The sequence below is a fragment of the Pseudomonas entomophila genome (genome assembly GCF_013523165.1).
GTDB classification, from domain to species: domain Bacteria; phylum Pseudomonadota; class Gammaproteobacteria; order Pseudomonadales; family Pseudomonadaceae; genus Aquipseudomonas; species Aquipseudomonas entomophila_A.
This window is the reverse complement of the sequence record NZ_JAAMQI010000008.1, coordinates 167103-210912: the sequence shown is the minus strand read 5'-3', so window position 1 is coordinate 210912 and position 43810 is coordinate 167103. Positions and strand designations below refer to the sequence as shown.

At 62.0% G+C, this 43810-nt stretch carries 41 protein-coding genes; 31 read left to right on the top strand and 10 right to left on the bottom strand.

What is annotated here, in order from left to right; translation table 11 throughout:
• On the top strand, nt 1-340 hold a 340-nt coding region (locus tag G7Z99_RS09170; protein WP_181093389.1), incomplete at its 5' end, for a transposase.
• Between the two features lie 297 nt (nt 341-637).
• On the opposite strand, the gene G7Z99_RS09165 is transcribed toward G7Z99_RS09170, so the two are convergent.
• Nucleotides 638-1525, bottom strand: coding sequence for a lysophospholipid acyltransferase (locus G7Z99_RS09165; RefSeq protein WP_181093388.1), 888 nt, complete (start codon nt 1523-1525; stop codon nt 638-640).
• Between the two features lie 11 nt (nt 1526-1536).
• Complete coding sequence (locus G7Z99_RS09160) at nt 1537-2118, bottom strand: DNA-3-methyladenine glycosylase I (protein WP_181093387.1); 582 nt, start codon at nt 2116-2118, stop codon at nt 1537-1539.
• Nucleotides 2119-2200: 82 nt separating this feature from the next.
• Here G7Z99_RS09160 and glyQ point away from each other — a divergent pair, with 82 nt between their 5' ends.
• Genes glyQ through G7Z99_RS09140 form a run of 4 tightly spaced genes read left to right on the top strand, consistent with a single transcriptional unit; the run spans nt 2201 to nt 6573 of the window.
• Nucleotides 2201-3148 (top strand): glycine--tRNA ligase subunit alpha, encoded by a 948-nt coding sequence (gene glyQ, locus G7Z99_RS09155; RefSeq protein ID WP_181093386.1) that lies wholly within the window; start codon nt 2201-2203, stop codon nt 3146-3148.
• Nucleotides 3145-5199: a glycine--tRNA ligase subunit beta gene (gene glyS / locus G7Z99_RS09150; RefSeq protein WP_181093385.1), complete on the top strand. Its 2055-nt coding sequence runs from the start codon at nt 3145-3147 to the stop codon at nt 5197-5199. The genes glyQ and glyS overlap by 4 nt, the downstream gene beginning before the upstream one ends.
• Before the next feature lie 3 nt (nt 5200-5202).
• A complete protein-coding gene (gmhB, locus tag G7Z99_RS09145; protein ID WP_181093383.1) occupies nt 5203-5733 on the top strand; it encodes a D-glycero-beta-D-manno-heptose 1,7-bisphosphate 7-phosphatase in 531 nt (176 codons plus the stop codon).
• Between the two features lie 57 nt (nt 5734-5790).
• Entirely contained in the window at nt 5791-6573 is a 783-nt protein-coding gene (locus G7Z99_RS09140; RefSeq protein ID WP_181093382.1) for a lysophospholipid acyltransferase family protein, read from the top strand.
• Nucleotides 6574-6837: 264 nt separating this feature from the next.
• Here G7Z99_RS09140 and G7Z99_RS09135 read toward each other — a convergent pair whose 3' ends face one another.
• Together G7Z99_RS09135 and G7Z99_RS09130 are read right to left on the bottom strand one after the other, a co-directional pair.
• Nucleotides 6838-8457: an MFS transporter gene (locus tag G7Z99_RS09135; RefSeq protein ID WP_181093380.1), complete on the bottom strand. Its 1620-nt coding sequence runs from the start codon at nt 8455-8457 to the stop codon at nt 6838-6840.
• A gap of 95 nt (nt 8458-8552) precedes the next feature.
• On the bottom strand, nt 8553-10199 hold the full coding sequence (locus G7Z99_RS09130; RefSeq protein ID WP_181093378.1) for a GMC family oxidoreductase: 1647 nt from the start codon (nt 10197-10199) through the stop codon (nt 8553-8555).
• A gap of 139 nt (nt 10200-10338) precedes the next feature.
• On the opposite strand from G7Z99_RS09130, the gene G7Z99_RS09125 reads away from it, so the two are divergent.
• Complete coding sequence (locus G7Z99_RS09125; RefSeq protein ID WP_181093376.1) at nt 10339-11226, top strand: LysR family transcriptional regulator; 888 nt, start codon at nt 10339-10341, stop codon at nt 11224-11226.
• A 65-nt stretch (nt 11227-11291) separates the two neighbouring features.
• Here G7Z99_RS09125 and gyrB read toward each other — a convergent pair whose 3' ends face one another.
• The 4 genes from gyrB to dnaA are packed head-to-tail and all read right to left on the bottom strand — an operon-like array spanning nt 11292 to nt 17504.
• A complete protein-coding gene (gene gyrB, locus G7Z99_RS09120; RefSeq protein WP_181093374.1) occupies nt 11292-13712 on the bottom strand; it encodes a DNA topoisomerase (ATP-hydrolyzing) subunit B in 2421 nt (806 codons plus the stop codon).
• Nucleotides 13713-13716: 4 nt separating this feature from the next.
• Nucleotides 13717-14820 carry a DNA replication/repair protein RecF gene (gene recF / locus G7Z99_RS09115; RefSeq protein WP_181093373.1) on the bottom strand — a complete coding sequence of 368 codons (1104 nt, stop codon included), beginning with the start codon at nt 14818-14820 and terminating at the stop codon, nt 13717-13719.
• A 14-nt stretch (nt 14821-14834) separates the two neighbouring features.
• Nucleotides 14835-15938, bottom strand: coding sequence for a DNA polymerase III subunit beta (gene dnaN, locus G7Z99_RS09110; protein ID WP_181093371.1), 1104 nt, complete (start codon nt 15936-15938; stop codon nt 14835-14837).
• Between the two features lie 39 nt (nt 15939-15977).
• Nucleotides 15978-17504, bottom strand: a complete 1527-nt coding sequence (dnaA, locus tag G7Z99_RS09105; RefSeq protein WP_181093369.1) for a chromosomal replication initiator protein DnaA — start codon at nt 17502-17504, stop codon at nt 15978-15980.
• A 583-nt stretch (nt 17505-18087) separates the two neighbouring features.
• On the opposite strand from dnaA, the gene rpmH reads away from it, so the two are divergent.
• From rpmH to cfaB, 24 genes are all read left to right on the top strand, one after another.
• The gene (rpmH, locus tag G7Z99_RS09100) at nt 18088-18222 is read left to right on the top strand and encodes a 50S ribosomal protein L34 (protein WP_003253163.1); all 135 of its coding nucleotides are present in this window, start codon (nt 18088-18090) and stop codon (nt 18220-18222) included.
• Between the two features lie 13 nt (nt 18223-18235).
• The gene (gene rnpA / locus G7Z99_RS09095) at nt 18236-18640 is read left to right on the top strand and encodes a ribonuclease P protein component (RefSeq protein WP_181093395.1); all 405 of its coding nucleotides are present in this window, start codon (nt 18236-18238) and stop codon (nt 18638-18640) included.
• The gene (yidD, locus tag G7Z99_RS09090; protein ID WP_085987489.1) at nt 18633-18878 is read left to right on the top strand and encodes a membrane protein insertion efficiency factor YidD; all 246 of its coding nucleotides are present in this window, start codon (nt 18633-18635) and stop codon (nt 18876-18878) included. The genes rnpA and yidD overlap by 8 nt, the downstream gene beginning before the upstream one ends.
• 2 nt (nt 18879-18880) lie before the next feature.
• On the top strand, nt 18881-20557 hold the full coding sequence (yidC, locus tag G7Z99_RS09085; protein WP_181093367.1) for a membrane protein insertase YidC: 1677 nt from the start codon (nt 18881-18883) through the stop codon (nt 20555-20557).
• 84 nt (nt 20558-20641) lie between these two features.
• Entirely contained in the window at nt 20642-22012 is a 1371-nt protein-coding gene (mnmE, locus tag G7Z99_RS09080) for a tRNA uridine-5-carboxymethylaminomethyl(34) synthesis GTPase MnmE (RefSeq protein ID WP_181093366.1), read from the top strand.
• Between the two features lie 510 nt (nt 22013-22522).
• Entirely contained in the window at nt 22523-24415 is a 1893-nt protein-coding gene (mnmG, locus tag G7Z99_RS09075; protein ID WP_181093364.1) for a tRNA uridine-5-carboxymethylaminomethyl(34) synthesis enzyme MnmG, read from the top strand.
• Nucleotides 24412-25062: a 16S rRNA (guanine(527)-N(7))-methyltransferase RsmG gene (gene rsmG, locus G7Z99_RS09070; protein ID WP_181093362.1), complete on the top strand. Its 651-nt coding sequence runs from the start codon at nt 24412-24414 to the stop codon at nt 25060-25062. Before mnmG ends, rsmG begins: the two co-directional genes overlap by 4 nt.
• A gap of 18 nt (nt 25063-25080) precedes the next feature.
• Complete coding sequence (locus tag G7Z99_RS09065; protein ID WP_181093360.1) at nt 25081-25872, top strand: ParA family protein; 792 nt, start codon at nt 25081-25083, stop codon at nt 25870-25872.
• A 9-nt stretch (nt 25873-25881) separates the two neighbouring features.
• Nucleotides 25882-26754: a ParB/RepB/Spo0J family partition protein gene (locus tag G7Z99_RS09060; RefSeq protein ID WP_181093358.1), complete on the top strand. Its 873-nt coding sequence runs from the start codon at nt 25882-25884 to the stop codon at nt 26752-26754.
• A gap of 148 nt (nt 26755-26902) precedes the next feature.
• On the top strand, nt 26903-27319 hold the full coding sequence (locus tag G7Z99_RS09055) for a F0F1 ATP synthase subunit I (RefSeq protein WP_181093357.1): 417 nt from the start codon (nt 26903-26905) through the stop codon (nt 27317-27319).
• Between the two features lie 7 nt (nt 27320-27326).
• Entirely contained in the window at nt 27327-28196 is an 870-nt protein-coding gene (gene atpB, locus G7Z99_RS09050; RefSeq protein WP_181093355.1) for a F0F1 ATP synthase subunit A, read from the top strand.
• A gap of 145 nt (nt 28197-28341) precedes the next feature.
• On the top strand, nt 28342-28599 hold the full coding sequence (gene atpE, locus G7Z99_RS09045; RefSeq protein ID WP_003097235.1) for a F0F1 ATP synthase subunit C: 258 nt from the start codon (nt 28342-28344) through the stop codon (nt 28597-28599).
• A gap of 58 nt (nt 28600-28657) precedes the next feature.
• The gene (locus tag G7Z99_RS09040) at nt 28658-29128 is read left to right on the top strand and encodes a F0F1 ATP synthase subunit B (RefSeq protein WP_181093354.1); all 471 of its coding nucleotides are present in this window, start codon (nt 28658-28660) and stop codon (nt 29126-29128) included.
• A gap of 12 nt (nt 29129-29140) precedes the next feature.
• On the top strand, nt 29141-29677 hold the full coding sequence (locus G7Z99_RS09035; RefSeq protein WP_181093352.1) for a F0F1 ATP synthase subunit delta: 537 nt from the start codon (nt 29141-29143) through the stop codon (nt 29675-29677).
• 21 nt (nt 29678-29698) lie between these two features.
• Complete coding sequence (gene atpA, locus G7Z99_RS09030; RefSeq protein ID WP_181093351.1) at nt 29699-31243, top strand: F0F1 ATP synthase subunit alpha; 1545 nt, start codon at nt 29699-29701, stop codon at nt 31241-31243.
• A gap of 48 nt (nt 31244-31291) precedes the next feature.
• Nucleotides 31292-32152, top strand: coding sequence for a F0F1 ATP synthase subunit gamma (atpG, locus tag G7Z99_RS09025; RefSeq protein WP_181093349.1), 861 nt, complete (start codon nt 31292-31294; stop codon nt 32150-32152).
• A gap of 27 nt (nt 32153-32179) precedes the next feature.
• Nucleotides 32180-33556 carry a F0F1 ATP synthase subunit beta gene (gene atpD, locus G7Z99_RS09020; protein WP_181093347.1) on the top strand — a complete coding sequence of 459 codons (1377 nt, stop codon included), beginning with the start codon at nt 32180-32182 and terminating at the stop codon, nt 33554-33556.
• A gap of 44 nt (nt 33557-33600) precedes the next feature.
• The gene (locus G7Z99_RS09015) at nt 33601-34026 is read left to right on the top strand and encodes a F0F1 ATP synthase subunit epsilon (RefSeq protein WP_060395536.1); all 426 of its coding nucleotides are present in this window, start codon (nt 33601-33603) and stop codon (nt 34024-34026) included.
• 111 nt (nt 34027-34137) lie between these two features.
• Nucleotides 34138-35505, top strand: coding sequence for a bifunctional UDP-N-acetylglucosamine diphosphorylase/glucosamine-1-phosphate N-acetyltransferase GlmU (gene glmU, locus G7Z99_RS09010; protein ID WP_181093345.1), 1368 nt, complete (start codon nt 34138-34140; stop codon nt 35503-35505).
• Between the two features lie 216 nt (nt 35506-35721).
• Nucleotides 35722-36492, top strand: coding sequence for a DeoR/GlpR family DNA-binding transcription regulator (locus G7Z99_RS09005; protein WP_181093394.1), 771 nt, complete (start codon nt 35722-35724; stop codon nt 36490-36492).
• A 12-nt stretch (nt 36493-36504) separates the two neighbouring features.
• Entirely contained in the window at nt 36505-38340 is a 1836-nt protein-coding gene (glmS, locus tag G7Z99_RS09000) for a glutamine--fructose-6-phosphate transaminase (isomerizing) (protein ID WP_181093344.1), read from the top strand.
• A gap of 256 nt (nt 38341-38596) precedes the next feature.
• Complete coding sequence (locus G7Z99_RS08995; protein WP_258196984.1) at nt 38597-39064, top strand: PBECR2 nuclease fold domain-containing protein; 468 nt, start codon at nt 38597-38599, stop codon at nt 39062-39064.
• Between the two features lie 309 nt (nt 39065-39373).
• Entirely contained in the window at nt 39374-39514 is a 141-nt protein-coding gene (locus tag G7Z99_RS08990; protein ID WP_181093340.1) for a DUF2256 domain-containing protein, read from the top strand.
• A gap of 91 nt (nt 39515-39605) precedes the next feature.
• A complete protein-coding gene (gene cfaB, locus G7Z99_RS08985; RefSeq protein WP_181093338.1) occupies nt 39606-40805 on the top strand; it encodes a C17 cyclopropane fatty acid synthase CfaB in 1200 nt (399 codons plus the stop codon).
• Here the strand turns inward: cfaB and cls are convergent.
• Nucleotides 40791-42230 carry a cardiolipin synthase gene (gene cls / locus G7Z99_RS08980; protein ID WP_181093337.1) on the bottom strand — a complete coding sequence of 480 codons (1440 nt, stop codon included), beginning with the start codon at nt 42228-42230 and terminating at the stop codon, nt 40791-40793. The two genes, cfaB and cls, sit on opposite strands and share 15 nt — an antisense overlap.
• Before the next feature lie 126 nt (nt 42231-42356).
• Between cls and G7Z99_RS08975 the strand changes: the two genes are divergently transcribed.
• Nucleotides 42357-42881, top strand: coding sequence for a DUF3617 domain-containing protein (locus G7Z99_RS08975; protein WP_181093335.1), 525 nt, complete (start codon nt 42357-42359; stop codon nt 42879-42881).
• Between the two features lie 3 nt (nt 42882-42884).
• Here the strand turns inward: G7Z99_RS08975 and folE2 are convergent, their stop codons facing one another.
• Complete coding sequence (folE2, locus tag G7Z99_RS08970; RefSeq protein ID WP_181093333.1) at nt 42885-43769, bottom strand: GTP cyclohydrolase FolE2; 885 nt, start codon at nt 43767-43769, stop codon at nt 42885-42887.
• Nucleotides 43770-43810: the final 41 nt, after the last annotated feature.

Here is a 43810-nt window from a genome sequence, read left to right as displayed (position 1 = left end):
TCTCACCGCTGCGCGCTTGGTCGCCACCTACCAGCGGGGTGAGTTCAAGAGTGCCGATGCCTTCATCGCTTTTCTGGGAATGGACTTGCGAGTGGCTCAGTCGGGCAAGAAAAAAGAACGCTCGACGCTGACCAAGCGGGGTGATCCAGAGGTCCGTCGTCTGCTGCACAATGCGGCGATGTCAGCAGGCAGGACAACTGCTTGGAAAACGTTTTATGAAGACAAGCAGAGCCACGGTTTTAAAAAGACCCAAGTCCTGGTCATGCTGGCCCGCAAGCTGGCTCGGGTGGTCTTTGCCCTGATCAGAAGCGGAGAGGAATATCGTCCAAAAGCCGCTTGAGTCCTTGGCAATTACCATAGAATCTCCCACAGGTGGCTGCGATAGCCTGCAATTCCGCGCGGTGGGGCTACGGGTGTAGGAGCGGCCCCTGCCGGGGCGCCGGACCGGCCGCGATGGGCCGCAAAGCGGCCCTAAAATCGATTAGCAGTAAAGCCCCGGACCCTGCTAACTATCGTCATGTTCTCTGCGCGACAGCGCGGCGCCAAGGCGGCGGGCGGACTCCCACAGGAGGATGAACCGCTCTGCCAGATCAGCGCTGCGGCCAACCGGGAAGCCGCACGCAAGCCTGCCGACCGCTCAATACCACCGCGCCTCGCCGGCCGGTCGTTTCTTGAAGCGTTTCATGCTCCACATGTACTGGCTGGGGTAGGCCCGTACGTAGCGCTCCACCACCTGGCTCATCGCCGCCGCCGAGGTTTCGGTGTCGGTGCTGTACATCGCCTCCGGGGCTGCCTCGAGGATGACCTTGAACCCTGACCCGTCCGGCAGGCGCAGGGCGTGCAGGAACACCCCGACCGCCTTGCCACCGGCCAGCATGTTCGGCACGAACTTGCTGGTCAGCGCCTGGGTGCCGAGGAACGGCACGAACACGCCTGCCGACTCGGCCGGCTCCGGGTCGGCCGGGATGCCGACCTGACCGCCACGGCGCACTTCCTTGATGACGCTGAGGATGCCCTCCTTGGTCGAGGGCGCCACGCGGTTGCCCATCTGCACACGCTGTTCGCGCAGCAGGTCGTCGACCGCCTTGAGCTTGGGTGGGCGGTAGAAGATGATCGGCTTGCACTGGTCGCAATAGAAGTGGTTGAGCACTTCCCAGTTGCCCAGGTGGCTGGTGATGCCGACCACGCCCTTGCCGGAAGCCAGGGCCTCCTGAAGCACCTCCAGGCCTTGCACCTCACGCACCAGGGCCAGGGAGCGGTGCGCCGGCCAGATCCAGGCACAGGCGCTCTCGGTGAACGACTTGCCGATGTCCATCAGCGCCCGCCCGACCAGTTGCTCGCGCGCGTCGGGCGTCATCTCGGGGAAACATTTGGCCAGGTTGATGCGCACCACGTTGCGCGAACCGTTGGGCAGTTTCCACATCAGCCAGCCGATGCCGGCACCGACCTTCTGTACCGCACCCCAGGGCAGCTTGGCGAACAGCCGCAGCATCCCCACCATCAGGGCGCCTTTGAACTTTTCCACAGGCCGACTCCTTATTGATCCAAGGGGAGCATTGTAACGCCTGCCGTGGCCAGCGCGGCGTAGCGATCGCACTCGACGGTGTGGTCCATGACCATGCCGGTCGCCTGCATGAACGCGTAGCAGATGGTCGGGCCGACGAAGGTGAAGCCGGCCTTGCGCAAGGCCTTGCTCATGGCCTCGGCCTCGGCCGTGATGGCCGGCACTTCGCTGCGGTCGCGGAAATGATTGATCCGTGGCACACCGCCGACGAACGACCACAGCCACTCGGCCGGATGCTCCAGCGCCAGCCAGGCACGTGCGTTCTGCCGAACTGCCTGGAGCTTGAGCCGATTGCGGATGATGCCGGGGTCGAGCATCAGCGCATCGATCCGTTCGTCGCTCAATCGCGCCAGGCGCCCGGGGTCGAAACCGTCGAGCACCTGGCGATAACGTTCGCGCTTGCGCAGGACCGTCAGCCACGAGAGACCGGCCTGGAAACCCTCGAGCAGCAGCATCTCGAACAGCTGCGCAGGGTCGTGCGTGGGCCGCCCCCATTCGTGGTCGTGATAGGCCTGGTACAGGGGGTCGTCGGTGCACCAAAAGCAGCGCGGCATAAGGCTCCAAGGGTAGAGGGAAGAACGAATCGGGGTATACTCCCGCTCTTTACATCCGCATCCCTCGATACAGGTGAATTTCGTGAGCCAGCCTACGCCAGCCGTGCGTACCTTCCAAGACCTGATCCTCGCCCTGCAGCAGTACTGGGCCGAGCAAGGTTGTGTGGTGCTTCAGCCCTACGATATGGAAGTAGGCGCCGGCACCTTTCACACCGCCACCTTCCTGCGTGCCGTAGGCCCGGAGAGCTGGAACGCCGCCTACGTGCAGCCCAGCCGTCGTCCGGCCGATGGCCGTTATGGCGAAAACCCCAACCGCCTGCAGCACTACTACCAGTTCCAGGTCGTGCTCAAGCCCAACCCGGCCAACTTCCAGGAACTGTACCTGGGGTCGCTCAAGGCCATCGGGCTGGATCCGCTGGTGCACGACGTGCGCTTCGTCGAGGACAACTGGGAGTCGCCGACCCTGGGCGCCTGGGGCCTGGGCTGGGAAATCTGGCTCAACGGCATGGAAGTGACGCAGTTCACCTACTTCCAGCAGGCCGGCGGTATCGAGTGCTACCCGGTGACCGGCGAGATCACCTACGGCCTCGAGCGCCTGGCCATGTACCTGCAGGGCGTGGACTCGGTGTACGACCTGGTCTGGGCCGACGGCCCGTTCGGCAAGGTCACCTATGGCGATGTGTTCCACCAGAACGAAGTGGAGCAGTCGACCTACAACTTCGAGCACGCCAACGTCGACAAGCTGTTCGAGCTGTTCGATTTCTACGAAAGCGAAGCGAATCGCCTGATCAAGCTCGACTTGCCGCTGCCGACCTATGAAATGGTCCTGAAGGCCTCGCACACCTTCAACCTGCTCGATGCCCGTCGCGCCATCTCGGTGACCGAGCGCCAGCGCTACATCCTGCGTGTGCGTACCCTGGCCCGCGACGTGGCCCACAGCTACCTGCAAGCCCGTGCACGCATGGGCTTCCCGATGGCGACCCCTGAACTGCGTGACGAAGCGTTGGCTAAGCTGGAGGCGGCACAATGAGTGCACACGATTTTCTGGTCGAACTGGGCACCGAAGAGCTGCCTCCCAAGGCGCTGTCCAGCCTGGGCGACGCCTTCCTGGCCGGTATCGAGAAAGGCCTGCAGGCTGCAGGCCTGAAGTACACCGCCAAACAGGTCTATGCCGCGCCGCGCCGCCTGGCCGTGCTGATCAGCCAGCTCGACGTGCAGCAGCCGGACCGCAGCATCACCGTCGATGGCCCGCCCCTGCAGGCCGCCTTCGACGCCGAAGGCAATCCGACGCAGGCTGCCTTGGGCTTTGCCAAGAAGTGTGGCGTCGAGCTGTCGGACATCGACCAGAGTGGCCCGAAGCTGCGGTTCTCTCAGCACATTCCGGGCAAGCCGAGCGCCAGCCTGCTGCCGACCATCGTCGAAGACTCGCTCAACGACCTGCCCATCCCCAAGCGCATGCGCTGGGGTGCCGGCCGCGAAGAATTCGTGCGCCCGACCCAATGGCTGGTCATGCTGCTGGGCGACCAGGTCGTCGACTGCACGCTGCTGGGCCAGACCGCTGGGCGTGAGTCCCGTGGCCACCGCTTCCATCACCCGGACAACGTCACCATCGCTTCGCCGGCCAGCTACCTCGAGACCCTGCGCCAGGCCTACGTCCTGGCGGACTTCGCCGAGCGCCGCGAGCTGATCGCCAAGCGCACCGCCGAACTGGCGTTGCAGCAGGAAGGGACCGCGATCGTGCCGCCGGCCTTGCTGGACGAAGTCACCGCGCTGGTGGAGTGGCCCGTGCCGCTGGTGTGCTCGTTCGAGGAACGCTTCCTCGACGTGCCGCAGGAAGCCCTGATCACCACCATGCAGGACAACCAGAAGTACTTCTGCCTGCTCGACAGTGACGGCAAGCTGCTGCCGCGCTTCATCACCGTGGCCAACATCGAGAGCCGCGACCCGCGGCAGATCATCGAAGGCAACGAGAAGGTGGTGCGTCCGCGCCTGACCGACGCCGAGTTCTTCTTCAACCAGGACAAGAAGCAGCCGCTGGAAACGTTCAACGAGCGCTTGAAGAACGTGGTCTTCCAGGCGCAGCTGGGCAGCGTGTACGACAAGGCCGAGCGGGTGTCGCGCCTGGCGGCCTTCATCGCCCCGCACCTGGGGGGCGACGCACAGCGTGCGGCCCGTGCCGGCCTGCTGTCCAAGTGCGACCTGGCCACCGAGATGGTCGGAGAGTTCCCGGAGATGCAGGGCGTCGCCGGCTACTACTACGCGGTCAACGACGGTGAGCCGGAAGACGTCGCGCTGGCGCTGAACGAGCAGTACATGCCCCGCGGTGCGGGTGCCGAACTGCCTCAGACACTCACGGGTGCGGCGGTGGCCATCGCCGACAAGCTCGATACCCTGGTCGGTATCTTCGGCATCGGCATGCTGCCGACCGGCAGCAAGGATCCCTATGCCCTGCGCCGTGCCGCCCTGGGCGTGCTGCGCATCCTGATCGACAAGCAGCTGGACCTGGACCTGACCGACGCCGTGAGCTTCGCTGTCGCCCAGTACGGCAGCAAGGTCAAGGAAGCGGGCCTGACCGAGCTGGTCCTGGAGTTCATCTTCGACCGCCTGCGTGCACGCTACGAAGACGAAGGCGTCGATGTGGCCACCTACCTGTCGGTACGGGCGCTCAAGCCGGGTTCGGCCCTGGACTTCGACCAGCGCATCCAGGCCGTCCAGGCCTTCCGTCAGCTGCCCGAAGCCGATGCCCTGGCTGCGGTGAACAAGCGCGTCTCGAACCTGCTGAGCAAGGCCGAGGGCGCCGTCGCAGCCCAGGTCGAGCCGAAGTACTTCGACAACGCCAACGAGTTCTCGCTGTACTCGGCCATCCAGCAGGCCGACCAGGCCGTGCAACCCATGGCTGCGGCCCGCCAGTACAAGGAGTCGCTGGCACGCCTGGCTGCCCTGCGCGAGCCGGTGGATGCGTTCTTCGAGGCGGTGATGGTCAATGCCGAAGACCCCAACGTACGTGCCAACCGTTACGCCCTGCTCAGCCGTCTGCGTGGGCTGTTCCTGGGCGTGGCCGACATCTCGTTGCTGGGGTGAGCCGTGAAACTGCTGATACTCGACCGTGATGGCGTGATCAACCAGGACTCCGACGCCTACATCAAGTCATTGGAGGAATGGATCCCCATCCCGGGATCGATCGAGGCCATCGCACGGTTGAGTCAGGCGGGCTGGACCGTGGCCGTGGCCACCAATCAGTCCGGGCTGGCACGCGGCTACTACCCGCTTGCCACCCTGGACGCCATGCACGCGCGCCTGCGCGCGCTGGTGGACGACGCGGGGGGTGAAGTCGGGTTGATCGTGCATTGCCCCCACGGCCCGGACGACGGATGTGCCTGTCGCAAGCCGAAGCCCGGCATGCTGCACACCATCGCCACGCACTACCAGGCCGACCTGGCAGGCACGTGGTTCGTCGGCGACAGCGCGGGCGACCTGGATGCTGCCCTGGCCGTCGGTGCGCAGCCGGTCCTGGTCACCACGGGCAAAGGGTGCAAGACCCTGGCCAAAGGCGTGCCGCAAGGCACGTTGATTTTCGACGATCTGGCAGCGGTTGCCGGAGCACTCCTTTCGTAGCACGCCGTTTGGCGTGCTTTTCTTGAGCGGGCGTGTCCCGCAACGGTATCTGTCACTATGTCCATCGTGCGGGCGACCAGAATCCTTCTCTTTTACCTGCTGCTGGGAACCAGCTCCCTGCTGTGGTGCTCGCTGAGCTTCTTCATCGCGCCTTTCCTGCCGTTCCGTCAGCGCTACCGCTTCATCAACGTCTACTGGTGCCGCTTCGCGGTCCTGCTGGCCCGGGTGATCCTGGGCATTCGCTACCGGGTGACCGGCGAGGCGAACATTCCCCAGACGCCCTGCGTGATCCTGTCCAACCACCAGAGCACGTGGGAGACCTTTTTCCTGTCGGCCTACTTCCAGCCCTTGAGCCAGGTGCTCAAGCGCGAGCTGTTGTACGTGCCGTTCTTCGGTTGGGCAATGGCCATGCTGCGCCCCATCGCCATCGACCGGAACAACCCGAAGCAGGCCCTGCGTCAGGTCGCCAGCAAGGGCGACGAGCTGCTCAAGCAAGGGGTCTGGGTGCTGATCTTCCCGGAAGGCACACGTGTGCCCTTTGGACAGATCGGCAAGTTCTCCCGCGGTGGGACGGCCCTGGCGGTCAATGCCGGCCTGCCGGTCTTGCCGATCGCGCACAACGCCGGGAAATTCTGGCCGCGTGAAGGCTGGGGCAAACGCCCGGGCGTCATCGAGGTGGTGATTGGCGAACCCATGTATGCCGTGGGGACCGGTCCGCGCGCCGTCGCCGAGCTGAACGACCGTGCGGCAGCCTGGAACCAGGCGACCCAACAGGCCTTAGGCTCGATCGAGGCAGACGCCACGCCCGTGTTGGCGGACAGTGCCAATCCCCTGGCCTGACCGATTGTGGATAACGTGTGAGCAACTTTTGGATTACACGCCTGAAAATCACGCAACACACTGATTTTTATAGCTATTTTCGTGTATGACGTTTTCTCGAAAATCGTGCATAAGTTTTTGGCAGAACCTGAAAAGGGCCGTCACGTCAGCGATGTGGAAGGCGTGATGCCCGCGCAATCTGGCTGATGACGGCCCTTTGCGTTCAACTGGCGTCAGGATGGACAGCTTTTGTTCATCTTGCTCCAGTTCCCCCGGCAGGCATCCTCATACCTTGTCGATGTCCACGTCCCGCGTCTCCTTCAAGCAGAACAGCCCGACCACGAGGCTGACCCCGGTGATCAGCACCGGATACCAGAGGCCATAGAAGATATCCCCGGTGTACACCACCAAGGCGAAGGACACCGTGGGCAGGAAACCGCCGAACCAGCCGTTGCCGATGTGATAGGGCAGGGACATCGACGTGTAGCGGATCCGGGTAGGGAACAGCTCGACCATGACGGCTGCCAGCGGACCATAGGTCATCGTGGCGATCAGGATCATGGCGACGATCAGCACCACCACCATGAGTTCGTTCACCTGGGCCGGGTCTGCCTTGGCAGGGTAGCCCGCCGCTTCGACCGCCTGACGCATGGCCTGCTCATCGAACCCGGTGATCGAGCGGTCACCGATGCTGACCACCACCTCGGACCCTTGGGTCGCCTGGGACGAGTAGGGCAGGCCTTGCTTGACCAGGAAGGTCTTGACCTTGTCGCAAGGGCTGTCGAAGCGTGCCTTGCCCACAGGGTCGAACTGGAAGGTGCAGCCACTCGGATCGGCGGTGACGACGATGGGCGCCTGGCGGCTGGCGGCGTCGATCTGTGGGTTGGCGTAGTGGCTCAGGCCCTTGAACAAGGGGAAGTAGAGCACCGTGGCCAGCAGCAGGCCCAGCATCAGGATGGGTTTGCGGCCGATCCGGTCGGACAGCCAGCCGAAGAACACGAAGAACGGTGCGGCAATGATCACGCTGATGATCAGCAGCGTCGTGGCCTGGGCTGCATCCACCTTCAACATCTGGGTCAGGAAGAACAGCACGTAGAACTGGGCCGTGTAGAAGGTCACGGCCTGGCCGGCATTGATGCTGAACAGCGCGGTCAGGACGACCTTGAGGTTGGGCCAGGAGGTGAAGGATTCACGGATGGGTGAGGTGCTGAGCTTGCCTTCGGCTTTCATGCGCACGAACGCCGGCGACTCTTCCATGCTCATGCGGATCCAGGTGGAGATCCCCAGCAGCACGATCGACAGCAGGAAGGGCAGGCGCCAGCCCCAGGTCTCGAAGGCGTCCCCACTGATGTAGCGGCTGCCCAGTACCACGATCAGCGACAGCAGCAGGCCCAGGGTGGCGGTGGACTGGATGAAGCCGGTATGAAAGCCGCGCTTGCCGGGCGGTGCATGCTCGGCCACGTAGGTGGCTGCGCCACCGTATTCGCCCCCCAGCGCCAGGCCTTGCAGCATGCGCAGCAGCACCAGCAGGATCGGGGCGGCAATGCCGATGGTGGCGTAGGTCGGTAGTAGCCCGACCGCGAAAGTGGACAGGCCCATCAGCACGATGGTGACGAGGAAGGTGTACTTGCGCCCGATCATGTCGCCAAGCCGGCCGAACACCAAGGCTCCGAAGGGACGTACTAGGAAGCCCGCGGCGAACGCCATCAACGCCAGGATGAAGGCGGTGGTGTCGTTCACGCCGGCGAAGAATTGCTTGCTGATCACCGCCGCCAGGGCGCCGTAGAGAAAGAAGTCGTACCACTCGAAGACCGTTCCGAGGGACGAGGCGAAGATCACCTTTCGTTCTTCTCGAGGGGACACGCTGGCAGCGGCGGTGCCGTGCCCTTGGATGTAGTTCGGCATGGTCGTTTATCCTCGGCCCTTGAGGCCACAGTGATTATTCTTGTTGTTCCACTGCAGACAGCCTCCGACGACTGGGCTGTCACCGACCGCGTCCGTCAGGACGTGGGTACGTGTTTCGGGTCCTCCAGGCGCTGTTCGAGGGGGAGTGCCTTGATCAGGCGCGCGGCCTTCTCGGCAATCATGAGGGTAGGGGTGCAGGTATTGCCCGACACGATCGTCGGCATGATCGACGCATCGGCCACGCGCAGGCCCGGCACACCGCGAACGCGCAGCTGGCTGTCGACCACGTCCATCGTGCCCTGACCCATGCGGCAGGTGCCCACGGGGTGAAAGATGGTGGTGCCGATCTGACGCGCGGCTTCGTGAAGCGCTTCCGTGCTGCACAACGAAGGACCCGGCTTGTATTCCTGCGGCGCGAATGGAGCCAGGGCGGGCGCGGCGACGATGCGCCGTGTCAGGCGGATGGCCTCGGCAGCGACACGCAGATCTTCTTCTTCGGCCAGGTAATTGGGGTCGATCAGGGGCGCCAGGGCCATGTCTGCCGACCGAATGTCGATGCGGCCACGGCTGACCGGTCGCAGGTTGCAGACGGAGGCGGTGAACGCCGGGAAGCGGTGCAACGGCTCGCCAAAGCGCTCCAGTGACAAGGGCTGCACGTGGTACTGAAGGTTGGGGGTGGCCTGGCCAGGGTCCGAGCGGACGAAAGCGCCCAGCTGACTGGGCGCCATCGCCATCGGCCCACTGCGGTCATACAGGTAGCGCAGGCCCATGCCCAGCTTGCCCCACGGGCTGTTGGCCATCTGGTTGAGGGTGCGCGCATTGCGCACCTCGTAGACCAGGCGCAATTGCAGGTGGTCTTGCAAGTTGCCCCCTACGCCCGGCAGCTCGTGCCGTACGCCGATGCCCAGCCCCTCGAGCAGGCTGCGCGGGCCGATACCCGAGCGTTGCAGGATGCCAGGCGACCCGACGGCGCCCGCGCACAGGATGATCTCGCGGCGGGCTTCAAAGGTCTGCCAGCGTCCCTGATGCATGGCTTTGACCGCTGTGGCACGTGCCTGGTCGAGCAGGACACGATCGACCTGGACGTCGGTGAGCACGGTCAGGTTGGGACGTTGCAGGATGGGCTTGATGAAAGCCTTCGACGCGTTCCAGCGCACGCCGCTGCGCTGGTTCACCTGGAAATAGCCGCTGCCCTGGTTGTCACCGGTATTGAAGTCCTCCACCTTCGCGATGCCCACCTGCTCGGCGGCGTCGCGAAACGCTTCGAGGATCGGCCAGTGGTAGCGCTGCGACTCCACCCGCCATTCACCCTGCGCCCCATGATGATCGCTGCCCCCGCCGAAATGGTGCTCGCAGGCCATGAACAACGGCAGCACGTCGTTCCACGACCACCCCGCGTTGCCGGACTCGGCCCATCGGTCGTAGTCGGCAGCCTGTCCACGCATGTAGATCATGCCGTTGATGGACGAACAGCCACCCAGCACCCGGCCACGCGGATAGCCCAGGCTGCGTCCGCCCAGCCCCGGCTGTGGCTCGGTCTTGAAGCACCAATCGGTGCGTGGGTTGCCGATGCAGTACAAGTACCCGACGGGGACATGGATCCAGGGATAATTGTCGCGGCCACCTGCTTCGAGCAACAGCACGCGGCAGGTGGGGTCGGCGGACAGACGATTGGCCAGCAGGCAGCCGGCAGGGCCTGCGCCTACCACGATGTAGTCGAAGCGCGAATCGACTGGCGGCATGGGAACGACCTCGTGATCGTATGTTGTTCTTGTCGCGCTTAAGGTTAGTGTCTAATTTCGTTACCGAAGCGTTCGTTTTCGCGCAGCGGCTGTGCGTTTTGGCACAGCGCCCGTACGACATTCAGGGAGGGGGAGGGGCATGTTCGACTGGAACGATCTACGGTTTTTCCTCGAGCTGCAGCGCAGTGGGCGCCTGCTGACAGCGGCCAAGCGCCTCGGTACCACGCACAGCACGGTGGCCCGTCATATCGAGACCATCGAAGGCAGCCTTGGCACGGCGTTGTTCGTGCAACACGCCCAAGGCTACGAGTTGACGCCTGCAGGCCAGGCCCTGCTCAAGCACGCTGAAGCCATGGAAAACGTCGCCCTGCTGGCGCAGGAAGAAATCACCCAGAGCATCACCCCCCTGGGCAAGATCCGCCTGGGCGTGACCGAAGGGATCGGCATCCTGTTCTTCACACCCCAGCTCAATGCGCTGTTCTCGCGCTATCCGGGGCTCGAGGTCGAGCTGGTCGCCGTTCCTCGCTTCGTCAGCATCCTGAACCGTGAGGCCGATATCAGCATCCACCTCGAGCGGCCGGATGCCGATGTGCTGATCACACGCAAGCTGACCGACTACCGGCTCGCGCTGTACGCCAGTCGGGCCTACCTGGACGACGCGCCGCTGGTACGCAGCCGTGACGACCTGGCCCAGCACACGTGGATCGGCTACGTGGATGACCTGCTGTTCAGCAAGGAGCTGCTGTTTCTCAACAGCTTCTGCCGCCACCCCAAGGTGATGTTCCGCAGCACCAGCGTCATCGCTCAACAACAGGCAGCACGCGCGGGCCTGGGTATCGCCGTGCTGCCCAACTACATGGCCAGCCAGGACCCGGAGTTGGTCAGGGTATTGCCAGGCGAGGCCCTGCAACGCAGCTACTGGATCAGTACCCGGCGGGAGTTGCACAAGTCGGTACGGCTGAGGGTGGTGTGGGATTATCTATTGGCGCTGTGCGCGCAGAAGCAGGCGATCCTGCTGGCAGACTGAGGGGAGGGAAGTGATGCGGCATGAACACCCTCGAACCCGTGCAGGTTCGAGGGTGGTTTTCCGGGTCAGAAGTCCAGGTTGGACACGGCCAGGGCATTGCCCTCGATGAACTCACGACGCGGCTCGACCGCATCGCCCATCAAGGTGTTGAACAGCTGGTCCGCAGCGATCGCGTCCTCGATCGTCACCTTCAGCATGCGACGCACGGCCGGGTCCATGGTGGTTTCCCACAGCTGGTCCGGGTTCATCTCGCCGAGCCCTTTGTAACGCTGGATGGTGTAGCGCTTGGAGGTTTCGGTCATCAGCCAGTCCAGCGCTTCCTTGAACTCCTGGATGGCCTTCTTGCGTTCGCCTCGCTGCACGTAGGCGCCTTCACCCAACAACGTCGACAGCCTGGCACCCAAGGTCACGACGGTACGGTAGTCGTTACTGCCGAAGAAATCGCGGTTGAAGGTGACGTAGCTGGCCAGGCCATGAGAGGTGATCTCCACCTCGGGCAGCCAGACATTGCGCTCCTTGTCTTCACGCAAGGCCGCCTTGTAGACGAGACCCGACTTCTGGCTACCGTTCAGGCGCGCCTGGAACTGCTCCATCCAGGCTTGCATGGCCGCGTGGTCACCCAACTGCTCGGACGGGACTTCCGGCAGGTAGATGAAGTGCTCGGTGATCTCTTCCGGGTACAGGCGAGACAACCGCTTGAGGGTCTTCATCACGCTGCGGAACTCGTTCACCAGACGCTCCAGTTCCACACCCGACACGGGTGGGGCGGCTTCGTCCAGGTGCAGGCTGGCGTCTTCCAGGGCCGCCTGGGTCAGGTACTCTTCCTTGGCCTCGTCGTCCTTGAGGTACTGCTCCTGCTTGCCACGCTTGATCTTGTAGAGCGGCGGCTGGGCGATGTAGATGTAGCCACGCTCCACCAGCTCTGGCAGTTGACGGAAGAAGAAGGTCAGCAGCAGGGTACGGATGTGCGAACCGTCGACGTCAGCATCGGTCATGATGATGATGTTGTGATAGCGCAACTTGTCGATGTTGTACTCGTCACGTCCGATCCCGCAGCCCAGCGCGGTAATCAGCGTGCCGACTTCCTGGGACGAGATCATCTTGTCGAAGCGTGCTTTCTCGACGTTGAGGATCTTGCCCTTGAGCGGCAGGATGGCCTGGGTCTTGCGGTTGCGGCCTTGCTTGGCCGACCCTCCTGCGGAGTCACCCTCCACCAGGTAGAGCTCGGAGAGCGCCGGGTCCTTCTCCTGACAGTCCGCCAGCTTGCCCGGCAGGCCCGCGATGTCCAGGGCGCCTTTGCGGCGAGTCATCTCGCGTGCCTTGCGCGCCGCTTCACGGGCACGGGCAGCATCGATCATCTTGCCGACGACGGCCTTGGCTTCGTTCGGGTTCTCCAGCAGGAAGTCGGAGAAGTACTTGTTCATCTCCTGTTCCACGGCAGTTTTCACTTCCGAGGAGACCAGCTTGTCCTTGGTCTGCGAGCTGAACTTGGGATCGGGCACCTTGACCGAGATGATCGCGGTCAAACCTTCACGGGCATCGTCGCCCGTGGTGGAGACCTTGTTCTTCTTGGCCAGGCCTTCCTGCTCGATGTAGTTGTTCAGGTTGCGCGTCAAGGCCGAACGGAAGCCCACCAAGTGGGTACCACCGTCGCGCTGAGGGATGTTGTTGGTGAAGCACAACAGGTTTTCGTTGAAGCTGTCGTTCCACTGCAGGGCGATCTCGACACCGACGCCGTCGTCACGCTGCACGTTGAAGTGGAAGACCTGTGCGTTCACCGGTGTCTTGTTGGTGTTCAGGTATTCGACGAATGCGCTAAGGCCGCCTTCGTACTTGAAGAACTCTTCTTTGCCGGAGCGCTCGTCCTTCAGGAGGATGCCCACGCCCGAGTTCAGGAAGGACAGTTCCCGGATGCGCTTGGCCAGGATGTCCCAGCTGAAGTGGATGTTCTTGAAGGTCTCTGCGGACGGGTGGAAGTGGATGTGCGTGCCTGTGGTCTCGCTATCGCCCACGATCGCCATCGGCGCCTGGGGCACACCATGCACGTACGTCTGCTCCCAGATCTTGCCGCTGCGGCGCACGGTCAGGATGAGCTTCTCCGACAGCGCGTTGACCACGGAAACGCCTACCCCGTGCAGACCGCCCGAGACCTTGTACGAGTTGTCATCGAACTTACCGCCGGCGTGCAGGACGGTCATGATGACTTCGGCAGCGGAAACGCCTTCTTCCTTGTGCACGTCGACCGGGATACCACGGCCGTTGTCTCGCACGCTGATGGATTCGTCCGGGTGGATGATGACGGTGATGTCATCGCAGTGACCGGCCAGCGCTTCGTCGATCGAGTTGTCGAGGACTTCGAACACCATGTGGTGCAGGCCGCTGCCATCATCGGTATCGCCGATGTACATGCCGGGGCGCTTACGCACGGCATCCAGCCCTTTCAGCACCTTGATGCTGGAAGAGTCGTATGTTTGATTCTCGCTCATGCCTTCACTCCCGATGGTCGTGGGTCTGGGTGATACGGCCCTGTTCCACGTGGAACAGAGCGACAGGCGTATCCGTCTGCCAACCGTCCCTCAGTAATTCTTCGTCTACACAGGTGATGAATACCTGGCAGTTCAATTCTTCCAGCAAACGGCACAATGCACCGCGGTGGTCTTCGTCCAGTTCGGACGGCAAGTCGTCGACCAGGTAGATACAGCGCCCTTGCCGCGCCTGGTTGACCAGATGACCTTGGGCGATGCGCAAGGCGCAAACGACCAGCTTCTGCTGCCCACGTGACAGGATGTCGGCTGCGTTGTGGGTGCCTAGTCGCAATCGCAGATCCGCACGTTGTGGGCCTGCCTGGGTATGACCCAGCTGCTGGTCGCGGTGCAACGAGGTGGCCAGCACGGCCTGCAAGTCACGGTCCTTGTCCCAGCCACGGTAGTAGCTCAGGCTAAGACCATCGAGTTCGAGCAACTCGCCCAGCGTTCGCTCGAAGACAGGTTTCAAGGCTGTGATGTAACTGCGGCGAAACTCGTCAATTTCCACGCTGGCCGAGCACAATTCCCGGTCCCATGCCGCTTGCGAAGCGGTGTCAAGTGTACCATGCCGGAGCCACGAATTCCGTTGCCTGAGCGCCTTCTGTAGGCGCTGCCAGGTCGCCATGAATCGCGGTTCCACGTGGAACACACCCCAGTCCAGAAACTGCCGGCGAATCTTGGGAGCGCCCTCCAGCAGGCGGAAGCTGTCCGGGTTGATCAGCTGCAAGGGTAGGATTTCGGCCAACTGAGCCGTACCCCGCGCATTCTGCCCGTCGATGCGAATGGAAAAGTCACCTTGCCGCTCGCGTGCGATGCCGAGGTTACGGGTGCCACCCTGGATCAGATCGACCTGACCGAACACGGTACAGCTGGCCTGCTCGTGCTGAATGACGGGGTTGAGCCGTGTGCTGCGGAAGGACCGCGCCAGGCCCAGCAGGTGGATGGCTTCCAGCACGCTGGTCTTGCCGCTGCCGTTGTCGCCGTAGAGGATGTTGATCCTGGGGGAGGGTTCGAAGGTCACCGACTGCAGGTTGCGCACGCCGGTGACCGATACGCGTCGTAGGGACATGTAAGGCGCGTGGCTTAGAGACGCATGGGCATTACGACATACGAGGAATCGTCGTTGCCTGCTTCCTGGAGCAAGGCGCTGCTGTTGGAGTCGGACAGGAGCAGACGCACCTGATCGGTGGTCATCACGCCCAGCACGTCCAGCAGGTAGCTCACGTTGAATCCGATCTCCAGCGAAGCCCCCTCGTAATCGACGCTGATCTCTTCCTCGGCCTCTTCCTGTTCAGGGTTGTTGGCCTGGATCTTCAGTTGCCCATTCGCCAACTGCAAACGGATACCGCGGTATTTTTCGTTCGACAGGATCGCCGTGCGGCTGAAGGCTTCACGCAGCAGCTGGCGATCGCCCAGGACCAGCTTGTCGCCTCCCTTGGGCAGGACACGCTCGTAGTCCGGGAACTTGCCATCGACCAGCTTGGAGGTGAAGGTGAACTCGCCAGTGGTCGCGCGGATGTGGTGTTGTCCCAGCACGATGCTGACGGTGCCTTCAGGGTCGGTCAGCAGACGCGCCAGTTCGAGGATGCCCTTGCGGGGCACGATGACCTGATGCCGTTCGGTCTGGCCGACCGGTGCCTGCATGGCGCAAAGCGCCAGACGGTGCCCATCGGTGGCCACGGCACGCAACGTGTCGGTGGACACCTCGAGCAGCATGCCATTGAGGTAGTAACGAACGTCCTGCTGGGCCATGGCAAAGCTGGTGCGCTCGATGAGACGGCGCAGACGGCTCTGCTCGAGGGTGCAGGTCAGCGACCCTGGGCCTTCCTCGACCGTCGGGAAGTCGTTGGCCGGCAGGGTCGACAGCGTGAAGCGACTGCGCCCTGCCTTGACCAGCAACTTCTGCTCCTCGAGCCTGATGTCGATCAGCACGTCGCTGGGCAGACTCTTGCAGATGTCCATGAGCTTGCGCGCCGGCACGGTGATCTCGCCCGGTTCGGCAGGCTCTTCGAGCTGAACGCGGCCGATCAGCTCGACTTCGAGGTCGGTACCGGTCAACGACAGTTGCTGCCCCTGGACCACCAGCAGGACGTTGGACAGCACCGGCAAGGTCTGACGGCGCTCGACGACGCCTGCGACCAGTTGCAGGGGTTTCAACAGGGCTTCGCGTTGAATGGTGAAATGCATGGTCTAGTCCTTGCCTTCAATAAGCTTCGCCGCCGCCGATCAAGTCGTCAGCGTGCGCAGCAGGTTCTTGTAGTCCTCGCGAATGTCCGCGTCGGATTCTTTCAATTCGTTGATCTTGCGACAGGCGTGCAGGACGGTGGTGTGGTCACGCCCGCCGAACATGTCACCGATCTCCGGCAAGCTGTGGTTGGTCAGCTCCTTGGACAGTGCCATCGCCACCTGACGGGGACGGGCGACCGAACGGGAGCGACGCTTGGACAGCAGATCGGAGATCTTGATCTTGTAGTACTCGGCGACGGTGCGCTGAATGTTATCCACACTCACCAGCTTGTCCTGCAGGGCGAGCAGGTCTTTCAACGATTCGCGGATCAGCTCGATGGTGATGTCACGTCCCATGAAGTGGGAATGCGCGATCACACGCTTGAGCGCCCCTTCCAACTCACGCACGTTCGAGCGAATGCGCTGGGCAATGAAGAACGCGGCATCGTGCGGCAGGTCGACCTTGGCCTGGTCGGCCTTCTTCATCAGGATGGCGACCCGGGTTTCCAGCTCCGGTGGCTCCACGGCCACCGTCAATCCCCAGCCGAAGCGCGACTTGAGACGCTCCTCGAGGCCTTCGATCTCCTTCGGATAACGGTCGCTGGTCAAGATGACCTGCTGACCGCCTTCGAGCAGCGCATTGAAGGTGTGGAAGAACTCCTCCTGCGAGCGCTCCTTGCGGGCGAAGAACTGGATGTCGTCGATCAGCAAGGCATCGACGGAACGATAGAACCGCTTGAACTCGTTGATGGCGTTGAGCTGCAGGGCCTTGACCATGTCCGCGACGAACCGCTCCGAATGCAGGTAGACGACCTTGGCATTGGGGTTCTTCTTCAGCAGGTGGTTACCCACAGCGTGCATCAAGTGCGTCTTGCCCAAGCCCACGCCGCCGTACAGGAACAGCGGGTTGTAACCGTGCTTGGGGTTGTCCGCCACCTGCCAGGCCGCGGCACGCGCCAACTGGTTGGACTTGCCTTCGACGAAGGTTTCGAAGGTGAAGGTACGGTTCAGGTAGCTGGTGTGCTTGAGCGCACCTTCTACCTGGACCGTCCGTTGCTCGGCCCGGCCCGGGGCTTGAGCCGGCGCAGCCGAAGGCGCGTCATCGACGGGCGCGTAGCGCTCCTGGCTGACCATGGGCTCCGACGCCGCGGCAGGCTCGAGCGAGGCTGCGTGGACGGTGGTCGGTTCGCTGGCCGCTGGCGTACGGGGTGGTTGCTGGGCCTGGGAGGCCGCCGTGGCAGCACTGACCGGCGCATTGGGTGCCGCGCGCGGGGTAGAGCTGCGGCGGCTGCCGATCAACAGTGACAGCGAAGGTGCCATGCCATTGCCGTGTTCGCCCAAGAGTTCGAGCAGGCGGCCCAGGTACTTTTCATTGACCCAGTCGAGCACGAAGCGATTGGGCGCGTAGACCCGCAGCTCGGTGCCGTCGGCTTCGATCTGTAGTGGACGGATCCAGGTATTGAATTGCTGGGCAGGCAGTTCGTCGCGCAACAGCTCCACGCATTGCTGCCAAAGTTCCACTGACACGGAGTTCCCCTGAGTTGAAAGCCTGGTAGGCGAGTACAAGCGATCCATTGTACCGGGCACCGGACCGGTTATCCACATGGAGGGACCAAGGGCGTTGCGACGGCTTGGACAAAACCTGACGAAAACACCCTCGACACGCGGGGGATAAGCTCTGTGGATAACGCACCCTGAGCACTCTGCACAACCCCGGGCAAAATCCTGTGCATAACTCTCATGTGGATATCCTGCCCAGTTATACACAGGCTAATCGCAGCTGCCGCACAGCCGCCGCACGGCTTTCGGACAACCTTCAGGATTTCTGTACACCCCGTGTTCAAAGGCGTTCAGCGATCTATCCACAGAAAACCCATCCCTTAAAAGCTATAGATTCTTCAAAAAAGCTTTCTATCTGTCTTTCTTATTTTTCATAGTAAGCCCACTGTCGGTAGATCGTCTTCACCGTCCGCCCGGCATGAGCGTTCGTCTGCTTATAGAGAATGCAGGCTGGTTGGAAATTGACCTATGGCGTTGGTTTCTCTAGAATCGCCGATCTCTTAAAACGGGGGCCATTCCGGCCCGTTGTCGACGAACCAGGTAACACGCCATGAAACGTACTTTCCAACCAAGCACCATCAAGCGCGCACGCACCCACGGTTTCCGTGCTCGCATGGCTACCAAGAACGGCCGCGCAGTTCTGTCGCGTCGTCGTGCCAAAGGCCGTAAGCGTCTGGCCATCTGATTTTCCGGCACAGGTGGTGAGTCAGGACTTCAGTCGGGACAAGCGATTGCTTACCCCCCGGCATTTCAAAGCGGTCTTCGACTCCCCAACCGGCAAGGTTCCAGGGAAAAACCTGCTGATCCTTGCTCGCGAGAACGGTCTCGATCATCCACGCCTGGGGCTGGTGATCGGCAAGAAGAGCGTCAAGCTCGCCGTTCAGCGCAATCGCCTCAAACGCCTGATGCGCGATTCGTTTCGCCTGAACCAGCACATGCTTGCAGGTTGGGACATCGTGATCGTCGCGCGTAGAGGGTTGGGCGAGACGGAAAATCCGGAATTGCATCCACACTTCATCAAGCTCTGGAAGCGTCTGGCCCGTCTGCAGCCCGCTCCGGCAGCCAGTGCCGATGTCGCAAGGGTAGACAGTCACGATGCGTAAACTGGCCCTCGTCCCGATCCAGTTCTACCGTTACGCCATCAGCCCGTTGATGGCCAGTCACTGTCGTTTCTATCCCTCCTGCTCCTGTTACGCCTATGAAGCCATCGAAACACATGGCCTTCTGCGTGGCGGGTGGCTGACCGTTCGTCGCCTCGGACGTTGTCATCCCTGGAACGACGGCGGGTTCGACCCGGTTCCGCCTGCCGCTTCCTCCCGAACCTCTTCGATAGCCGAGTAATCATGGATATTAAACGCACGATCCTGATCGTCGCCCTGGCAATCGTGGCCTACGTGCTGGTCCTGAAATGGAACCAGGACTACGGTCAGGCCGCCTTGCCGACTCAGACTGCTTCCAGCAACGTCGCTCCGACCCTGCCTGACACCGTGCCTGTGGACAACAATGGCGCCAGCGCCGACGTACCTAGCACCGGTAGCGCCGCCAGCACGCCCGAGTTGGCACCCGTCGCCGCCAGCAAGGACCTCGTCCACGTCAAGACCGATGTACTGGACTTGGCTATCGATCCCGTGGGGGGCGACATCGTCCAGCTGCGGCTGCCGCAGTTCCCTCGCCGTCAGGACCACCCGGACATTCCGTTCCAGCTGTTCGACAATGGCGGTGAGCGTACCTACCTGGCCCAGAGCGGCCTGACCGGTACCGACGGTCCGGATGCCCGTGCGTCGGGCCGTCCTCTGTACGCTGTGGATAAGCGCAGCTATCAGCTGGCCGATGGCCAGGAGCAACTGGTCGTGGACCTGACGTTCAGCGACAAGGGCGTCAACTACACCAAGCGCTTCACCTTCAAGCGTGGCGAGTACGACCTGACCGTCACCTACCTGGTGGACAACCAGAGCGCCCAGGCCTGGACCGGCAACCTGTTCGCCCAGCTCAAGCGAGATGCCAGTTCCGATCCGTCTTCCAGCACCGCGACTGGCACGGCGACCTACCTCGGCGCTGCGCTGTGGACAAGTTCGGAGCCCTACAAGAAAGTGTCGATGAAAGACATCGACAAGGGCAGCCTGAAGGAAACCGTGGCCGGCGGCTGGGTCGCCTGGCTGCAGCACTACTTCGTGACCGCCTGGATCCCGGCCAAGTCCGACAACAACATCGTCCAGACCCGCAAGGACAGCCAGGGCAACTACATCATCGGCTACACCGGCCCTGCGCTCAGCGCGGCGCCAGGTGCCCAGGTCCAGACCAGCACGACGCTGTACGCGGGTCCCAAGAGCCAGGCCAAGCTGAAAGAGTTGTCCCCAGGCCTGGAACTGACGGTCGACTACGGCTTCCTGTGGTTCATCGCGCAGCCGATCTTCTGGCTGCTGCAACATATCCACAGCCTGCTGGGCAACTGGGGCTGGTCGATCATCGTCCTGACGATGCTGATCAAAGGCCTGTTCTTCCCGCTGTCCGCCGCCAGCTACCGCTCGATGGCCCGCATGCGCGCCGTGGCGCCACGTGTCCAGGCGCTGAAAGAACAATACGGTGACGATCGCCAGAAGATGTCCCAGGCGATGATGGAGCTGTACAAGAAAGAGAAGATCAATCCACTGGGCGGCTGCTTGCCGATCCTGGTGCAGATGCCGGTCTTCCTGGCCTTGTACTGGGTACTGCTCGAAAGCGTCGAAATGCGCCAGGCACCGTGGATCCTGTGGATCACCGACCTGTCCATCAAGGACCCGTTCTTCATCCTGCCGATCATCATGGGCGCGACCATGTTCATTCAGCAGCGCCTGAACCCGACGCCGCCGGATCCGATGCAGGCCAAGGTCATGAAGATGATGCCGATCGTCTTCACCTTCTTCTTCCTGTGGTTCCCGGCCGGCCTGGTGCTGTACTGGGTTGTGAACAACTGCCTGTCGATCACTCAGCAGTGGTTCATCACCCGTCGCATCGAGGCCAGCAAGAACGCTGCCGCCTGATCGCGCGGTGCGCTAGCCTGTGAATGAAAACGCCCCTTCGGGGGCGTTTTTGCTATCTGTCGATTTGTCGTAGAGGTCCATTGCATGAACATCACGCGAGACACCATCGCCGCCATCGCTACGGCCCAGGGCCGGGGCGGTGTCGGCATCGTTCGGCTCTCCGGCCCTCTGGCCCGCGCAGCCGGCCGGGTATTGACCGGACGCGACCTGACCCCGCGGCACGCCCACTACGGGCCTTTCAAGAACGAGGAAGGGCTGATTCTGGACGAAGGGATCGCCCTGTTCTTCGCCGGGCCTCATTCGTTCACGGGCGAAGACGTGCTGGAGCTGCAAGGGCATGGGGGGCCGGTGGTCATGGACATGCTGCTGCAGGCCTGTGTACAACTGGGTTGCCGTCTGGCCCGTCCTGGTGAATTCAGCGAACGGGCATTCCTCAACGACAAGCTGGACCTGGCCCAGGCCGAAGCCATCGCCGACCTCATCGAGGCCAGTTCTGCACAGGCCGCTCGCAATGCCTTGCGGTCCCTGCAAGGGGAGTTCTCCAAGCGCGTGGAGATGCTCACCGAAGCGCTCATCGCCCTTAGGATCTACGTGGAAGCTGCCATCGACTTTCCCGAGGAGGAGATCGACTTCCTGGGGGATGGCGTGGTGCTCGGCCTGCTCGATGGCGTGCGTGCCACGTTATCCACCGTGCAACGGGAAGCCGGGCAGGGCGCCTTGCTCCGGGACGGCATGACCGTGGTCATCGCAGGTCGCCCGAATGCCGGCAAGTCGAGCCTGCTCAATCACCTGGCCGGGCGCGAAGCCGCCATCGTGACCGACATTGCCGGTACCACCCGTGACATCCTGCGCGAACATATCCACATCGACGGCATGCCTCTGCACATCGTCGACACGGCCGGTCTGCGCAGCACCGAGGATCAGGTCGAACAGATCGGCGTGCAGCGGGCGCTCAAGGCTATCCATGAAGCCGATCGCGTCCTGCTGGTCGTGGACTCCACCGCACCCGAAGGCCGTGACCCATTCGGCCTGTGGCCCGAATTCCTGAGCGAGCCGCCCGAACCGTCGAAAGTGACGCTGATCCGCAACAAGGCCGATCTCAGCGGCGAGACCATCGGACGTGTGGATAACAGCGATGGCCATGTGACCTTGACCTTGAGCGCGGGTGAGCAGGTCGCAGGGCTCGATCTGCTGCGTGATCATCTCAAGGCCTGCATGGGTTACGAGCAGACGGCGGAAAGCGGCTTCAGCGCGCGCAGACGCCACCTGGAGGCCCTGCGCCAGGCCAGTGACCATCTGGAACACGGTCGCGCGCAGCTGACCCTGGCAGGCGCTGGAGAGCTGCTGGCCGAAGACCTTCGCCAGGCGCAACAAGCGCTGGGCGAAATCACCGGGGCCTTCAGCTCCGATGATCTGCTGGGTCGCATTTTCTCGAGCTTCTGCATCGGCAAGTAATCAAGCCTGGTCGATCTCTGTCTGAGATCGGCCCTTTTCTGTTCCCGACCCTTCGCAACGAAAGGTCGTCCCGACACCCCCTGTCGGACGTCTTCCCCCTCTCCCTGCCTCGATGACCCTTTCTCGGCCTCAGTAAGCCCTGTGTACAACCGTACTTTAGCACCGTTGATAACCTACGATCTCGCCTGTGCATAAAACCACCTGTGCATAAGTAATACTTTCATCCACAGCTTGCACAGAGTTATCCAGAGCCCTCAACCCCAGTGGATAACAGGGTTTTGAAACGCTGAAACCCTTATGAGTAATGGTCCACAGCAATCTATCCACAGAAAGTTGGCTCTATAGAAATAAACATAAAAACAAGCTTTTCTTAATTTCTTTCCTTGAATCTGTATTTGCCGTTCATCCACAGGTTGATCAAATTTTGCCCAAACGCTTTCCCGCACCTAGAGGAAGTCCCTATACTTGTCGGCTTACTTTTCTCTTTGCGATACAGGCACGAGGTGCGTGGTGGATTTCCCTTCCCGTTTTGAAGTGATCGTCATCGGCGGCGGCCATGCCGGTACCGAGGCTGCGCTTGCATCGGCACGCATGGGGGTCAAGACCCTGCTGCTGACCCACAACGTGGAAACCCTCGGTCACATGAGCTGCAACCCCGCGATCGGCGGCATTGGCAAGAGCCATCTGGTCAAGGAGATCGATGCGCTCGGCGGTGCCATGGCATTGGCCACCGACAAGAGCGGTATCCAGTTCCGTGTGCTGAACAACCGCAAGGGCCCGGCCGTACGGGCAACGCGGGCCCAGGCCGACCGCGCGCTCTACAAGTCCGTGGTGCGCGAGATCCTGGAGAACCAGCCGAACCTGTGGATATTCCAGCAATCGTGCGATGACCTGATCGTCGAGCAGGATCAGGTCAAGGGCGTGGTCACGCAGATGGGTCTGCGCTTCATGGCCGATGCCGTGGTGTTGACCACCGGCACGTTCCTGGGCGGGCTCATTCACATCGGCTTGCAGAACCACTCCGGTGGTCGGGCCGGCGACCCCCCGGCCATCGCCCTGGCCAACCGGATGCGCGAACTGCCATTGCGGGTCGGCCGTCTCAAGACCGGGACACCACCGCGTATCGACGGGCGTTCGGTGGACTTTTCGGTGATGTCGGAACAGCCAGGCGATACCCCGATCCCGGTCATGTCGTTCATGGGCAATGCGGCGATGCACCCCCGCCAGGTGAGCTGCTGGATCACCCACACCAACGAACGCACCCACGAGATCATCGCGGCCAACCTGGATCGTTCGCCCATGTACTCGGGCATGATCGAAGGCATCGGTCCGCGCTACTGCCCTTCGATCGAAGACAAGATCCATCGCTTCGCCGACAAGCAGAGCCACCAGGTGTTCATCGAGCCGGAAGGCCTGACGACCCACGAGCTGTACCCCAACGGCATCTCCACCTCCCTGCCGTTCGACGTGCAGCTGCAGGTGGTACGCTCGATTCGTGGCATGGAGAACGCCCACATCGTGCGCCCAGGCTATGCCATCGAATACGACTACTTCGATCCGCGGGACCTCAAGTACAGCCTCGAGACCAAGGTCATCGCCGGCCTGTTCTTCGCCGGGCAGATCAACGGCACCACCGGCTACGAAGAAGCCGGCGCCCAGGGCTTGCTGGCCGGGACCAACGCTGCGCTGCTGGCGCGCGGCCTGGACGCCTGGTGTCCACGTCGCGACGAAGCCTACATCGGCGTGCTGGTCGATGACCTGATCACCCTGGGCACCCAGGAGCCGTACCGCATGTTCACGTCGCGCGCCGAATACCGGCTGATCCTGCGCGAAGACAACGCCGACCTGCGCCTGACCGAGAAAGGCCGTGAACTGGGCCTGATCGACGACGCACGCTGGGCAGCGTTCTGCACCAAGCGCGAAGGGATCGAGCGTGAAGAACAGCGCCTGCGCAGCACCTGGGTACGCCCGAACACGCCCGAAGGCCAGGCGGTCAGCGAGCGCTTCGGCACCCCCCTGAGCCATGAGTACAGCCTGATGAGCCTGCTGACCCGCCCGGAAGTGGACTACGCCGGCCTGTCCGAGGCCCTGGGCACGGCGCCCGCCGAGCCGCAGGTGGCCGAACAGGTGGAGATCAGGACCAAGTACGCCGGCTACATCGATCGTCAACAGGAAGAGATTGCGCGATTGCGTGCCAGCGAGGACACTCGCCTGCCTGTGGATATCGACTACGTCTCGATCTCGGGGCTGTCCAAGGAGATTCAGGGCAAGTTGGGCCAGACCCGTCCTGAAACGCTGGGCCAGGCATCGCGTATCCCGGGTGTCACCCCGGCGGCGATTTCCCTGTTGCTGATCCACCTGAAAAAACGCGGCGCAGGCCGCGAACTGGAGCAAAGCGTTTGAGTTCCCTGGTCACCGCTGTACATGCCAACGAGTTGTCCACAGGCGCCCAGGCGTTGGGTGTTGCCTTGAGCCCACGTCAGCACGAACGGCTGCTGGGCTATCTCGCCTTGCTGATCAAGTGGAACAAGGCCTACAACCTCACGGCGGTGAGGAACCCTGACGAGATGGTCTCCCGGCACCTGCTCGACAGCCTCAGCGTCATGCCCTTCATCGACGACGACCGCAACCGCTGGCTGGATGTCGGTAGCGGAGGTGGCATGCCTGGCGTGCCGCTGGCCATCCTGCACCCCGAGAAATCGGTGACCCTGCTCGACAGCAATGGCAAGAAGACCCGTTTCCTCACCCAGGTGAAGCTGGAGCTGGGGCTGGACAACCTGCAGGTTATCCACAGCCGGGTCGAGGCGTTCACGCCTGAGCAGCCCTTCGACGGGATCGTCTCCCGTGCGTTCAGCAGCATGGAGAACTTCACCGGCTGGACGCGTCACCTGGGCAACACCGAAACGCGGTGGTTGGCAATGAAAGGGCTGCATCCTGCCGACGAACTGGTAGCATTGCCGGCAGACTTCACAGTGGAAAGCGAGCAGGCCTTGACCGTTCCGGGTTGCCAAGGCCAGCGCCATCTACTGATACTGCGCCGCAAGGCATGACGGGGAACACACGCATCAATGGCTAAGGTATTCGCAATCGCGAACCAGAAAGGTGGCGTGGGCAAGACCACCACCTGCATCAATCTCGCCGCGTCCCTGGCCGCTACCAAGCGCCGGGTGCTGCTGATCGATCTCGACCCGCAGGGCAACGCGACCATGGGCAGCGGTGTGGACAAGCACGTGCTCGAGCACTCGGTCTACGACCTGCTCATCGGGGAGTGCGACCTGGCCCAGGCCATGCACATCTCCGAGCACGGCCATTACCAGCTGCTGCCGGCCAACCGCGACCTCACTGCCGCCGAAGTGGTACTGCTGGAGATGCAGGTCAAGGAAAGCCGACTGCGCAATGCCCTGGCGCCGATCCGCGAGAACTACGATTTCATCCTCATCGACTGCCCGCCGTCGCTGTCGATGCTGACGCTCAACGCGCTGGTGGCGTCCGATGGCGTCATCATCCCCATGCAGTGCGAGTACTACGCGCTGGAAGGGCTGAGCGACCTGGTGGACAACATCAAGCGCATCGCCGCCAAGCTCAACCCGGCGCTGAAGATCGAAGGCCTGCTGCGGACGATGTACGATCCGCGCCTGAGCCTGAACAACGATGTCTCGGCGCAGCTCAAGGAACACTTCGGCGAGCAGCTGTACGACACCGTCATTCCGCGCAACATCCGCCTGGCCGAGGCGCCGAGCTTCGGCATGCCGGCCCTGGCCTACGACAAGCAGTCCAAGGGCGCGGTCGCGTACCTGGCCCTGGCCACCGAACTGGTGCGTCGTCAGCGCCGCCCCTCCCGCGCCGCACAGACAAGTTAAGGAATCCGCATGGCCGTCAAGAAACGGGGTCTCGGACGCGGGCTGGATGCGCTGCTCAGCGGTCCTTCGGTCAGCGCGCTCGAGGAGCAGGCTGTCAAGGTCGATCGCAAGGAGCTGCAGCACCTGCCGGTCGACCTGATCCAGCGTGGCAAGTACCAGCCACGCCGGGACATGGATCCCCAGGCGCTGGAAGAGCTGGCGCACTCGATTCGCGCCCACGGCGTCATGCAGCCGATCGTGGTGCGTCCGATCGACGATGAACGCTACGAGATCATCGCAGGCGAACGCCGCTGGCGGGCGACCCAGCAGGCTGGCCTGGATACGATCCCGGCCATGGTGCGTGTGCTGCCCGACGAGGCCGCCATCGCGATGGCGCTGATCGAGAACATCCAGCGCGAAGACCTCAATCCGCTCGAAGAAGCCATGGCGTTGCAGCGCCTGCAGCAGGAATTCGAACTGACGCAGCAGCAAGTGGCCGATGCCGTCGGCAAGTCGCGGGTGACCATCGCCAACCTGCTGCGTCTGATCAGCCTGCCAGAGGCCATCAAGACCATGCTTGCCCATGGTGATCTGGAGATGGGCCATGCCCGTGCTCTGCTCGGATTGGGTGAAGATCGACAGGTCGAAGGGGCGCGACACGTTGTCGCACGTGGGCTGACCGTCCGTCAGACCGAAGCGCTGGTTCGGCAGTGGCTGAGCGATACGCCCGAGCCTGCCGAGCAGGCCAAGCCCGACCCTGACATCAGTCGTCTGGAACAGCGGCTGGCAGAGCGCCTGGGCTCGGCGGTGCAGATCAAGCATGGCCAGAAGGGCAAAGGGCAGCTGGTGATTCGCTACAACTCGCTGGACGAGTTGCAGGGCGTACTTGCACACATTCGCTGAAACAATTCGCCAAAGACCACGCAGCCGGAAAACGCCACCCAAGAGTTGAATAGGGGGACATCCCCCCCTATACTCTGCGCGCATTTTGTCGGCACAAATTATGCCAAGTCATCGTTGACTTGAAGGCCGACTCCGAGGAGCCGCAGCAATGGAAATACGCACGCCAAACCGCCTGCCGTTCCATCGCTGGGCAGTTTTTCCGGTGCTGGCGGCTCAATGCATCGTGTTACTGCTGGCAGCCGTGGTGCTGTGGCAATGGCAAGGCGTCATCAGCGGTTACTCAGGTCTTTGCGGAGGCCTGATCGCCTGGCTGCCGAACCTGTACTTCGCCTGGAAGGCGTTTCGTTTCAACGGCGCCCGGGCAGCGCAGGCCATCGTCAAGTCGTTCTACGCTGGCGAGGCAGGCAAATTGATTATCACGGCAGTGCTGTTCGCACTGACCTTCGCAGGAGTGAAGCCACTGGCGCCGCTGGCAGTATTCGGCGTCTTCGTGCTGACCCAGTTGGTCAGCTGGTTCGCGCCCCTGCTAATGAATAAAAGACTTTCAAGACCTAAGGGCGTTTGAGGCAACCATGGCAGCAGAAACCGCTTCGGGCTATATCCAGCACCACTTGCAGAACCTGACCTACGGTCAACTACCAGACGGCAGCTGGGGCCTGGCCCATTCGGCTGCCGAAGCCAAGGCGATGGGGTTCTGGGCATTCCACCTGGACACCCTGGGCTGGTCGGTTGCCCTGGGCCTGATCTTCCTGTTCATCTTCCGCATGGCGGCGAAGAAGGCGACCTCGGGTCAACCGAGCGGCCTGCAGAACTTCGTCGAGGTGCTGGTCGACTTCGTCAACGGCAGCGTGAAGGACTCCTTCCACGGCCGCAGTGCGGTCATCGCACCGCTCGCCCTGACCATCTTCGTCTGGGTGTTCCTGATGAACGCCATCGACCTGGTGCCGGTGGACTGGATTCCGCAGCTGGCCATCCTGATCTCGGGTGATCCGCACATCCCGTTCCGCGCCGTGTCGACCACCGACCCGAACGCGACGTTGGCCATGGCCTTCTCGGTCTTTGCGCTGATCATCTTCTACAGCATCAAGATCAAGGGCCTGGGCGGCTTCCTCGGCGAACTGACCCTGCACCCGTTCGGCAGCAAGAACATCTTCCTGCAGATCCTGCTGATCCCGGTCAACTTCCTGCTCGAGTTCGTCACCCTGATCGCCAAGCCGATCTCGCTGGCCCTGCGACTGTTCGGCAACATGTATGCCGGCGAGCTGGTGTTCATCCTGATCGCGGTGATGTTCGGCGCCGGCATCCTCTGGCTGAGCGGCCTGGGTGTGGTGCTGCAGTGGGCGTGGGCGGTGTTCCACATCCTGATCATCACCCTGCAAGCCTTCATCTTCATGATGCTGACCATCGTCTACCTGTCGATGGCGCACGAAGATAACCATTAAGACCGCCTGGCGTGTCTGATCGCCTTCCTCGCTCGTCCGGGAGGAAGGCTGGAAAAAGTCCGCAAGGGCCGTTGTACCTGACGATTTGTTTTACCGCTTCAATTAAAAAACCTAACCAATACGACGTAAAAAGTCGGGAGGAAAGATGGAAACTGTAGTTGGTCTTACCGCTATCGCTGTTGCTCTGCTGATCGGTCTGGGTGCACTGGGCACCGCCATTGGTTTCGGCCTGCTGGGCGGCAAGTTCCTTGAAGGTGCTGCTCGTCAACCAGAAATGGTTCCGATGCTGCAGGTCAAGATGTTCATCGTCGCCGGCCTGCTGGACGCCGTGACCATGATCGGCGTTGGTATCGCCCTGTTCTTCACCTTCGCAAACCCCTTCGTTGGTCAGATCGCCGGCTAATCACTCGTCTACCACGAGTGACTGGCTGTGATGAACGAAGACCGAGCGAGGTGTTGGCGTGAATATTAATGCAACCCTGATTGGCCAATCCGTTGCTTTCCTGATTTTTGTCGTCTTCTGCATGAAGTACGTGTGGCCTCCGGTCATTACGGCTCTGCAGGAGCGTCAAAAGAAGATTGCCGATGGTTTGGACGCTGCCAACCGCGCTGCTCGCGACCTGGAGCTGGCCCAAGAGAAAGTGGGTCAGCAACTGCGTGAAGCAAAAGCACAGGCGGCTGAAATCATTGAGCAAGCCAAGAAGCGCGCTGCTCAGCTTGTCGACGAAGCCCGTGAACAGGCTCGTGTCGAAGCTGACCGTGTGAAGGCTCAGGCTCAGGCCGAGATCGAACAGGAACTCAACAGCGTCAAAGACGCCCTGCGTGCCCAAGTGGGCAGCCTGGCCGTCGGCGGTGCTGAAAAGATCCTTGGCGCCACAATCGATCAAAACGCGCATGCGGAGCTGGTTAACAAACTGGCCGCTGAAATTTAAGCGAGGGCGATCATGGCAGAACTGACCACGTTGGCCCGACCTTACGCTAAGGCTGCCTTCGAGCACGCCCAGGCCCATCAGCAACTGGCCAATTGGTCAGCCATGCTCGGCCTGGCTGCTGCGGTGTCGGAAGACGACACCATGCAGCGCCTGCTCAAGGCCCCGCGACTGACGAGCGCAGAAAAGGCCGCCACGTTCATTGACGTGTGCGGTGACAAGTTTGATGCAGAGGCACGTAATTTCATTCACGTTGCCGCGGAAAACGACCGTCTCCTGCTGTTGCCGGAGATTGCCGAACTGTTCGAGCTGTACAAGGCCGAGCAGGAGCGATCCGTGGATGTGGACGTCACCAGTGCATTTGCATTGAACCAAGAACAGCAAGACAAACTCGCCAAGGTTCTCAGTGCACGGCTAGGCCAGGAAGTGCGCCTGCACGCGTCGGAGGATGCCAGCCTGATCGGTGGCGTCGTCATCCGCGCCGGCGACCTGGTAATCGATGGCTCTGTTCGCGGCAAGATCGCGAAACTGGCCGAAGCATTGAAATCTTGAGTTTGAAGGGGCAGCAGAGCAATGCAGCAACTCAATCCTTCCGAAATTAGTGAAATCATCAAGGGCCGCATCGAGAAACTCGATGTGAGCTCCCAAGCCCGTAACGAAGGTACCGTCGTCAGCGTTTCCGACGGTATCGTGCGGATCCACGGTCTGGCCGACGTCATGTACGGCGAAATGATCGAGTTCCCGGGCGGCGTGTACGGTATGGCCCTGAACCTGGAGCAAGACTCCGTAGGTGCGGTCGTACTGGGCGCGTACACCTCTCTCGCCGAGGGCATGAGTGCCAAGTGCACCGGCCGCATCCTGGAAGTTCCGGTTGGTAAGGAACTGCTGGGTCGCGTCGTCGACGCCCTGGGTAACCCGATCGATGGCAAAGGTCCGCTGAACAACACCGAGACCGACGCCGTCGAGAAAGTCGCGCCTGGCGTGATCTGGCGTAAGTCGGTGGACCAGCCGGTCCAGACCGGCTACAAGGCTGTCGATGCCATGATCCCGGTCGGCCGTGGTCAGCGCGAGCTGATCATCGGTGACCGTCAGATCGGCAAGACCGCGATGGCGGTCGATGCCATCATCAACCAGCGTGACAGCGGCATCTTCTGCGTCTACGTGGCCGTCGGCCAGAAGCAGTCGACCATCGCCAACGTCGTCCGCAAGCTGGAAGAGAACGGCGCCCTGGCCAACACCATCATCGTGGCTGCCAGCGCATCCGAATCCGCCGCACTGCAGTTCCTGGCGCCTTACGCCGGCTGCACCATGGGCGAGTTCTTCCGTGACCGCGGCGAAGACGCGCTGATCGTCTACGATGACCTGTCCAAGCAGGCCGTGGCCTACCGTCAGATCTCCCTGCTGCTGCGCCGTCCACCAGGACGTGAGGCATACCCAGGTGACGTGTTCTATCTCCACTCCCGTCTGCTGGAGCGTGCATCGCGCGTTTCCGAAGAATACGTCGAGAAGTTCACCAACGGTGCCGTGACCGGCAAGACCGGCTCGCTGACCGCGCTGCCGATCATCGAAACCCAGGCTGGCGACGTTTCCGCGTTCGTTCCGACCAACGTGATCTCGATCACCGACGGTCAGATCTTCCTGGAATCGGCCATGTTCAACTCGGGCATCCGCCCTGCAGTGAACGCCGGTGTGTCGGTATCCCGCGTAGGTGGTGCCGCTCAGACCAAGATCATCAAGAAGCTGTCCGGTGGTATTCGTACCGCGCTGGCCCAGTACCGTGAACTGGCGGCCTTCGCCCAGTTCGCCTCGGACCTGGACGAAGCGACCCGCAAGCAGCTGGAGCATGGTCAGCGCGTCACCGAGCTGATGAAGCAGAAGCAGTACGCGCCGATGTCCATCGCGGACATGGCTCTGTCGCTGTACGCCGCTGAGCGTGGCTTCCTGACCGACGTCGAAATCGCCAAGATCGGTAGCTTCGAACAAGCGCTGATCGCCTACTTCAACCGCGATCACGCCGACCTCATGGCCAGGATCAACGTGAAAGGTGACTTCAACGACGAAATCGACGCTGGCATGAAAGCCGGTATCGAGAAGTTCAAGGCCACCCAGACCTGGTAAGCCGCAGCGGGGGCCTGTGCCCCCGCTTGCTAACCTGATAGGTGATACATGGCAGGCGCAAAAGAGATTCGCAGTAAGATTGCGAGCATCAAAAGCACGCAAAAAATTACCAGCGCCATGGAGAAAGTGGCGGTCAGCAAAATGCGCAAGGCACAACTGCGCATGGCTGCCAGCCGCCCTTACGCGGAGCGTATCCGCCAGGTGATCGGTCATCTGGCCAACGCCAACCCGGAATACCGCCACCCTTTCATGAACGAGCGTGAAGTCAAGCGCGTCGGTTATGTCGTGGTGAGCAGTGACCGTGGTCTGTGCGGTGGCTTGAACACCAACCTGTTCAAGGCCCTGGTCAAGGACATGAACGCCAACCGCGGGCAGGGCGTCGAAATCGACCTGTGCGTGATCGGTAGCAAGGGTGCGGCTTTCTTCCGCAGCTTTGGTGGCAACGTGGTAGCTGCGATCAGCCACCTGGGCGAAGAACCGTCGATCAACGATCTGATCGGCAGCGTCAAGGTCATGCTGGATGCCTACCTCGAAGGCCGTATCGATCGCCTCTCCGTGGTGTCGAACAAGTTCATCAACACCATGACGCAACAGCCGACGGTCGAGCAATTGGTACCGTTGGTGGCAACCCCGGATCAAGAACTCAAGCACCACTGGGATTACCTGTACGAACCCGACGCCAAGGAGCTGCTGGACGGCTTGATGGTGCGCTACGTGGAGTCGCAGGTGTACCAGGCGGTGGTCGAGAACAATGCGGCCGAACAGGCTGCCCGGATGATCGCCATGAAGAACGCCACAGACAACGCCGGTGACCTGATCAGCGACCTCCAGCTGATCTACAACAAGGCGCGTCAGGCTGCGATCACCCAGGAGATCTCGGAAATCGTCGGCGGCGCTGCCGCGGTTTAACGGTTCACATATTCAGAGGATCCAGCTATGAGTAGCGGACGCATCGTTCAAATCATCGGCGCCGTCATCGACGTGGAATTCCCACGCGACGTGGTGCCGAGCGTTTACAACGCGCTGAAGGTAGAAGGCGCGCAAACCACCCTGGAAGTTCAGCAGCAGCTGGGCGACGGCGTGGTTCGTACCATCGCCATGGGTTCGACCGAAGGCCTCAAGCGTGGCCTGAGCGTTGCCGACACCGGCGCTGCCATCGCAGTACCGGTCGGCAAGGCGACCCTGGGTCGTATCATGGACGTCCTGGGCAACCCCATCGACGAAGCCGGTCCGATCGGTGAAGAAGAGCGCTGGGGCATCCACCGCGCGGCGCCTTCCTTCGCAGAGCAGGCAGGCGGCAACGACCTGCTGGAAACCGGCATCAAGGTCATCGACCTGGTCTGCCCGTTCGCCAAGGGCGGCAAGGTCGGCCTGTTCGGCGGCGCCGGCGTGGGCAAGACCGTCAACATGATGGAACTGATCCGTAACATCGCCATCGAGCACAGCGGTTATTCCGTGTTCGCCGGTGTGGGTGAGCGTACTCGTGAGGGTAACGACTTCTACCACGAGATGAAGGATTCGAACGTTCTGGACAAGGTCGCACTGGTCTACGGCCAGATGAACGAGCCACCAGGAAACCGTCTGCGCGTCGCACTGACCGGCCTGACCATGGCCGAGAAGTTCCGTGACGAAGGCAACGACGTTCTGCTGTTCGTCGACAACATCTACCGTTACACCCTCGCCGGTACCGAAGTATCCGCACTGCTGGGCCGTATGCCTTCCGCAGTAGGTTACCAGCCGACCCTGGCCGAGGAGATGGGTGTTCTGCAGGAGCGTATCACCTCCACCAAGCAGGGCTCGATCACTTCGATCCAGGCGGTATACGTACCAGCGGACGACTTGACCGACCCGTCGCCGGCGACCACCTTCGCCCACTTGGACGCCACCGTCGTTCTGTCCCGTGACATCGCCTCTCTGGGTATCTACCCAGCGGTCGACCCACTGGACTCGACCTCGCGCCAGCTGGACCCGAACGTGATCGGCAACGAGCACTACGAGACCGCCCGTGGCGTCCAGTACGTGCTGCAGCGCTACAAAGAGCTGAAGGACATCATCGCGATCCTGGGTATGGACGAACTGTCCGAATCCGACAAGCAGCTGGTTTCCCGTGCTCGTAAGATCCAGCGCTTCCTGTCCCAGCCGTTCTTCGTGGCCGAAGTCTTCACCGGTGCCTCGGGTAAATACGTTTCCCTGAAAGACACCATCGCAGGCTTCAGCGGCATCCTCAAGGGTGACTACGACCACCTGCCAGAACAAGCGTTCTACATGGTCGGCAGCATCGACGAAGCGGTTGAGAAAGCCAAGAAACTGTAATCCCGGCGCCCCGAAAGGGGCGCTAATCAGGTTGAGGCAAGCAGATGGCTATGACAGTCCATTGCGATATCGTCAGCGCGGAAGGGGAAATTTTCTCCGGTCTGGTCGAGATGGTGATTGCGCACGGCAACCTGGGTGATCTTGGTATCGCTCCAGGCCACGCCCCGCTCATCACCAATCTGAAGCCGGGTCCGATCACGTTGACCAAGCAGGGTGGCGAGCGCGAGGTGTTCTACATCTCCGGTGGCTTCCTCGAAGTGCAGCCGAACATGGTCAAGGTGCTTGCCGATACCGTGCAACGTGCTGCAGACCTGGACGAGGCATCGGCTCAGGAAGCGGTCAAAGCTGCCGAGCAGGCTTTGAACGAAAAAGGCGCGGACTTCGATTACGGCGCCGCCGCCGCACGTCTGGCCGAGGCTGCAGCCCAGCTGCGCACCGTCCAGCAGATCCGCAAGAAGTTCGGTGGTTGAGACCACCTGCTTTCTGAGGATTGAGAACAAGGGTAGCCATCGGCTACCCTTTTTCTTTTCCCGTCATTCATACCCGGTCACTGCTGACCGCCCAGGATTGGTAGCCAGTCAATGTCACTCGATATCGTAATTCTCGCCGCAGGCCAGGGCACTCGCATGCGCTCGGCCCTGCCGAAGGTGCTTCACCCAGTGGCCGGCAACTCCATGCTCGGGCATGTTATCCACAGCGCGCGTCAGCTCAAACCGCACGGTATCCACGTGGTGATCGGCCACGGTGCCGAGCAGGTACGCGAACGGCTGGCCGCCGATGACCTGAACTTCGTGCTGCAGGACAAGCAGTTGGGCACCGGACATGCCGTCGCTCAGGCCGTGCCTGCCGTGACCGCCGATACCGTCCTGATCCTCTATGGCGATGTCCCGCTCATCGACGTGAAGACCATCGAGCGACTGCTCGCCCTCGTCAGCGAGCGGCAACTGGGCCTGTTGACGGTCACCCTGCAAGACCCGACCGGTTACGGCCGCATCGTGCGGGACGACGCTGGCCAGGTGACCGCGATCGTCGAACAGAAAGACGCCAGCGAAGCGCAGCGGGCGATCAAGGAAGGCAACACCGGTATTCTCGCCGTACCGGCCAATCGCCTGGCCGAATGGCTGGGACGTCTGTCCAACGACAATGCGCAAGGTGAGTACTACCTGACCGACGTGATCGCCATGGCCGTCGCCGATGGCCTGGTGGTCGCCACCGAGCAACCCTTGGACGCCATGGAAGTGCAGGGCGCCAACGACCGCCGACAGTTGGCCGAGCTCGAGCGTCACTACCAACTGCGTGAGGCGCGTCGCCTGATGGCCGAAGGCGTGACCTTGCGCGATCCGTCGCGTCTGGATGTACGCGGCGAGGTCACCGTCGGTCGTGATGTCCTGATCGACGTCAACGTGATTCTCGAAGGCAAGGTGGTGCTGGAGGAGGGCGCGCAGATCGGTCCCAACTGCGTCATCAAGGACAGCACCGTGGGCAGGAATGCCGTGGTCAAGGCCAATAGCCATCTTGACGGCGCCATATTGGGCGAAGCCAGCGATGTCGGACCTTTCGCACGGTTGCGTCCAGGCAGCGTCCTGAGTGCCCGAGCGCATGTGGGTAACTTCGTCGAACTGAAGAACGCACACCTGGGCGAGGGGGCCAAGGCCGGTCACCTGACCTACCTGGGCGACGCCCAGATTGGTGCACGCAGCAATATCGGCGCAGGCACTATCACCTGTAACTACGATGGTGCCAACAAGCACCAGACGGTCTTGGGTGAGGACGTGTTCATCGGCTCGAACAATGCCTTGGTGGCGCCTGTGGATATCCAATCGGGCGCAACCACGGCGGCAGGTTCCACCATCACGAACGATGTCGCGGCAGGTGAACTGGCCGTGGCACGTGCACGCCAGCGCAACATCGACGGCTGGACGCGTCCCACGAAGCAGCCCAAGGGCTGACTTATCCACAGCGTGCAGGTGCCGGGATGTCCGGCACCGCATTCTGGCTGACCTTTCTGCTCTATTTATCCCCAGCCCGCCAGGTCTTGTTCCTCGTCGTGTCCGTAAAACGCGCCAAGGTGTCTTTTACAACCCTTCATTTCTCGACCTCCCTTGACGTTCTCGCCAATTTAAGCTTTGATTGCACCACTTATCTTTCGAATCGAAACTTAAAGCATCATGTCGAAACGTAATACCCCCCAGCGTCGTCATAATATCCTTGCCATGCTCAACGAGCTGGGTGAAGTGAGCGTGGACACCCTGGCCAAACGCTTCGAAACCTCGGAAGTCACCATCCGCAAGGATCTGGCTGCGCTCGAAGCCAATGGTCTGCTGCTGCGCCGTTACGGGGGTGCGATCACCATGCCTCAGGAATTGCTGGCCGACGTCGTGCAGCCGGTCTCGCTCTACAAGCAGGCCATCGCCCGCGCTGCGGTCAAACGCATCCGCGAACACGCGCGGATCATCATCGACAGCGGCAGCACCACGGCCTCGATGATCCCTGAGCTGGGCCGTCAGCCTGGCCTGGTGGTCATGACCAATTCCCTGACCGTCGCCCAGGCCATCAGTGACCTCGAGCATGAACCCGTGCTGTTGATGACCGGTGGCACCTGGGACCCGCACTCCGAGTCCTTCCAGGGCCAGGTGGCTGAACAGGTGCTGCGTTCCTATGACTTCGACCAGCTGTTCATCGGCGCCGACGGAATCGACCTGACCCGTGGCACCACCACCTTCAACGAGCTGCTCGGCCTGAGCCGAGTCATGGCCGAGGTGGCCCGTGAGGTGATCGTGATGGTCGAGTCCGACAAGGTCGGGCGCAAGATCCCCAACCTCGAGCTGCCCTGGAACCACGTCACTACCCTGATTACCGATGACCGCCTGCCCCTCGAGGCACGCGAGCAAATTCAAGCCCACGGCGTAAACCTGATCTGCGCCGCTCTCAGCTAGGAGCCCCCTGCCATGTGTGGAATCGTCGGAGCCATTGCCGAACGTAACGTCACCTCCATCCTGATCGAAGGCCTCAAGCGCCTGGAATACCGCGGCTATGACAGCGCGGGTCTGGCGATCCTGACCCGGCAGGAACAACTGGAGCGTCGTCGTCGGATCGGCAAGGTCAGTGAGCTGGAGTCGGCCCTCGCGGTCGACCCACTGGCAGGCCAGCTGGGCATCGCCCACACGCGCTGGGCGACTCACGGTGCGCCGAGTGAAGACAATGCTCACCCGCACTTCTCCGGCCAGGAACTGGCGGTGGTGCACAACGGCATCATCGAGAACCACGAAGCGCTGCGCGAGGAGCTCAAGGGGCTGGGCTATTTCTTCAGCTCGCAGACCGACACCGAAGTGATCGTCCACCTCATCCATCACCTGCTCAAGCGCCTGCCGGACCTGGGTGATGCGCTGAAAGCCGCCGTGCAGCGCCTGCACGGCGCCTACGGCCTGGCCGTGATCAGCGTCAGCCAGCCGGACCGACTGGTGGCAGCCCGCAGCGGCAGCCCGCTGGTGATCGGCCTGGGCCATGGTGAGAACTTCCTGGCCTCCGACCAGCTGGCCCTGCGCCAGGTCACCGACCGTTTCATGTACTTGGAGGAGGGCGATATCGCCGAGATCCGCCGCGACCGCGTCACGGTCTGGGATCAGGCAGGCGTGCCGGTGCAGCGTGAAACCGTGCAGTACCACGAAGGCGCCGAAGCCGCCGACAAGGGCAGCTTCCGCCACTTCATGCTCAAGGAGATCCACGAGCAGCCAACCGTGGTGCAGCGCACGCTCGAAGGGCGCCTGGGCAAGGACCATGTGCTGGTTCAAGCCTTCGGCCCACAGGCGGCCGATCTGTTCGCCCAGGTGCGCAACGTGCAGATCGTCGCCTGCGGTACCAGCTACCACGCCGGCATGGTCGCTCGTTACTGGCTCGAGAGCCTGGCCGGCATTCCCTGCCAGGTGGAAGTGGCCAGCGAATTCCGCTACCGCAAGGTCGTGGTCCAGCCTGACACCCTGTTCGTGTCGATCTCCCAGTCCGGCGAGACCGCCGACACCTTGGCGGCACTGCGTAACGCCAAGGCGCTGGGCTTTCTCGGCAGCCTGGCGATCTGCAACGTCGGCATCAGCTCGCTGGTGCGTGAATCCGACCTGACCCTGCTGACCCTGGCCGGTCCGGAGATCGGCGTGGCCTCGACCAAGGCCTTCACCACCCAGCTGGTGTCGCTGATGCTGCTGACCCTGGCCCTGGGTCAGGTGCGCGATACCCTCGCCCCAGGCGTCGAAGCCGAGCTGGTCGACGAACTGCGTCGCCTGCCGGCCCGCCTGGGCGAAGCGCTGGCCATGGACAGCGTGGTGGAAAAGACCGCCGAGCTGTTCGCCGACAAGCACCACACCCTGTTCCTGGGCCGTGGCGCCCAGTTCCCGGTGGCCATGGAAGGTGCGCTCAAGCTCAAGGAGATCTCCTACATCCACGCCGAAGCCTACCCGGCCGGCGAGCTCAAGCATGGCCCGCTGGCGCTGGTCGACGCCGACATGCCGGTGGTCACCGTGGCGCCGAACAACGAGCTGCTCGAGAAGCTCAAGTCGAACCTGCAGGAAGTGCGTGCACGTGGCGGTGAGCTGGTGGTGTTCGCCGACAAGCAGGCCGGCCTGAGCAACGGGGAGGGCACCCATGTGATCGAACTGCCGCACATCGTCGATGCGCTGGCACCGATCCTGTACACGATCCCGCTGCAGTTGCTGTCGTACTACGTGGCGGTGTTGAAAGGGACGGACGTAGACCAGCCACGGAATCTGGCGAAGTCGGTAACGGTGGAATAACAGGTAGGCAACGACACCTGGAAATCAAAGCGGCCGCGCTGTAGCAAAGCCGTCGGTGAAGAAAAGAGCCGTAACCGGCTCCTTTCTTCGTCACGTGCTCTCGCTCAGTTGTCGTACCCACCGCAACCCTGCTTCAACGTCTGTTCTTGTCTTCTCAGGTTCAACCAATGAATCGCTTGCTTAGCGCATCACGCATGACATGCACCTCAGTGGACACCTGCGCTCTTTGGATCGAGAGCTACGCAGTGCTTCTCTAATGGAGGTTGTAGCAGCTTCCTCGCATGAAGAGGCCATTGACGTTACAGCTCACCACCTTGGCTTCATCGATCCAGCCATCACAGCCTTGGCCGTAGCCACGCCTATGGGAGAGGTGCGTCTGGAGCGGCATAGCATCTACCACATCGTAGAGAAGCGGATGGACGCCCGAGAGCGTTATGTGCGCTTGGCTCTGGATACGTTGACAGGTCCATTTGAGGTCTGGGAAGTGGCGTTCACCGATGGCACAGACCGCCTGGCGTTCATCGGTGCCTACGAGTCAAAACGCCAAATGCTGGTGAGTGTAGTGACCATCGATGGGAAAATGCTTTGGAACTTCATGCACACTGACGCCAAATCACTGAATAAGCATCGTCACGGCAGGATGCTTTACAAGCGCTACTCATTTTTATCTGAGCAAGAAAAAAGGGCGTCTCAAGAGAGCTGCCCTTTGGAAATAGGTGCTTGATATTCATATACACACCCTCAAGCCGGGGTGTGGAGGTCTCACCCTACGCTGATGTCCCAACCATCGACGGGGTTCCTGCATCAGCTATAGCCGTTGGGAGGCAGCTGATTTCGCGCTCATGATCAATGTCATGCAAGGTGACACGCGTGTCAACACACCCCTTTTGCAGACGTTTCGACAGCTGTGATGCCCTACATCAAGGGTCTCTCTGGAACGGTCTTTCTCTTGTCATGGAGAGAGTGGCCGAGCCATGAGTGACACGATGATCAAGCCGCTTCAAAGGCTGAAACCCCAGTTCAGAGGGAACGCATGAAAAAGAGCGAGCTACCGGTCAAGACCTGCGCCCACTGCCAGCTGCCCTTCACCTGGCGAAAGAAATGGGCCCGCTGCTGGGAAGAGGTGCGCTACTGTTCGGAACGGTGCCGGCGGACGGCGAAGAGTCAGCGCTGACGAGCATTCGGCCAATGGCGCACGTGCAAGGACCAACCGAAGATGAACTACGCTTGATGGGCATCCACTGTCCAGTCAGGAGGGGTCATCCATGCGTGCGCAACTCCCATCGGCACTGCAACGCCTGCAGGTGCCGTTGCGTTTGAAACTGTGGGACGGCAATCAGTTCGACCTGGGCCCCGATCCCCAGGTGACGTTGCTGGTCAAGCATCCTGCCTCGATCGCTCACCTCGACCACCCCAGCATGGACGAACTGGGCGCGGCCTTCGTCGAAGGCGAGTTCGACCTTCAAGGGGACATCACGCAGGCCATCCGTATCTGCGATGAGCTGGGCTCCGCGCTGCTGCACGACGAGGACGCACGGCCGACCCGCACGGCCCACGACAAGGACACCGACGCCCAGGCCATCGCCTACCACTACGACGTGTCGAATGCCTTCTACCAACTGTGGCTAGACCCGGACATGGTGTACTCCTGCGCCTACTTCAAGACACCGGAAACCACGCTGGAAACGGCGCAACAGGACAAGTTCGACCACCTCTGCCGCAAGCTGCGGCTGCACGCCGGCGACTACCTGCTGGACGTCGGCTGCGGCTGGGGTGGGTTGGCGCGTTTTGCGGCACGTGAGTATGGCGCCCGGGTGATGGGCATCACCCTGAGCGAGCAGCAGCTCAGGCTTGCCCGGCAGCGTGTCAGCGATGAAGGGCTCGACGACCGGGTCGAGCTGAAGAAGATGGATTACCGTGACCTGCCGCAGGATGGCCGTTTCGACAAGGTCGTGAGTGTCGGCATGTTCGAGCACGTCGGGCATGCCAACCTGCCGCTGTATTGTCGGATTCTCTTCGGCGCCGTGCGGGAAGGGGGCCTGGTGATGAACCATGGCATCACCGCCAAGCACGTCGATGGCCGTCCTGTCGGGCGCGGGGCAGGGGCGTTCATCGATCAGTACGTGTTCCCCCATGGCGAGCTGCCTCACCTGTCGATGATGTGCGCGAGCGTCTGCCAGGCGGGCCTGGAGGTGGCGGACGTCGAGAGCCTGCGCCTGCACTATGCCAAGACCCTGGGGCACTGGAGCGAGCGCCTGGAGCGTCAGCTGCACCGGGCAGCGGCCGAGGTGTCGGAGAAGACCTTGCGTATCTGGCGCCTGTACCTGGCCGGCTGCGCCTACGCGTTCGCCAGAGGCTGGATCGACCTGCACCAGATCCTCGCGGTTAAGCCTTACACCGACGGGCACCACGACCTGCCCTGGACGCGCGAGGACCTGTACCGCCAGGCGTCACAGGATCGGTGAAATCAGCCGGGCGATGCGCATCCCCAGGCGCTGGAGGCGGTGCGTGTTGCGGCTGTCGTTGATGGTGATCTGCCTGGCCTGCGCGAAATCTGCCGTGAGCATGCCTTCGACCTGTTCGGCAAAGGCTGTGTCCACGGTCAGCAGCATGATTTCGAAGTTGAGGCGGAACGAGCGATTGTCCAGGTTGGCGCTGCCGATGGCGCTGAACTCATCGTCCACCAGCACGACTTTCTGGTGCAGGAACCCTGGCTGGTAGCGGTAGACCTTGACGCCGGCACGCACAGCTTCGAAGGCGAACAGGCTCGAGGCGGCATAGACCACACGGTGATCGGGACGCGACGGGATCAGCAGCCGCACATCGACGCCGCGCAACACGGCCAGGCGCAGGGCTGCCGAGACGGCCTCGTCGGGGATGAAGTAAGGGCTGGTGATCCACACGCGCTCACGGGCCGAATGGATGGCCTCGAGGAAGAACAGCGAACAGGTCTCCTGCGGGTCGGCCGGGCCCGTGACCAGCACCTGGCACAGCATGCCATCCTCTGGGTAGGTGTCTGGCAGGAGCAGAGGTGGCAAGGCACGCGTGGCCCAGTACCAGTCTTCGGCGAACGATTCCTGCAGGCACGCCAGCACCGGCCCGCTGATCTGGATGTGCGTGTCTCGCCATGGCGAGAGCGGGCGATGATGGCCGAGGTACTCGTCGCCGACGTTGTGGCCGCCGACGAAACCCGTCAATCCGTCGACGACCACGATCTTGCGGTGGTTGCGGAAGTTGACCTGGAACCGGTTGAACCAGCCGCGTCGTGTCGTGAAGGCTTGAACCTGTACGCCTGCCTCACGCAGGACCTGGACGTAGCGCCTGGGTAACGCGTGGCTTCCGACACCGTCGTACAGCACGAACACCTGGACGCCCGCCTGGGCTTTGCGTACCAGCAATTGCTGCAGGGCCTGGCCCAATTCGTCGTCGTGAATGATGAAGAACTGGACCAGCACCACCTCCTGGGCACGCTCGATCGCGTCGAAGATCGCATCGAAGGTGGCGCGCCCATTGACCAGCAGTTTCACGTCGTTGTGGGGCAACCATGGCATGCGCCCCAGAGCTGACATCGCCCGCAAGGCCAGGGTCGGTGCCGACTGCCTGGCCTTCAGGGCCTGTTCGACCCAGGCTCGCCAATTCAACCCGGCCATCGCCACATGCATTTCCTGGTTGGCCTTGCGCCTGGCCAGAATATAGGCGTAGAAGGAGCGTGAGCCGAAGACCAGATAGGGAATCAGCGTCAGGTAGGGGATGAAGAACAGTGACATGGCCCAGGCGATCGCGCCTTGTGCCGTGCGGACGGTGAACATGGCATGCACCGCTGCCACGATGCCCATCAGGTGAACCAAACCGATCACGTATCCAAAAAAGTGCGGGTTCTGATAATCCATACCTATCCTGCGCTGTGCGTGTTCGTCGGCTAACAGACCTTGCGGCGGTCGCTTGGTGCAACCTGATGCATCAAACGACGTCCAATCCTCGATTCGGCCGATACCCGGCCCAGGCGGAGTTCCAAGATGAAAAAGCGTGTGTGGTGTGCACTGTCGTTGGCGTTGGTCGGTTCCCTGGCCAATGCCCAGATGCTTCAGCCTGGGCTGTGGGAGTTGACCACCAGCAACATGCAGGTCGACGGCAAACAGTTGCCTGACATGGACTTCATGTTGGGTCAGTTGAAGAACCTGCCGCCCGAACAGCGTGCCATGATGGAAGGGGTGTTGACCAAGCAGGGCGTGACGCTGGCAGGCAAGGGCGTACGGTCCTGCCTGACGGCCGAACAAGTCAATACCAATGACATCCCTCTGCAGGACCCCAAGTCGGGTTGCACGCAGCGCATCACCGACCGTACCGGCAATGTCTGGAAGTTCGAGTTCAGCTGCCCGAAGGCTCAAGGCGCTGGCCAGGCCACCTTCCTGAGCGATCGTGAATTCGTGACCAAGGTCAACGGTACGTTCAATGCGTCGGGTGTGCAGCAGCGTGGCAGCATGGACACCCGCGCCGTCTGGCTCGGCAGCGACTGCGGCACAGTGCGGCCGCGCCAGTGATCGCTACCATCGCCAACGGCTGACGGCCACTGCATCATGGGCATGCAGGCTCTCTGCATGCTCGACCCGAACTTCGAATCCGGCCACGCCCACGGCGGCGATCAAAACCTCGTGCAGCCGTCTGGCTGCATCCTCGCAGAACATCAGGTTCTGCCCATTGGCCAGGGCGAAGGCCTGCTCATCCACACGTTTGACCGCCGTCTGTACGGCGGTGCCCAGTGCGTGCTCCACCGAATCGATCAGATCCACGATGGGCAAGTGATCGAGCCCCTCGAGGCGCACGCCAATGCGCGCCAGGCTGCGCTGGCTGTGTGGCGTCGCCACGATACCTGTGCTGCTGCCCAGCCAATCGATGATCTGCAGTCGATCGATCTGCTCGCTGGGGAAATCCTCCGCAAATTTTTGCTGGATCAGCTGCCTTGCCAGGGCCGCCGAGCAGGGGCAGGTGGACGAATAAGGTACATCGATGAAGAGTTCCACGTGGAACATATCGTCTTCCAGACGGGCCTCCACCGTGATCGAATAAGCCTTCCAGCCGGACGTTTCACTGACCAGCGCGGCCCTTTTCAACAAACAGTCGAACCGCAGCCGGACGCTGGCCACCGTAGACAGGTCGTGATGCGTGGCGAGAAACCTGCGTAGCAGCTGCTCGAGGGCTGCTTGATCGAGTTCGTTGTCCTCCAGCGTGCCCAGCACCAGATAAAGCCGCGACATATGGATGCCTTTGGCATCGAGGGCATCCAGGCTGACGCCGGCGTCGACGCGAGCGGCGACTCGCTGGCCCATGACCTGAATAGGCAGGGCGATCCCTTGCATGCCGACCCAGGCCAGTGCGATCGCATGTGAACTGGTGTGATGGGCAACATCGGGCAGGTATAGATCAGTCATGAAGATCCCCGTACGGACATGTCATCGGTATCTCAGCAAAG

What these genes read in the sequence shown, in the direction of transcription:
- G7Z99_RS09160 (WP_181093387.1), bottom strand. Translation starts at nt 2,118, where the DNA reads ATGCCGCGCTGCTTTTGGTGCACCGACGACCCCCTGTACCAGGCCTAT.
- glyS (WP_181093385.1), top strand. Translation starts at nt 3,145, where the DNA reads ATGAGTGCACACGATTTTCTGGTCGAACTGGGCACCGAAGAGCTGCCT.
- G7Z99_RS09140 (WP_181093382.1), top strand. Translation starts at nt 5,791, where the DNA reads ATGTCCATCGTGCGGGCGACCAGAATCCTTCTCTTTTACCTGCTGCTG.
- G7Z99_RS09135 (WP_181093380.1), bottom strand. Translation starts at nt 8,457, where the DNA reads ATGCCGAACTACATCCAAGGGCACGGCACCGCCGCTGCCAGCGTGTCC.
- G7Z99_RS09130 (WP_181093378.1), bottom strand. Translation starts at nt 10,199, where the DNA reads ATGCCGCCAGTCGATTCGCGCTTCGACTACATCGTGGTAGGCGCAGGC.
- G7Z99_RS09125 (WP_181093376.1), top strand. Translation starts at nt 10,339, where the DNA reads ATGTTCGACTGGAACGATCTACGGTTTTTCCTCGAGCTGCAGCGCAGT.
- gyrB (WP_181093374.1), bottom strand. Translation starts at nt 13,712, where the DNA reads ATGAGCGAGAATCAAACATACGACTCTTCCAGCATCAAGGTGCTGAAA.
- recF (WP_181093373.1), bottom strand. Translation starts at nt 14,820, where the DNA reads ATGTCCCTACGACGCGTATCGGTCACCGGCGTGCGCAACCTGCAGTCG.
- dnaN (WP_181093371.1), bottom strand. Translation starts at nt 15,938, where the DNA reads ATGCATTTCACCATTCAACGCGAAGCCCTGTTGAAACCCCTGCAACTG.
- rpmH (WP_003253163.1), top strand. Translation starts at nt 18,088, where the DNA reads ATGAAACGTACTTTCCAACCAAGCACCATCAAGCGCGCACGCACCCAC.
- yidD (WP_085987489.1), top strand. Translation starts at nt 18,633, where the DNA reads ATGCGTAAACTGGCCCTCGTCCCGATCCAGTTCTACCGTTACGCCATC.
- yidC (WP_181093367.1), top strand. Translation starts at nt 18,881, where the DNA reads ATGGATATTAAACGCACGATCCTGATCGTCGCCCTGGCAATCGTGGCC.
- mnmE (WP_181093366.1), top strand. Translation starts at nt 20,642, where the DNA reads ATGAACATCACGCGAGACACCATCGCCGCCATCGCTACGGCCCAGGGC.
- G7Z99_RS09065 (WP_181093360.1), top strand. Translation starts at nt 25,081, where the DNA reads ATGGCTAAGGTATTCGCAATCGCGAACCAGAAAGGTGGCGTGGGCAAG.
- G7Z99_RS09060 (WP_181093358.1), top strand. Translation starts at nt 25,882, where the DNA reads ATGGCCGTCAAGAAACGGGGTCTCGGACGCGGGCTGGATGCGCTGCTC.
- G7Z99_RS09055 (WP_181093357.1), top strand. Translation starts at nt 26,903, where the DNA reads ATGGAAATACGCACGCCAAACCGCCTGCCGTTCCATCGCTGGGCAGTT.
- atpB (WP_181093355.1), top strand. Translation starts at nt 27,327, where the DNA reads ATGGCAGCAGAAACCGCTTCGGGCTATATCCAGCACCACTTGCAGAAC.
- atpE (WP_003097235.1), top strand. Translation starts at nt 28,342, where the DNA reads ATGGAAACTGTAGTTGGTCTTACCGCTATCGCTGTTGCTCTGCTGATC.
- G7Z99_RS09035 (WP_181093352.1), top strand. Translation starts at nt 29,141, where the DNA reads ATGGCAGAACTGACCACGTTGGCCCGACCTTACGCTAAGGCTGCCTTC.
- atpA (WP_181093351.1), top strand. Translation starts at nt 29,699, where the DNA reads ATGCAGCAACTCAATCCTTCCGAAATTAGTGAAATCATCAAGGGCCGC.
- atpG (WP_181093349.1), top strand. Translation starts at nt 31,292, where the DNA reads ATGGCAGGCGCAAAAGAGATTCGCAGTAAGATTGCGAGCATCAAAAGC.
- atpD (WP_181093347.1), top strand. Translation starts at nt 32,180, where the DNA reads ATGAGTAGCGGACGCATCGTTCAAATCATCGGCGCCGTCATCGACGTG.
- G7Z99_RS09015 (WP_060395536.1), top strand. Translation starts at nt 33,601, where the DNA reads ATGGCTATGACAGTCCATTGCGATATCGTCAGCGCGGAAGGGGAAATT.
- glmU (WP_181093345.1), top strand. Translation starts at nt 34,138, where the DNA reads ATGTCACTCGATATCGTAATTCTCGCCGCAGGCCAGGGCACTCGCATG.
- glmS (WP_181093344.1), top strand. Translation starts at nt 36,505, where the DNA reads ATGTGTGGAATCGTCGGAGCCATTGCCGAACGTAACGTCACCTCCATC.
- G7Z99_RS08995 (WP_258196984.1), top strand. Translation starts at nt 38,597, where the DNA reads ATGGAGGTTGTAGCAGCTTCCTCGCATGAAGAGGCCATTGACGTTACA.
- G7Z99_RS08990 (WP_181093340.1), top strand. Translation starts at nt 39,374, where the DNA reads ATGAAAAAGAGCGAGCTACCGGTCAAGACCTGCGCCCACTGCCAGCTG.
- cfaB (WP_181093338.1), top strand. Translation starts at nt 39,606, where the DNA reads ATGCGTGCGCAACTCCCATCGGCACTGCAACGCCTGCAGGTGCCGTTG.
- cls (WP_181093337.1), bottom strand. Translation starts at nt 42,230, where the DNA reads ATGGATTATCAGAACCCGCACTTTTTTGGATACGTGATCGGTTTGGTT.
- G7Z99_RS08975 (WP_181093335.1), top strand. Translation starts at nt 42,357, where the DNA reads ATGAAAAAGCGTGTGTGGTGTGCACTGTCGTTGGCGTTGGTCGGTTCC.
- folE2 (WP_181093333.1), bottom strand. Translation starts at nt 43,769, where the DNA reads ATGACTGATCTATACCTGCCCGATGTTGCCCATCACACCAGTTCACAT.